56 protein-coding genes (1 of these 56 cut by a window edge) are annotated in these 56,632 nt (G+C 56.3%); 32 read left to right on the forward strand and 24 right to left on the reverse strand.

Going from position 1 to position 56,632, the window contains the following annotated elements:
• Window positions 1–185: 185 nt before the first annotated feature.
• Window positions 186–3,278 (reverse strand): ribonuclease E, encoded by a 3,093-nt coding sequence (gene rne / locus AB5Y83_RS12470; RefSeq protein WP_368175263.1) that lies wholly within the window; start codon window positions 3,276–3,278, stop codon window positions 186–188.
• Between the two features lie 413 nt (window positions 3,279–3,691).
• Between rne and rluC the strand changes: the two genes are divergently transcribed.
• Complete coding sequence (gene rluC, locus AB5Y83_RS12475) at window positions 3,692–4,636, forward strand: 23S rRNA pseudouridine(955/2504/2580) synthase RluC (protein ID WP_005351815.1); 945 nt, start codon at window positions 3,692–3,694, stop codon at window positions 4,634–4,636.
• On the forward strand, window positions 4,636–5,298 hold the full coding sequence (locus AB5Y83_RS12480) for an HAD-IA family hydrolase (protein ID WP_279487703.1): 663 nt from the start codon (window positions 4,636–4,638) through the stop codon (window positions 5,296–5,298). Before rluC ends, AB5Y83_RS12480 begins: the two co-directional genes overlap by 1 nt.
• Window positions 5,299–5,399: 101 nt before the next feature.
• Here the strand turns inward: AB5Y83_RS12480 and AB5Y83_RS12485 are convergent, their stop codons facing one another.
• The gene (locus AB5Y83_RS12485; protein ID WP_279487702.1) at window positions 5,400–5,981 is read right to left on the reverse strand and encodes a Maf family protein; all 582 of its coding nucleotides are present in this window, start codon (window positions 5,979–5,981) and stop codon (window positions 5,400–5,402) included.
• A 118-nt stretch (window positions 5,982–6,099) separates the two neighbouring features.
• Here AB5Y83_RS12485 and yceD point away from each other — a divergent pair, with 118 nt between their 5' ends.
• The 15 genes from yceD to AB5Y83_RS12560 all read left to right on the forward strand — a co-directional run bounded on the left by yceD (window position 6,100) and on the right by AB5Y83_RS12560 (window position 18,284).
• Window positions 6,100–6,621 (forward strand): 23S rRNA accumulation protein YceD, encoded by a 522-nt coding sequence (yceD, locus tag AB5Y83_RS12490; protein ID WP_013723766.1) that lies wholly within the window; start codon window positions 6,100–6,102, stop codon window positions 6,619–6,621.
• A gap of 19 nt (window positions 6,622–6,640) precedes the next feature.
• Window positions 6,641–6,808, forward strand: a complete 168-nt coding sequence (gene rpmF, locus AB5Y83_RS12495; protein ID WP_005300935.1) for a 50S ribosomal protein L32 — start codon at window positions 6,641–6,643, stop codon at window positions 6,806–6,808.
• A gap of 9 nt (window positions 6,809–6,817) precedes the next feature.
• Window positions 6,818–7,837, forward strand: coding sequence for a phosphate acyltransferase PlsX (gene plsX / locus AB5Y83_RS12500; RefSeq protein ID WP_368175264.1), 1,020 nt, complete (start codon window positions 6,818–6,820; stop codon window positions 7,835–7,837).
• A 7-nt stretch (window positions 7,838–7,844) separates the two neighbouring features.
• The gene (locus AB5Y83_RS12505) at window positions 7,845–8,804 is read left to right on the forward strand and encodes a beta-ketoacyl-ACP synthase III (RefSeq protein WP_040065495.1); all 960 of its coding nucleotides are present in this window, start codon (window positions 7,845–7,847) and stop codon (window positions 8,802–8,804) included.
• A 71-nt stretch (window positions 8,805–8,875) separates the two neighbouring features.
• A complete protein-coding gene (fabD, locus tag AB5Y83_RS12510; protein ID WP_005333161.1) occupies window positions 8,876–9,811 on the forward strand; it encodes an ACP S-malonyltransferase in 936 nt (311 codons plus the stop codon).
• Between the two features lie 13 nt (window positions 9,812–9,824).
• Complete coding sequence (gene fabG / locus AB5Y83_RS12515; RefSeq protein ID WP_005333159.1) at window positions 9,825–10,559, forward strand: 3-oxoacyl-ACP reductase FabG; 735 nt, start codon at window positions 9,825–9,827, stop codon at window positions 10,557–10,559.
• Window positions 10,560–10,717: 158 nt separating this feature from the next.
• Window positions 10,718–10,954 (forward strand): acyl carrier protein, encoded by a 237-nt coding sequence (acpP, locus tag AB5Y83_RS12520; protein ID WP_005300909.1) that lies wholly within the window; start codon window positions 10,718–10,720, stop codon window positions 10,952–10,954.
• Between the two features lie 82 nt (window positions 10,955–11,036).
• Window positions 11,037–12,278 carry a beta-ketoacyl-ACP synthase II gene (gene fabF, locus AB5Y83_RS12525; protein WP_005360452.1) on the forward strand — a complete coding sequence of 414 codons (1,242 nt, stop codon included), beginning with the start codon at window positions 11,037–11,039 and terminating at the stop codon, window positions 12,276–12,278.
• Window positions 12,279–12,346: 68 nt separating this feature from the next.
• Entirely contained in the window at window positions 12,347–13,153 is an 807-nt protein-coding gene (gene pabC, locus AB5Y83_RS12530) for an aminodeoxychorismate lyase (protein ID WP_279487698.1), read from the forward strand.
• A complete protein-coding gene (gene mltG / locus AB5Y83_RS12535) occupies window positions 13,143–14,144 on the forward strand; it encodes an endolytic transglycosylase MltG (RefSeq protein WP_279487697.1) in 1,002 nt (333 codons plus the stop codon). The genes pabC and mltG overlap by 11 nt, the downstream gene beginning before the upstream one ends.
• A complete protein-coding gene (gene tmk, locus AB5Y83_RS12540; protein ID WP_107682947.1) occupies window positions 14,144–14,785 on the forward strand; it encodes a dTMP kinase in 642 nt (213 codons plus the stop codon). The genes mltG and tmk overlap by 1 nt, the downstream gene beginning before the upstream one ends.
• Window positions 14,770–15,717, forward strand: coding sequence for a DNA polymerase III subunit delta' (gene holB / locus AB5Y83_RS12545; RefSeq protein ID WP_279487696.1), 948 nt, complete (start codon window positions 14,770–14,772; stop codon window positions 15,715–15,717). The genes tmk and holB overlap by 16 nt, the downstream gene beginning before the upstream one ends.
• 25 nt (window positions 15,718–15,742) lie before the next feature.
• On the forward strand, window positions 15,743–16,522 hold the full coding sequence (locus AB5Y83_RS12550) for a TatD family hydrolase (protein WP_252412058.1): 780 nt from the start codon (window positions 15,743–15,745) through the stop codon (window positions 16,520–16,522).
• A 287-nt stretch (window positions 16,523–16,809) separates the two neighbouring features.
• The gene (locus AB5Y83_RS12555; protein ID WP_100653772.1) at window positions 16,810–17,838 is read left to right on the forward strand and encodes a site-specific integrase; all 1,029 of its coding nucleotides are present in this window, start codon (window positions 16,810–16,812) and stop codon (window positions 17,836–17,838) included.
• Between the two features lie 161 nt (window positions 17,839–17,999).
• Complete coding sequence (locus AB5Y83_RS12560) at window positions 18,000–18,284, forward strand: RepB family protein (RefSeq protein WP_100653771.1); 285 nt, start codon at window positions 18,000–18,002, stop codon at window positions 18,282–18,284.
• Between the two features lie 226 nt (window positions 18,285–18,510).
• Here AB5Y83_RS12560 and rsmF read toward each other — a convergent pair whose 3' ends face one another.
• From rsmF to AB5Y83_RS12580, 4 genes are all read right to left on the reverse strand, one after another.
• Window positions 18,511–19,941 carry a 16S rRNA (cytosine(1407)-C(5))-methyltransferase RsmF gene (gene rsmF, locus AB5Y83_RS12565; RefSeq protein ID WP_111901111.1) on the reverse strand — a complete coding sequence of 477 codons (1,431 nt, stop codon included), beginning with the start codon at window positions 19,939–19,941 and terminating at the stop codon, window positions 18,511–18,513.
• Between the two features lie 144 nt (window positions 19,942–20,085).
• The gene (locus AB5Y83_RS12570; RefSeq protein ID WP_368175265.1) at window positions 20,086–22,638 is read right to left on the reverse strand and encodes an MlaD family protein; all 2,553 of its coding nucleotides are present in this window, start codon (window positions 22,636–22,638) and stop codon (window positions 20,086–20,088) included.
• A 55-nt stretch (window positions 22,639–22,693) separates the two neighbouring features.
• Window positions 22,694–23,296: a paraquat-inducible protein A gene (locus AB5Y83_RS12575; RefSeq protein ID WP_005333132.1), complete on the reverse strand. Its 603-nt coding sequence runs from the start codon at window positions 23,294–23,296 to the stop codon at window positions 22,694–22,696.
• Entirely contained in the window at window positions 23,280–23,906 is a 627-nt protein-coding gene (locus AB5Y83_RS12580; protein ID WP_005345516.1) for a paraquat-inducible protein A, read from the reverse strand. The genes AB5Y83_RS12575 and AB5Y83_RS12580 overlap by 17 nt, the downstream gene beginning before the upstream one ends.
• Window positions 23,907–24,053: 147 nt before the next feature.
• On the opposite strand from AB5Y83_RS12580, the gene prpB reads away from it, so the two are divergent.
• The 3 genes from prpB to AB5Y83_RS12595 are packed head-to-tail and all read left to right on the forward strand — an operon-like array spanning window position 24,054 to window position 27,535.
• Window positions 24,054–24,941, forward strand: coding sequence for a methylisocitrate lyase (prpB, locus tag AB5Y83_RS12585; RefSeq protein ID WP_042055048.1), 888 nt, complete (start codon window positions 24,054–24,056; stop codon window positions 24,939–24,941).
• Window positions 24,942–24,951: 10 nt separating this feature from the next.
• On the forward strand, window positions 24,952–26,079 hold the full coding sequence (gene prpC, locus AB5Y83_RS12590) for a 2-methylcitrate synthase (RefSeq protein ID WP_042055047.1): 1,128 nt from the start codon (window positions 24,952–24,954) through the stop codon (window positions 26,077–26,079).
• Window positions 26,080–26,089: 10 nt separating this feature from the next.
• Window positions 26,090–27,535 carry a bifunctional 2-methylcitrate dehydratase/aconitate hydratase gene (locus AB5Y83_RS12595; protein WP_368175266.1) on the forward strand — a complete coding sequence of 482 codons (1,446 nt, stop codon included), beginning with the start codon at window positions 26,090–26,092 and terminating at the stop codon, window positions 27,533–27,535.
• A gap of 86 nt (window positions 27,536–27,621) precedes the next feature.
• Here the strand turns inward: AB5Y83_RS12595 and AB5Y83_RS12600 are convergent, their stop codons facing one another.
• Complete coding sequence (locus AB5Y83_RS12600; protein WP_236400003.1) at window positions 27,622–28,350, reverse strand: hypothetical protein; 729 nt, start codon at window positions 28,348–28,350, stop codon at window positions 27,622–27,624.
• A gap of 259 nt (window positions 28,351–28,609) precedes the next feature.
• Here AB5Y83_RS12600 and AB5Y83_RS12605 point away from each other — a divergent pair, with 259 nt between their 5' ends.
• Complete coding sequence (locus AB5Y83_RS12605) at window positions 28,610–28,942, forward strand: polyhydroxyalkanoic acid system family protein (RefSeq protein WP_368175267.1); 333 nt, start codon at window positions 28,610–28,612, stop codon at window positions 28,940–28,942.
• A 255-nt stretch (window positions 28,943–29,197) separates the two neighbouring features.
• Window positions 29,198–30,628, forward strand: a complete 1,431-nt coding sequence (locus AB5Y83_RS12610) for a wax ester/triacylglycerol synthase family O-acyltransferase (RefSeq protein WP_368175268.1) — start codon at window positions 29,198–29,200, stop codon at window positions 30,626–30,628.
• Window positions 30,629–30,743: 115 nt separating this feature from the next.
• Here the strand turns inward: AB5Y83_RS12610 and AB5Y83_RS12615 are convergent, their stop codons facing one another.
• From AB5Y83_RS12615 to AB5Y83_RS12630, 4 genes are all read right to left on the reverse strand, one after another.
• Window positions 30,744–31,532, reverse strand: a complete 789-nt coding sequence (locus AB5Y83_RS12615) for a hypothetical protein (protein ID WP_323889209.1) — start codon at window positions 31,530–31,532, stop codon at window positions 30,744–30,746.
• A 25-nt stretch (window positions 31,533–31,557) separates the two neighbouring features.
• Window positions 31,558–32,199 (reverse strand): TetR/AcrR family transcriptional regulator, encoded by a 642-nt coding sequence (locus AB5Y83_RS12620; RefSeq protein ID WP_279487690.1) that lies wholly within the window; start codon window positions 32,197–32,199, stop codon window positions 31,558–31,560.
• Window position 32,200: 1 nt separating this feature from the next.
• Window positions 32,201–33,388 carry a patatin-like phospholipase family protein gene (locus AB5Y83_RS12625; protein WP_075114813.1) on the reverse strand — a complete coding sequence of 396 codons (1,188 nt, stop codon included), beginning with the start codon at window positions 33,386–33,388 and terminating at the stop codon, window positions 32,201–32,203.
• Between the two features lie 94 nt (window positions 33,389–33,482).
• A complete protein-coding gene (locus tag AB5Y83_RS12630) occupies window positions 33,483–34,055 on the reverse strand; it encodes a phasin family protein (protein ID WP_005333118.1) in 573 nt (190 codons plus the stop codon).
• Between the two features lie 248 nt (window positions 34,056–34,303).
• Between AB5Y83_RS12630 and AB5Y83_RS12635 the strand changes: the two genes are divergently transcribed.
• Window positions 34,304–36,277: an SDR family oxidoreductase gene (locus tag AB5Y83_RS12635; RefSeq protein ID WP_368175269.1), complete on the forward strand. Its 1,974-nt coding sequence runs from the start codon at window positions 34,304–34,306 to the stop codon at window positions 36,275–36,277.
• An 89-nt stretch (window positions 36,278–36,366) separates the two neighbouring features.
• Here AB5Y83_RS12635 and AB5Y83_RS12640 read toward each other — a convergent pair whose 3' ends face one another.
• Window positions 36,367–37,242 carry a triacylglycerol lipase gene (locus AB5Y83_RS12640; RefSeq protein WP_064336075.1) on the reverse strand — a complete coding sequence of 292 codons (876 nt, stop codon included), beginning with the start codon at window positions 37,240–37,242 and terminating at the stop codon, window positions 36,367–36,369.
• A gap of 170 nt (window positions 37,243–37,412) precedes the next feature.
• Between AB5Y83_RS12640 and AB5Y83_RS12645 the strand changes: the two genes are divergently transcribed.
• From AB5Y83_RS12645 to AB5Y83_RS12660, 4 genes are all read left to right on the forward strand, one after another.
• Window positions 37,413–37,715 (forward strand): YebG family protein, encoded by a 303-nt coding sequence (locus AB5Y83_RS12645; RefSeq protein WP_005360490.1) that lies wholly within the window; start codon window positions 37,413–37,415, stop codon window positions 37,713–37,715.
• A 380-nt stretch (window positions 37,716–38,095) separates the two neighbouring features.
• Window positions 38,096–39,373 carry a tyrosine-type recombinase/integrase gene (locus AB5Y83_RS12650; protein ID WP_257725097.1) on the forward strand — a complete coding sequence of 426 codons (1,278 nt, stop codon included), beginning with the start codon at window positions 38,096–38,098 and terminating at the stop codon, window positions 39,371–39,373.
• Window positions 39,374–39,745: 372 nt separating this feature from the next.
• The gene (locus AB5Y83_RS12655; protein ID WP_139429151.1) at window positions 39,746–40,084 is read left to right on the forward strand and encodes a hypothetical protein; all 339 of its coding nucleotides are present in this window, start codon (window positions 39,746–39,748) and stop codon (window positions 40,082–40,084) included.
• A gap of 612 nt (window positions 40,085–40,696) precedes the next feature.
• Window positions 40,697–41,056 (forward strand): hypothetical protein, encoded by a 360-nt coding sequence (locus AB5Y83_RS12660; protein ID WP_368175270.1) that lies wholly within the window; start codon window positions 40,697–40,699, stop codon window positions 41,054–41,056.
• A gap of 19 nt (window positions 41,057–41,075) precedes the next feature.
• Here the strand turns inward: AB5Y83_RS12660 and AB5Y83_RS12665 are convergent, their stop codons facing one another.
• Window positions 41,076–41,342: a hypothetical protein gene (locus tag AB5Y83_RS12665; protein ID WP_368175271.1), complete on the reverse strand. Its 267-nt coding sequence runs from the start codon at window positions 41,340–41,342 to the stop codon at window positions 41,076–41,078.
• 115 nt (window positions 41,343–41,457) lie between these two features.
• Here AB5Y83_RS12665 and AB5Y83_RS12670 point away from each other — a divergent pair, with 115 nt between their 5' ends.
• Together AB5Y83_RS12670 and AB5Y83_RS12675 are read left to right on the forward strand one after the other, a co-directional pair.
• Window positions 41,458–41,808 carry a DUF3653 domain-containing protein gene (locus AB5Y83_RS12670; RefSeq protein WP_069526819.1) on the forward strand — a complete coding sequence of 117 codons (351 nt, stop codon included), beginning with the start codon at window positions 41,458–41,460 and terminating at the stop codon, window positions 41,806–41,808.
• Window positions 41,809–41,967: 159 nt separating this feature from the next.
• The gene (locus AB5Y83_RS12675) at window positions 41,968–42,999 is read left to right on the forward strand and encodes a DUF2971 domain-containing protein (protein ID WP_368175272.1); all 1,032 of its coding nucleotides are present in this window, start codon (window positions 41,968–41,970) and stop codon (window positions 42,997–42,999) included.
• A 312-nt stretch (window positions 43,000–43,311) separates the two neighbouring features.
• Here the strand turns inward: AB5Y83_RS12675 and AB5Y83_RS12680 are convergent, their stop codons facing one another.
• The 7 genes from AB5Y83_RS12680 to AB5Y83_RS12710 all read right to left on the reverse strand — a co-directional run bounded on the left by AB5Y83_RS12680 (window position 43,312) and on the right by AB5Y83_RS12710 (window position 49,011).
• Complete coding sequence (locus AB5Y83_RS12680) at window positions 43,312–44,514, reverse strand: zonular occludens toxin family protein (protein WP_216977678.1); 1,203 nt, start codon at window positions 44,512–44,514, stop codon at window positions 43,312–43,314.
• Window positions 44,515–44,829: a DUF2523 family protein gene (locus AB5Y83_RS12685; RefSeq protein WP_019446390.1), complete on the reverse strand. Its 315-nt coding sequence runs from the start codon at window positions 44,827–44,829 to the stop codon at window positions 44,515–44,517. It lies immediately after the preceding gene.
• A gap of 6 nt (window positions 44,830–44,835) precedes the next feature.
• A complete protein-coding gene (locus tag AB5Y83_RS12690) occupies window positions 44,836–46,254 on the reverse strand; it encodes a hypothetical protein (RefSeq protein WP_368175273.1) in 1,419 nt (472 codons plus the stop codon).
• 111 nt (window positions 46,255–46,365) lie between these two features.
• Entirely contained in the window at window positions 46,366–46,587 is a 222-nt protein-coding gene (locus AB5Y83_RS12695) for a Flexible pilin (protein ID WP_069526816.1), read from the reverse strand.
• Window positions 46,588–46,885: 298 nt separating this feature from the next.
• Entirely contained in the window at window positions 46,886–47,206 is a 321-nt protein-coding gene (locus AB5Y83_RS12700) for a hypothetical protein (protein WP_023583768.1), read from the reverse strand.
• 34 nt (window positions 47,207–47,240) lie between these two features.
• Window positions 47,241–48,773 carry a replication initiation factor domain-containing protein gene (locus tag AB5Y83_RS12705; protein WP_368175274.1) on the reverse strand — a complete coding sequence of 511 codons (1,533 nt, stop codon included), beginning with the start codon at window positions 48,771–48,773 and terminating at the stop codon, window positions 47,241–47,243.
• Window positions 48,760–49,011 (reverse strand): hypothetical protein, encoded by a 252-nt coding sequence (locus AB5Y83_RS12710; RefSeq protein WP_069526815.1) that lies wholly within the window; start codon window positions 49,009–49,011, stop codon window positions 48,760–48,762. The genes AB5Y83_RS12705 and AB5Y83_RS12710 overlap by 14 nt, the downstream gene beginning before the upstream one ends.
• A 124-nt stretch (window positions 49,012–49,135) precedes the next feature.
• Between AB5Y83_RS12710 and AB5Y83_RS12715 the strand changes: the two genes are divergently transcribed.
• From AB5Y83_RS12715 to fabA, 3 genes are all read left to right on the forward strand, one after another.
• Complete coding sequence (locus tag AB5Y83_RS12715) at window positions 49,136–49,528, forward strand: helix-turn-helix domain-containing protein (protein WP_167569712.1); 393 nt, start codon at window positions 49,136–49,138, stop codon at window positions 49,526–49,528.
• Window positions 49,529–49,577: 49 nt separating this feature from the next.
• On the forward strand, window positions 49,578–51,554 hold the full coding sequence (locus tag AB5Y83_RS12720) for a Lon protease family protein (protein ID WP_005336580.1): 1,977 nt from the start codon (window positions 49,578–49,580) through the stop codon (window positions 51,552–51,554).
• 98 nt (window positions 51,555–51,652) lie between these two features.
• Window positions 51,653–52,192: a 3-hydroxyacyl-[acyl-carrier-protein] dehydratase FabA gene (gene fabA / locus AB5Y83_RS12725; RefSeq protein WP_196783564.1), complete on the forward strand. Its 540-nt coding sequence runs from the start codon at window positions 51,653–51,655 to the stop codon at window positions 52,190–52,192.
• Between the two features lie 84 nt (window positions 52,193–52,276).
• On the opposite strand, the gene rmf is transcribed toward fabA, so the two are convergent.
• From rmf to rlmKL, 4 genes are all read right to left on the reverse strand, one after another.
• The gene (gene rmf, locus AB5Y83_RS12730) at window positions 52,277–52,453 is read right to left on the reverse strand and encodes a ribosome modulation factor (protein ID WP_010674759.1); all 177 of its coding nucleotides are present in this window, start codon (window positions 52,451–52,453) and stop codon (window positions 52,277–52,279) included.
• 161 nt (window positions 52,454–52,614) lie between these two features.
• Complete coding sequence (locus AB5Y83_RS12735; RefSeq protein ID WP_019446383.1) at window positions 52,615–54,528, reverse strand: ABC transporter ATP-binding protein; 1,914 nt, start codon at window positions 54,526–54,528, stop codon at window positions 52,615–52,617.
• 73 nt (window positions 54,529–54,601) lie between these two features.
• The gene (locus AB5Y83_RS12740) at window positions 54,602–54,832 is read right to left on the reverse strand and encodes a glutaredoxin family protein (protein WP_005336588.1); all 231 of its coding nucleotides are present in this window, start codon (window positions 54,830–54,832) and stop codon (window positions 54,602–54,604) included.
• Window positions 54,832–56,632 carry the 3' portion of a bifunctional 23S rRNA (guanine(2069)-N(7))-methyltransferase RlmK/23S rRNA (guanine(2445)-N(2))-methyltransferase RlmL gene (rlmKL, locus tag AB5Y83_RS12745; RefSeq protein ID WP_368175275.1) on the reverse strand. The gene runs 395 nt beyond the window's last position, so only the last 1,801 of its 2,196 coding nucleotides appear in the window; its start codon lies off the right edge, out of view; it ends in the stop codon at window positions 54,832–54,834. The genes AB5Y83_RS12740 and rlmKL overlap by 1 nt, the downstream gene beginning before the upstream one ends.

Below are 56,632 nucleotides of genomic sequence, written 5' to 3' on the forward strand. Positions count from 1 at the left end.
ATAACACGGTAGGGGTACCGTTTTGTTATCCGGTTTGAAGCCGTATGACCACTCCCTTTTGTGGGCAACTGTCAGGTGAATACCATCTCCATACATAATGTGTCTGTGAGTGCACAGGGGAAAAGAGAAATAAAAAAGCCACACCTGTTGGTGTGGCTTTTGTTTAGGGGGTAAACCCGGGTTGCTTAGGGGCGACCGGCCGGGCAGGTGGCCACGTTGACGGCGGCTGTGCTGCCACCATGACGACCTGATGTGCTCACTTCGTTGCGTACCAGCGGCGGGTAGTTAACCGGCTCACGGGCAGGCAGGGCAGGGGCTTCGGCAGGGGTTGCCATCGGGGCGGATGCTTTGCGGGCACGAGCCAGCAGGCCAGCACCGTGAGCTACCTGTTTGGTCACGACCGAAGTCTCTTCCACCGCAACGGCAGCGACAGGTGCCGGGGCTTCGATAACCGCAACTGGCATTTCGACTGCAGCCGGTACAGCTTCCACAACAGGAGTGTTGAGAGCAGGGGCTTCTTCAACCACCGGAGCAGTTTCAACGACTTCAGTGGCAGCCATGTCGACAGCCGGAGCGGCGACAACGGTAACTTCCGGCTCTACTGCAAGCACAACGTCTGCGACAGCTGCAACAACCGGGCTGGCAGCCACATCAGCTTGAGGTGCTTCAACCTGGGCAGCAGCCTGCTCGGCTGCTTCTTCAGCAACGGCTTCGACAACCACATGCTCGGTCAGTGCCGCAGAGGCTTGCAGGGCAGCAGCGACGGCTTCAGCGCTCGGGATGGTAACAACAGGCACTACCGGCTCTTCAACCTGCGCTTTGGCAATATCTGCCTGGGCTGCGGTGGTCAGAGTGGTGGTCTCTTGCTGTTCTTCATCACGTTGGCTGCGGGCATCTTCGTTGATGCGCTTGCGGCGCTGACCTTCGATACGCTGGCTGCGCGGAGTGCGGCGTGAGCGGCGCTGGCCTTCACTCTGCTCTTCCTGCTCGTTACCCACGGTAGCATCGATCACTTCAGTTTGCGCTGGTACTTCGTCGACCGGCAGGGCAGGGGTGTCAGCAGCGGCGACATCGACACGGATCTGCTTGCGCAGTTGACGACGTTCGCGGCGCTCGGCCACTTTCTGCTCTTTCTCCTGACGTGGCTGGACGGCAGCTGCATCAACGCCGTCGACCGCTTCAACAACGACTTCGGCACGCGGCTCACGGGGAGCACGAGGTTCACGGGCTGGACGTGGCGCACGTTCCTGGCGCGGCTCGCGAGGTTCGCGCTCCTGACGGGGTTCACGTTCCATGCGCTGTTCGCTACGCACCTCACCACGGGCTTCACGCTCCTGACGAGGCTCGCGTTCTTTGCGGGGACGGCGATTGCGGTTTTCACCGGCTTCGCGGTTGCCACCTTCACGCTTCTCGCCAGCTTCCGCATTGTTGCGGTTGCCACGATTGTCGTCTCGACGAGGACGCTGCCCACGGCCACGACCTTCTTCGCGCTGGTGACGTTGACCTTCATCCTTGCGTGCTTCACGAGCTGCAGGTTTCTCGGCGGGCGCTTTCACGTCGGCAGGGGCTGCATCGCTGCTGAACAGGCCGGTAATGCCTTTGATCAGCTTGCTGAAGAAGCCGACTTCGGCAGGGGCCGCAGCAACGGGAGCCGCCGGCTGTTGCGGTGCAACAGGGGCCGGTTGTGCCGGTTGGGCAAAGCCTTGTAGCAGCGGTTGCTCACGCTCGATCACCTGAGCTTGCTTCGGTTGGTAGACCGGCTTGGCAATCTCGGTTTTCAGCTCGTAGCTGGCCGCTTCCGGGATCTCGTTCTGACGAATGCGGGTCACTTCGTAGTGCGGAGTTTCCAGATGCTGGTTCGGAATGATGTAAACACGCACATCATTGCGCTGTTCCAGACTGGCGATGGCAGCACGCTTCTCGTTAAGCAGATAGGCAGCAACATCCACCGGCACTTGGCCGTGAACCTGCTCGGTGTTGTCCTTCATGGCCTCTTCTTCGATGAGACGCAGGATGGACAGGGCAAGAGATTCGTTGTCACGGATCACGCCTTGACCCTGGCAACGGGGGCAGATATGGCTGCTGGATTCGTTGAGGGAGGGGCGCAGACGCTGGCGAGACATCTCCAGCAGACCGAAACGGGAGATCCGACCCAGCTGGATGCGGGCACGATCCTGATGAACCGCTTCACGCAGACGGTTTTCCACTTCGCGCTGATGGCGAACCGGCGTCATGTCGATGAAGTCGATTACGATCAGTCCCCCTAAGTCGCGCAGACGCAATTGACGGGCAATTTCGTCGGCGGCTTCCAGGTTGGTTTGCAGCGCAGTCTCTTCGATATCGCCGCCCTTGGTGGCGCGGGAGGAGTTGATATCGATGGAGGTCAGTGCTTCGGTCGGATCGATAACGATGCTGCCGCCGGAGGGGAGGCGCACTTCACGCTGGAAGGCTGATTCGATCTGGCTCTCAATCTGGAAGTGGTTGAACAGGGCAACTTCACCCTTGTACAGCTTCACGCGGTTGAGGAAATCGGGACGTACCAGCTCGATATGGGCCTTGGCGCGTTCGAAAATCACCGGATTGTCGATCAAAATCTCGCCCACATCGCGACGCAGATAGTCACGGATGGCACGCACGATGACGTTGCTTTCCTGGTGGATCAGCACCGGCGCAACGCGCTCCTGAGAGGCTTTGTGGATGGAGTCCCAGTGGTTGAGCAGAACGTTCAGATCCCATTCCAGCTCTTCTGGCGACTTGCCCACACCGGCGGTACGTACGATCAGGCCCATGCCTTCCGGCACGGTCAATCCGCTCAGGGCTTCTTTCAGTTCAGTCCGCTCATCACCCTCGATGCGGCGGGAGATACCACCGGCACGGGGGTTGTTGGGCATCAGTACCAGGTAGCTACCTGCCAGGCTGATAAAGGTGGTGAGGGCTGCACCCTTGGTGCCACGCTCTTCCTTGTCGATCTGGACAATAACTTCCTGACCTTCGCGGACCACTTCTTTGATGTTGGGACGACCCTGATAGGAGTAACCGGAGGGGAAGTAATTGCGGGCGATCTCCTTCAACGGCAGGAAACCGTGGCGCTCGGCGCCGTAATCAACAAAAGCAGCTTCAAGGCTGGGTTCTACGCGGGTGATCTTACCCTTGTAAATGTTCGCTTTCTTCTGCTCGTGTCCCGGACTTTCAATATCCAAATCGTAGAGCTGTTGTCCGTCAACCAGCGCTACGCGCAACTCCTCTTCTTGAGTTGCGTTGATAAGCATTCTTTTCATTGAGTTCTCATTATTGTGTCATTTTGATTTCCTCCATCTGGGTCCTGCCAGCGCCGGCCTCGGGTCTTCAGCATACTGGGGCAACCTCCCGGCTGGGGTATGCATGAGGCGCAAACTAAGGGCGTTCTGGTCATCACTTCTCGAGAAGGAATGAATAAGGATGCCGAAATGGAGACAAATAAACGGTGATGTTTGTGTTCTCCATGCGTTGTACCTCGCACCCGGGAACCGTCATGTTCTTGTATACACGGTGTTTCGGGATTGGGTGGCATACTTTTTGGCCACTTAGTACAAGGCTTGAACACAATGACAAAACCTTGTTTATTATCCCATTTAAACCTCTTTTATAGCAAGGCGCCATTTTTCAACAAACCATGCAGCCAAGGGGCGCTGGCAGTGTTAAAATCCGCGCCATGACACAGATACAACAACAAGTGCAGCTGCTCACCATCGAAGCTGAGCATGACGGGCAGCGCATCGACAATTTTCTCAAGACTCAGCTAAAGGGCGTCCCCAAGAGCCTGATCTATCGCATCCTTCGTAAAGGCGAAGTGCGAGTAAACAAAAAGCGCATCAAACCGGAGTACAAACTCTGCGCAGGTGATGAGGTACGGGTGCCCCCCGTGCGCGTTGCCGAGAAGAATGAGCTGCCTTCGGCAAACCTCGGGGTTATCCAGCGTCTGGAGAGCCAGATCCTGTTCGAAGACGATGCCATGATCGTGCTGAACAAGCCCTCCGGCATGGCAGTACACGGTGGCAGCGGCCTGAGTTTTGGCGTTATCGAGGGGTTGCGCGCCCTGCGTCCAGAAGCCCGTTTCCTCGAATTGGTTCATCGACTGGATCGCGACACCTCAGGTGTATTGCTGGTTGCCAAAAAACGCAGCGCCCTGCGCAGCTTGCATGAGCAGTTACGCGTCAAGACCATGCGCAAGCAGTATCTGGCGCTGGTGCGTGGCAAGTGGCAGGCTCACGTCAAGGTGGTCAATGCGCCGCTACGCAAGAACGATCTGCAATCCGGTGAACGGGTTGTGCGGGTCAGCGCCGATGGCAAGCCCTCCGAAACCCGGTTCCGCATCGTGCGTCAATTTGCCGAAGCGACCCTGGTCGAGTGCAGCCCCATCACCGGTCGTACCCACCAGATCCGGGTGCACACCCTGCATGCCGGTCACCCGATCGCCTGTGACGATAAGTACGGTGAAGCGGCGTTTGACGAGAAAATGCGCAGCCAAGGGCTGAAACGGCTCTTTTTGCATGCCTGGAAGCTCAGCTTCACCCATCCGGCCGATGGTCGCGAGATGCAGGTAGAAGCGCCGCTGGCACCTGAACTCGACAACTTCCTCAACGGCTTGCCACGCTGATGCAGGATATCCGGCTCGCCATTTTCGATTGGGACGGTACCCTGATGGATTCGGTGGGCCGGATTGTGACCTGTGTACAAGGTGCCGCCAGAGATTGTGAGCTGGCGGTTCCTGCTCCAGCCCAGATCCGGCAGATCATCGGATTGAGCCTCGATGTCGCCATGTCCCGCTTGTTCCCCTTATGCAGTGGCAGTGGCGCCACCAGCGGTGAGCGCCAGATTACCGCACTCATCGATCGCTATCGTCATCACTATCTGCACGACGCGACCCCCAGCCCGCTGTTTGCCGGGGCTGGGGAGTTGCTGCATGACTGGCAGTCACGAGGGCTGCAACTGGCCGTCGCTACCGGCAAATCACGCCGCGGGCTGGATCGGGTATTGGATGAAACCGGGCTACGCCCGTTGTTTGTGACCAGCCGAGGGGCCGATGAGGCCCGCTCCAAGCCTGATCCGCTGATGCTTGAGCAGATCCTGGACGAGTTGGAGCTGTCACCCCGTCAGGCCGTAATGATCGGCGACTCTGTTCACGATATGGCGATGGCCGAGGCAATTGCCATGCCGCGCATTGGCGTTACTTGGGGTGTAGATAGCCGCGATGCCCTCAGTCGCCACGGACCTTTAGCTGTGGTGGACTCCATGACGGCTCTTCACGCGCTGTTGTAGACGCCTTTCTTTTAAGAGACATCAATCTGATTGATAACAGAAGCCCGGTGTATTGACCGGGCTTTTTATATGCTCGATCTAGCTTATCTATTCGTCCGCGATCAGGGCAGGGCAATACCGTGGCGCTCCAGCAGCTCGATCAGGCCGATCAGCGGCAGACCGATCAAGGTGTTAGGATCGCGCCCTTCCAGCCCCTTGAACAGCACGATCCCCATCCCTTCGCATTTGAAACTGCCCGCACAATCGAGGGGCAGTTCAGCCTCTACATAGCGGCGAATGGCGGATTCGTCGAGATCGCGAAAGTGGACCGTAAATGGTTCAATCAATTGATGAATCTCATTGGTTGCAGCGTTAAGTACGCACAGCCCGGTGTAAAAGGTGACGCTGCGACCTTGAGCCGCCATCAGCTGGGCGATGGCATTGTCGATGGTGCCCGGTTTGCCGAGGGTGTGATTATCGCAGACACACACCTGATCAGATCCGATGATCAAGCCGTGATCACGTTGCCCGGCGATGGCATCAGCCTTGGCACGAGCCAGTCTGGCCACCAGCGCCTCGGCGGATTCGCCAGCCAGTGGTCGCTCATCCACATCGGGGGCGGCACATTCAAAGGGGAGACCGAGCTTCTCCAGCAGGGCTTTGCGATAGCGAGAAGTTGAGGCGAGGATCAGATTCTGTGGCATAATCAGGTACCGATGAAAGCAAGTACCAGCATTCTAGGGACTTGTGACGTTAAAATCATCGGCGGTAAGGACTTTTTCCTTTGACTATCAGTTGTTGGACCTATATTATTCGCGCCCTATGCAAAAGGTGAAGTTGCCCGTTAAGGTTGATCCAGTCCGTAGTGCCTTGAAGCTGCTCGATTACATCGGGATAGTGGAAAAGTCGCAGATGCCCAGGCTGGAGGAATCAACCGCTGGCTTGCAGAGTGATATCGATGTATCACTGCACTTTGGCAAAGATGTCCAGAAGTTGACCGTTATGAAAGGCACTGCCCATGCCAAGGTTGACCTGGTTTGCCAACGTTGCGGAGAGACATTCGAACACCTCTGTGAAGCTGAATTTATCTACACTCCGCTGTTCGAAAGAACAAACGAGGAAGAACTGCCGGAAGCTTATGAGCCCATTGAGTTGGACGAAAACGGCGAGATAGATCTTCATCAAATCCTGGAGGATGAACTCATCCTCTCGTTGCCTCAAGTCGCAATGCATTCTCTGGATGCATGCCCGAGAGGAAACATGGAGATGACCTGGGGTGAAATCGAACCTGCTGATGAGCGGCCGAATCCCTTTGCAGTTCTTGAAGAGCTTAAACGTAAGTGAATTTAGGAGTTAGCCTACAATGGCCGTACAACAGAACCGTAAAACCCGTGCCAAGCGTGGCATGCGTCGTTCCCACGATGCGCTGACCACCGCTGCCCTGACTGTTGATCAGACCAGTGGCGAAATTCATCGTCGTCACCACGTGACTGCCGATGGTTTCTACCGCGGTAAAAAGGTAATCGCTTAAGGATTGCCTTTGTCTACGCAAACTGTCGCGCTAGACATCATGGGGGGAGATATTGGCCCCTCGGAAACAGTGCCTGCCGCCGTGCAGGCACTGTCTCTTTTACCCCAGCTAAAACTGATCCTGGTCGGCGACCAGCACCAGACCTCTTCTTTGCTGCAGCAACATGGCTTGCTGAATCATCCCCGCGTTCGTTTCGTGCATGCATCCCAGGTGGTTGGCATGGGCGATAAACCGATCGTGGCGTTGCGAACTCTGAAAGACTCCTCCATGCGGGTGGTACTCAATCTGGTGAAAGCCGGTGAGGCCGAGGCCTGCGTCAGTGCCGGCAACACAGGTGCGCTGATGGCGATGGCCAAGTGCGTGCTCAAATCCCTGCCAGGGGTAGACAGACCTGCCCTTATCAAGGCGCTGCCGACATTGAGCGGCAAACGTACCGTGATGCTGGATCTAGGCGCCAACGTCAGTTGCGATGCGGATACCTTGCTGCAGTTTGCGGTGATGGGCTCCGTCGTGGCCGAAAAGGTAGAAGGCATTGCATCCCCCCGTGTTGCCTTGCTCAACATCGGTGAGGAGGAGATCAAGGGCAATGATCTGGTGCGCCACAGCGCCGAATTGTTGCGTCAGTGCCACGCGCTCAATTATGTCGGGTTCGTCGAAGGGGATCGCATCTTCAGCGGCGACTGCGATGTGATCGTCTGCGACGGTTTTGTCGGCAATGTCGCCCTCAAGACGGCCGAGGGGGTGGTGCGGATGATGGCCCAGCTGGCCGGATATCCCCGCAAGAAACGCACTCTTCTTGGCCGGATCGCCGGATTTATGTTCAAACGGCGTTTTTCTTACCTGAACCCCGACCAGTATAACGGGGCAAGTCTGTTAGGATTGCGCGGCATTGTGGTAAAAAGTCATGGGCGGGCCGAAAGGCGCGCTCTGTGTAATGCGATCCTGCTGGCCGCACAAGAGGCCAAACATCAACTTCCACTGCAAATAGCAGATCGCCTTGAAGCTGTCTTCTCTGACAGGGATCTATAAGAACTCTATGCATAGCAAAATTCTGGGTACTGGCAGCTACCTGCCGAGTTCAGTGCGTACCAACGCCGATCTCGAGCAGATGGTTGAGACCAGTGATGAGTGGATCGTGGAACGCACCGGTATCCGTGAGCGCCGTATTGCCGGTGCTGACGAGACCGTTGCCACCCTCTCTTACCAGGCCGCCCTGCGTGCCCTGGATGCAGCAGGTCTGACCGCTGCCGATCTCGATATGATAGTGCTGGCGACCACCAGTGCTGAAAATGCCTTCCCGGCTGCTGCCTGCGAGCTGCAGGGGCTGCTCGGCGTACCGGGCATTCCTGCCTTTGACGTGGCTGCAGCCTGCGCAGGTTTCACTTATGCGCTCTCCATTGCCGATCAGTTCGTCAAATCCGGCGCCGCCCGCCATGTGCTGGTTGTCGGGGCCGATGTGCTCTCCCGCATGTGCGATCCGCAAGATCGCGGCACCATCATCCTGTTTGGTGACGGGGCAGGGGCCGTGATTGTCGGTGCCAGCGAGACCCCGGGCATCCTCTCTACTCATCTTCATGCCGATGGCCGTTATGGCGAGCTGCTCAAGCTGCCTCATCCCCGTCGCGGCATGCCGGGTGCCGAGCTCGAAGCCTACATGTATATGAAGGGCAACGATGTCTTCAAGGTCGCGGTCACCCGTTTGAGCGAGATCGTCACCGAGACGTTGGCCGCTGCTGGCATCGAACCGAGCGAGTTGGACTGGCTGGTGCCGCATCAGGCCAACTTCCGCATCATCAGTGCCACCGCCAAGAAGCTGGGTATGAGCCTCGATAAAGTGGTGCTGACCCTCGACAAGCACGGCAATACCTCTGCCGCTTCTGTTCCGGTCGCCTTCGACGAAGGGGTGCGGGATGGCCGGATCAAACCGGGTCAGCTGGTACTGCTGGAAGCCTTTGGCGGCGGTTTTGCCTGGGGCTCGGCGCTGGTTCGACTCTGATCTTCGGCGGGATGGTGTCTCCATCATCCCGTCACCGATTTCATTTTTGTCTTATCTAAAAGGAATCAATGATGACCCAATTTGCCATTGCCTTCCCGGGACAAGGTTCCCAGTCCGTTGGCATGCTGGCCGAGCTGGCCGAACAACATGCCGTGATCAAGGAGACCTTCGCCGAGGCGAGTCAGGTGCTGGGTTATGACCTGTTTGCCCTGGTGATGGATGGTCCGGTTGAAGATCTGAACAAAACCTGGCGCACCCAGCCTGCGCTGCTGACAGCCTCTGTCGCCCTGTGGCGCCTGTGGCAACAGCAGGGTGGGGCAACGCCTGCTATGATGGCGGGTCACAGCCTGGGTGAGTACTCCGCGCTGGTTTGCAGCGGCGCACTCGATTTTGCCGATGCGGTCAAACTGGTCGAGCTGCGTGGTCTTGCCATGCAGGAAGCGGTACCGGAAGGCACCGGCGCCATGGCTGCTATCATCGGTCTGGATAACGAATCCATCGCAGCCAACTGCGAAAAAGCGGCACAAGGGCAGGTCGTCTCTCCGGTCAACTTCAACTCCCCGGGCCAGGTGGTTATCGCCGGTCACAAAGAGGCCGTTGAGCGCGCCAACGTGCTGATGAAAGAGTCGGGCGCCAAGCGTGCGCTGCCGCTGCCGGTCTCCGTGCCGTCTCACTGCGCACTGATGAAACCTGCCGCAGAAAAACTGGCAGCTGCGCTGGACGGGATCGAGATCAAGGTTCCAACCATAGCGGTCATCAATAATGTCGACGTATCCTGTGAACAGGATCCGGCCGCCATCAAGCAAGCGCTGGTACGTCAGCTGTTCAGCCCGGTTCGTTGGACCGAGACTGTCGAGCGGATGGCCAATGAGGGCGTTACCCTCGAGATCGAGATGGGACCGGGCAAAGTGTTGACCGGGCTCGCCAAGCGCATCGACAAGCGCGTGGAAGGTATTCACGCCAACGATGCCGCCTCTTTTGAGCAGGCGCTGGCCCAGATCAAGTAAACAGGAGCAAGTGATGAGCTTTACCGATAAGGTTGTGTTGGTGACTGGTGCCAGTCGTGGCATCGGCCGTGCGATTGCCGAAACATTCGTGGCCCGTGGTGCGAAAGTGGTCGGTACGGCGACCAGCGAGAGCGGTGCCGAGGCGATCAGCGCCTATCTGGGCGAGAATGGTTGCGGCATGGCACTGAACGTGACCAGCCAGGAATCCATCGAAGCCGTCTTCGCCGCCATCAAGGCGCGCTTTGGCGACATCGACATCCTGATCAACAACGCGGGTATCACCCGTGACAACCTGTTGATGCGGATGAAAGATGACGAGTGGAACGAGATCATCGATACGAATCTGACCTCGCTTTACCGTCTGAGCAAACCGGTGTTGCGTGCCATGATGAAGAAACGTCATGGTCGCATCATCAGCATTGGCTCCGTGGTGGGAACCATGGGCAATGCCGGTCAGGTCAACTATGCTGCCGCCAAGGCCGGTCTGGTTGGTTTTACCAAATCGTTGGCGCGGGAAGTGGCATCCCGTGGTATCACAGTGAACGCGGTTGCTCCTGGTTTCATCGAAACCGACATGACCCGTGCCCTGAATGACGATCAACGTGCCGGCATCATGAGTCAGGTGCCTGCCGCCCGTTTGGGTGACCCAAAAGAAATTGCCGCAGCTGTGGTATTCTTGGCTTCTGATGAAGCAGCCTATATCACTGGCGAAACCCTGCATGTTAATGGCGGGATGTACATGGTGTAATCAATTTGTCGTAAGATCTGTTCAAATTTGCGATAGTACGCCGAAGTTTGGCACATTTCGTGGTTTGACCAGCGGCAAGCTACTTGCAAACTCACGTCAATTGAATAAACTACCCCAACCAGACGCAAATAGCGTATTTTTAAAGGAAAATTCAGGTCATGAGCAACATCGAAGAACGCGTAAAGAAAATCATCATCGAACAACTGGGTGTTAAAGAGGAAGACGTTAAGAACGCTGCCTCCTTCGTCGACGACCTGGGCGCTGACTCTTTGGATACCGTTGAACTGGTAATGGCGCTGGAAGAAGAATTCGATACCGAAATTCCTGATGAAGAAGCCGAGAAGATCACCACTGTTCAAGCGGCTATCGACTACATCACCGCTAATCAGGAATAAGTTCCTGTTCTGAAAGAAGCGGCCCAAGGGCCGCTTCTTTTGTATTTGTTCCCTTTCAAAACACCTCTCGGAGACTACCTCAGTGTCAAAACGCAGAGTCGTGGTGACCGGCTTGGGGATGCTTTCCCCGGTGGGTAACACTGCCGAATCCAGCTGGCAAGCACTGCTCAACGGGCAGAGCGGCATTTCCCTTATCGAACACTTTGATGCCAGCGAGTTTGCAACCCGCTTCGCAGGTCTGGTCAAGGATTTCGATCCAGAGCAGTACGGTATCAACCGTAAAGACGCTCGCAAGATGGATCTCTTCATTCAATACGGCATCGCGGCCGGTATGCAGGCGCTGGATGATTCCGGCCTGACCATCAATGAAGAGAATGCCGAACGTGTCGGCGTGGCGATTGGCTCCGGTATCGGCGGTCTGGGTCTGATTGAACAGAACCACGAAAGCTTGGTCAATGGTGGCCCGCGCAAGATCAGTCCCTTCTTCGTTCCGTCCACCATCATCAATATGGTGTCCGGTCATCTCTCCATCATGAAAGGTCTGCAAGGGCCGAACATCGCCGTGACGACCGCCTGTACCACTGGTACCCATGCCATCGGCATGGCTGGCCGGATGATCGCTTACGGTGATGCCGACGTGATGGTCGCCGGCGGTGCCGAGAAAGCTTCCACCGCGATGGGGATGGGTGGTTTTGCTGCCGCCAAGGCACTCTCCAACCGCAACGACGAGCCGCAAAAAGCGAGCCGTCCGTGGGATAAGGATCGCGACGGTTTTGTGCTGGGTGACGGTGCCGGTGTCCTGGTACTGGAAGAGTACGAACACGCCAAGGCCCGTGGCGCCAAGATCTACGCCGAGCTGGTCGGTTTTGGCATGAGCGGTGACGCGTACCACATGACTGCGCCTCCCGCAGATGGCAACGGTGGCGCTCGTGCCATGAAAAATGCTATCAAGGATGCCGGCATTGCCCCCGAGCAGATTGGTTACATCAACGCGCACGGTACCTCCACCCCGCTGGGTGATGTGGCCGAGCTGCGTGGCATGAAGTCGGTGTTTGGTGAGCACGCTAAATCCCTGATGGTCAGCTCCACCAAGTCCATGACCGGTCACCTGTTGGGCGCCGCCGGTGCCATCGAGGCGATCATCACTGTGTTGGCCCTGCGTGATCAGGTGGCTCCGCCCACCATCAACCTGGACAACCCGGATGATGAGTGCGATCTGGATCTGGTACCCCATGTGGCCAAGCCAGGCAGCTTCGAGTACGCCCTTTCCAACTCGTTTGGTTTTGGCGGCACCAATGGCTCACTGATCTTCAAACGCGTATAATTTGCCGCAGGGCAAAGACACAGGCCCGATACTGCCGGTATCGGGCCTTTTTTATCGGAGGGATCCCTTTGCTTATCAATGGAATGAAGCTTGATACCATCTCGGCCCATGATCGGGGGCTGGCCTATGGTGACGGTCATTTCACCACCATGGCGGTCAGGGAGGGTCGCGTGTTGCAGTGGCCTGCGCATCTGGCACGGTTGCAGCTGGCCAACAACCGGCTGGGATTGGTTGAACCGGACTGGGATCTCTTGACCCGGGAGGTTGAAGAGATGGTGGCCGACCAGCCACAATGCGTGGCCAAGGTGATCCTGACCCGCGGCGAGGGGGGGCGGGGCTATGACGGCAGCGGATGTCAGCACACAACCCGGATTGTCACTCTGGCGCCATTTCCCACTCACTATGGCCAGTGGCAACAGGAGGGGATCGAGATGGTGGTGTGCCGCCAGCGGATCGGCGATGCCCCCATGCTGGCCGGGCTAAAAACCTTGAATCGTCTGGAGCAGGTATTGCTGAAAAGCGAACTTGTCAGCCGAAATGCAGTCGAAGGGATAGTGCTTAACAGTCGTGGTTTTCTGATTGAAGGGGTCAGTGCCAATCTGTTTTGGCGTCGGGGCAAGACGGTGTTTACGCCCGATCTCGCCTGCGGTGGTGTCGATGGTATCATGCGCCGCCAGGTGATGGCGATGTTGAAACAGATGAGTATTGAGTTGCGTGTGGTAGAGGCTCCGCTGGAGTCACTATGGCAGGCTGAAGAGGTGTGGCTCACCAATACCCTGATGGGGGTCGTGCCTGTCAATGGCATCGAGGATATTCACTATCCCCCAGCGGTATTGAGTCGCCGTTTACAGGAGCGTTTGGTCATTGAAGTTTAATCGGCTTTACACCCTGCTCGCGGGGGCGGCACTGACGGTAGCCGCTGCCGGGGGCTATGTACATTACAAATGGCAACAGGTAGAGACGCTCACCAACAAGGGGCCGACCCGGCTCTTTACGGTGGAGAAGGGCGCCCATGCGGCGCGCCTCATCGCCGAACTGGGGGAGGGGGAAACCAGCCCCTGGGCGGTGCGGCTCTGGCTGCGTGGCCATCCCGAACTGGTAGCGATCAAGTCGGGCACCTACGAAATCAAAGAAGGGGCTCCCCTCAAGGAGACCCTCTCTCTGTTCGCATCGGGCAAGGAGTTTCATTTCAGCCTCACCTTCGTCGAAGGTTCCCGCTTCGAGGATTGGCAGAAGCAGCTCTCCAGCGCCCCATATCTTGAGCGGTTGACCGTCGAGCAATCCGAAGCCGACCTGGCGCAGGAACTCGGCATCGAGAATGGTAAGCTGGAGGGGTGGTTTCTGCCGGAAACCTACGCCTATACCACCCATGCCAGCGATCTCTCGATCTTGCGTCGTGCCCATCAGGATATGGAGACTTTCCTGCAGCAGAGCTGGGAGAAACGTCAGGCCAACCTGCCGTACAAAACGCCCTATGAGGCGCTGATCATGGCCTCCATCATCGAGAAAGAGACCGGCCAGCCGGACGAGCGGGCGCAGATCGCCTCGGTGTTTGTCAATCGTCTGCGTCTGGGCATGAAGTTGCAAACCGATCCCACCGTCATTTACGGGGTGAAAGATCGCTATGATGGCAACATTCGCCGCAGCGATCTGACCGACAAGAACCCCTACAACACCTATGTGATCGATGGTCTGCCGCCCACGCCTATTGCCATGCCGGGCAAGGCCTCCATCGAAGCTGCGCTTAACCCCAAATCGACCGACTATCTCTATTTTGTCGCCAAGGGGGGCGGTGCCCACTATTTCTCCAAGACCCTCGACGAACACAATCGGGCGGTTCGCGAATACATATTGAAGAAACCTTAATGTCTAAATTTATTGTGATCGAAGGATTGGAAGGGGCAGGGAAGAGCTCGGCCGTGCGTTATGTGACCGACTATCTGCAGCGCCACGGCATCAACCGGATCGAGTGCACCCGCGAGCCGGGTGGTACACCGCTGGCCGAGCGGATGCGGGCCATCGTCAAAGAGGTGCACGACGAGCGACTCACCATCGAGGCGGAACTGCTGCTGATGTACGCCTCCCGGGTACAACTGGTGGAGACCCGCATCAAGCCGGCACTGGCCAACGGTGTCTGGGTGGTGGGAGATCGCCACGATCTCTCCTCCCAGGCCTATCAGGGTGGCGGCCGTGGTATCGATGCCCAGCTTATCGGAGCCATCAAGCAGGCGGTGCTCGGCAACTTCAAGCCGGATCTCACCCTCTATCTCGATATCGATCCCGCCCTTGGCTTGCAGCGCGCCCGCCATCGTGGCGAGCTGGATCGCATCGAACTGGAGCAACTGAGCTTCTTCGAGCGTACCCGAACTCGTTATCTCGAACTGGCCGCCAAGGATGATTCCATTGTGGTGATCGATGCGGCGCAAACGCCGGAACAGGTCAAAGCTGCCATCGAGCGTGCATTGGATCACTATCTGTCGAACGAGCCGCTATGTATCCCTGGCTGATCCCCGACTGGCATGCCCTGAGCCAGACGGCCCAGTCCGGTCGTCTAGGCCACGCTTGGTTGTTGCTCGGCGATCCCGGGCTTGGCAAGGAGCAGCTGGCCGAGCGGCTGGCGCGTTTACACCTTTGCCAGCAACCGGATCGCGGAGAGCCGTGCGGCCACTGCCACTCTTGCCAGCTGTTTGACAAGGGCAACCACCCGGATCTCGGCACCATAACGCGCGACAGCAAGACCATCGGGGTGGAGGCCATTCGCGAGATCTGCACCCGGCTGCAGGGCTCTGCCCAGCTCGGCCGTGGCAAGGTGGTGATCATTCCAGATGCGGAGCGGATGACCGAATCGGCGGCCAATGCCCTGCTGAAAACCCTGGAAGAGCCGGCCGGCGACAGCCTGCTGATCCTCATCGCCTCCCAGGTTTCCCGGTTGCTTCCCACCATTCTCAGTCGCTGTCACAAACATGTCTGCCAGTTGCCAGCAGAAGGTGAGACGGTGCGCTGGTTGGCCGAGCAGGGTCATCAGGCCACTCTGGCTCAGGTGCGGATCTGTCAGGGGGCTCCGCTGCGGGTACTCGACTATATCGAGCAGCAACAGGACGGTACTCGTCGCGAACTGCTGGAACAGTTTGTCGCCCTGAGTCAAAGTCCGGTCAAGGCGACGGCTTTGTGCAGCCAGCTTGGTCAGGAGACGCAGGTCAGGTTGCACTGGTTGCAGCTCTTCTTGTGCGATGCCCTGAAAACCCAGGCCGGATGTGGTCACCATCAGTTGGCAATGCCGGATCTGGCAATCTTGAGTCAGCGGTTGGCGGAGCAGCACTCCAGCGAAAAATTGCTGGAAGCAGAACAAGGTCTGGTTGCCCTCAAGGCCGCTTGCCAGCCGGGGCAGCTCTCCAATCCCACCATCCATTTGATGAACTGGCTCAGTCGCTGGTTATAAGTACCGACAAGCAGAAAGGTTGTATATGTTACTCGTTGATTCCCACTGTCATCTCGATCGCCTCAGCTATGGCAGCAAGCAGACCAGCATGGCCGATGTACTTGCCAAGGCCGCGAAACTGGACGTGGGATATTTTCTCTGTGTCAGTGTGACTCAGGCACAGTTCCCGACCATGCTCGAGGCGATCGCTCCCTATCCCCAGGTATTTGCCTCTTGCGGGGTACATCCGCTCAATCAGGAACCCGGTGTCGATGCCGAGTTGCTGCTCAAGCAAGCTGCCGATCCACGTGTGGTGGCCATCGGTGAGACCGGTCTCGATTACTTTTACTCCCCCGAGAACAAGGAAGTGCAGCAAGCCTCTTTCCGTGAACATATCCGGGTTGCCCGCGCGCTGAACAAGCCGCTGATCATCCATACCCGCGATGCCCAACAGGATACCTTGCAGATCATGCGTGAAGAGGGAGCAGATCAGGTCGGCGGTGTGCTGCACTGCTTCACCGAGTCTCTCGAGATGGCGCAAGCGGCGATGGCAATGGGGTTCTATATCTCCATCTCCGGGATCGCCACCTTCAAAAATGCGTCTGCACTGCAAGAGGTGGTCAAGGCACTTCCCCTCGACAGATTGCTGGTCGAAACCGACTCGCCCTATCTTGCCCCCGTGCCGCATCGGGGGAGGGAGAACGAACCCGCCTTTGTGCGAGACGTTGCGCAGTTTATTGCCGATCTGCGTCAGATTCCGCTTAATGAATTGGCAGAAGCCACCAGCCAGAATTTCTTTGCACTATTCAAACTGGCGAAAAAATAATCCCAAAGCCCCGTTGCTCGGGGCTTTTATATTTTTCAAATACCAAGCTGATTACCCACCTGAATATAAACACCGAGCTGCGTTATCTCTCACGTTTTCCTACCAATTTTACTTTTTCGTTTCTGCTAAACCTGGTTGAATGATATTCCGATGTTTCTTTTGTTCAGCGTGGTCAAAGGGTATTGAAATAAGATGTCCTAAGTATCGATAATATTCATTATCGATACTTGATGTGTGTGGAAGATCCTGTAAGATCCTCTCAAACTTCATATGAATCATAGAGTTCTGTGACATACCCAACCTTGTCCAATCCGGCTCATCAGTCACTGCAGACTGTTTTCGATGCGCAGCTAAATAGTCGGGCACGCCGCTTTTTGCGCAGTGCAAAAGCGGATTCCACCCTCAATGCCTATCAGGCGGATACCCGTATTTTTGTCTTCTGGTGCCAATTGCACGGGCTGGATCCACTGCAAACCACCCATCACGACATCATGAATTTTCTCGCAGATCAGGCTGACGGCGTATTGGCCGACTGGGTATGGCTGGATAAAGAGGAGGGAAAAGGGGAGCTGCGCAACGGTGAACCTCGTAAACCGGCAACCCTGGTGAGACGGCTTGCCGGGATCCGTTATGCCTTCAAGCAGAAAGGAATTCACCCCTTGCCCACCGAACATCCCGAAATCAAGGAGATGATGCGCGGTATTGTCAGGTTGGGTGATAACCGCAAGCGCAAAACCGGTGCCCTGACGCTGCAGCCTTTGACCCAGGTGCTGGATGGCATCGACACCAGTGACCTCGCGGGTTTGCGTGATCACACCCTGCTACTGCTGATGTTCAGTGGCGCCTTGCGTCGTTCGGAAGCGGCCCGAATTGAGGTGAGCGATCTCGATTTTGTGGGGCAGGGGATCCGCCTTCGCCTCAAACCGAGCAAACATCAGCTGCATGAAACCGAGATCGCCCTGATCCCGGGCAAACACTATTGCCCCGTGTCGGCACTGCAAAAATGGCTACACAAAAGCCGGATCAGCGAGGGGCCGCTGTTTCGACGCATGAATCGTTGGGGGCAACTGATGGCCGAACCGCTCGGCCCTCAGGGCATCAATTTGATGATCAAGCGGCGAACCGGTCAAACCATTGACGATCTCTACGTCAGTGGCCATAGCCTGCGCCGTGGATTTATCACCTCGGCGGTGACTGCCGGCAAGCCGATGAACAAGATCATCGAGGTGACGCGCCACAAGGATATGCGAACCCTGCAGGAGTACTTCGATGACGCCCATAAATTTTCCGATCATGCCCTTGATGGCTTGCTTTGACACAACTGCGTCACTTCATTTTTTATGTTAAATGATATCTTGTTGATCTGATGATATATTTGCCGTGCAGCCAGTAGCCCAAAGGGGAAGGGCCATCTTCCTATGGATAATGGCATGTGATGAGAGATAACAAATCCGGAAATGGAACATCGCAAGGACATATGAGCCAAGAAATGACAGTGCGTGAAGAGCAAGAGGCGGTGCCCCAAAACAATGCCGAGCGGCAGCGCCAACATGTAAAACGCAAGCAGGAGACCCATACCCGGCTGCAATGCTGGATCAGCAATCGCCACGCCGAACGATTGGCTGCTCTGGGTCTTCATCTCGAAGACAGTCAGGCATCACTCATCGAGCAGGCGATCGATCTGCTCTACCAACATGAGCTGGGTAGAGAACCTCCGTTTGAAAACAGAGTCGCCACACAGGTCGAAGAGACAGTTGAATAGACACAAGAGTGAAGAAACGGCGATACATGAAGAGATAAAAAAAGCCAGGTACGAATTCCTTGTACCTGGCATAGGGGAATTGGCTCCTTGCAGAGCCGTGCGCTAACTGGTGTTCGGATTGCCTTAAGCTTAGACAAGGCTCAAGGCTTTTCAAGATCCGAAGAAAAGTTCAACCAGAGTGTGGGTATTTCAGACTCGTTCAAGTGCTTATGCACCGAACGGCCCACTACGCATTGAACAGATTGTTGTCACGCACCAGCTCGCGGGGGAGGGCATTCTTGACCCGACTACCCACCCATTTCCCCATCCCCAGGGTATGTCCCTGATAGCGGACGATCACCTCGCCAGTGCCCGCATCCTGTTCTGGCCAGACGTCCCGCCCCATCATGAATTCCCGCGCATTGGCGCTATCAAGCTCAACCACGCCCTTGCTCGCTTTATCGCCATAGGCCAGTGCCCACTCATGAGTTAGGCGATAACCTTTCTTGAAGGTCTCGGCCAACTTGATGCCGATGCGATCGAAGCGCAGCTTGCCCTGCACCTGATCAAACAGCTGGGGGAAGAGCCAGATCTCGTCATTGCGGCCAAACAGTTGACCCTGCGGTGCCACCCCGAAGTTGGCTTCGATCTCGCGCAACATGGGTTCCGCCTCTTTGGCAGGAAGCGGCGCAAAAGGGAATTTACCCAGCTTGCCAGGCTTGAACATGGTGTTGGGCACCGAGTGATGCTTGCGCAATCTGGCGACGAAAAAGCCTTCACTATCGAAGATCTGGGGCCAAACGTGCAGGTATCCTTCGTATGTACAGGCCTGCTCTGCATGGGGGAACAGGTCTGCCAGCGAGTCAAAACTCAAGGCATCGCCAAACTTGTCCAGCAGGGATTGGCAGACCGCCTGATTCTCCTGTTCACTCAAGGTACAGGTGGAGTAGACCAGTACGCCACCCGGTTTCAAGGCATGGAAGGCACTCTCCAGCAGCCCCTGCTGCACCGCCGCGATCTCGTCGATGCTCTCGATACTCCAGTTGCGCAGTGCATCTTCATCCTTGCGCACCGTACCTTCACCGGAGCAGGGGGCATCGAGCAGGATGGCGTCGAAGGTCTCCGGCAACCACTGGCCAAATACCTTGGCATCAAAATGGGTCATCCCCACATTGGTCACGCCGCAGCGCTGGATATTGGCGCTAAGCACTTTCAACCGGCTGCTGGAAAACTCGTTGGCAACCAGCATTCCCTGATTGTTCATCAGAGCCGCGATCTGGGTGGTCTTGGAGCCGGGGGCCGCCGCCGCATCCAGCAACATGCCATCCGCTTTGATCTTGTCGCTGGCAAAGAGTGCCGTCACCGGCAGCATGGAGCTCGCTTCCTGAATGTAGAAGAGCCCGCTCAAGTGCTCGGCGGTGTTGCCAAGGGGGACAGTTTCATCGCTGCGGGTCAGCCAGAAGCCGGTATCACACCAGGGCACAGGGTCGAGCTGCCAACCCAGTGGCTCCATCAGGGCGACGAAATCCGAGACGGCTATCTTCAAGGTGTTGACCCGAATGCTGCGGCGCAGCGGACGTCGACAACTGGCCACAAAGTCTTCCATCGAGAGATGGGCCGGCATGATGGCCGCAATGTGGCGTAAAAAGTAATCGGGAAGGAAGGTGTTGTCGTGCACTGTGCCGTCTCGTTGACCGAAAAAGAGGGGCGATATCCTACCACAAGGCTAAGAATATTCTGAATCTGAACCCTATCAACAAGCACCGGAATATAAAAAAGCCCGGCACAGTGCCGGGCTTTGATGAGATACAAAGGGAAGAGATCAGGGTTGGATACGCGGACTCCACTCCAGCCACTCTTTCTCGGCCTTGCCGTAGAGCGGATAGCTGTGTCCTGCCTTGACGGTTGGACCCATTTCTCTCTCCGGCGTATTGAAAGCAATGCCGCCAGCCAGCAGGCTCTGCACCGTCTCCACTTCGATGGTGCCGCCGGTCAGCCCGATATCCGCCTTGACCCCGGAGACATTCCAGAAACGGGAGTTGGCCCGCACCAAATGGGCATACTCCTGATCCACGTTAACGTCGATCAGCACCTCGCTACCATCCCGAGCCAGCGCCACCTTGGTGACACTGCCCACAACCATCTTGCGAAACAGCAGCGGGCTGCCGACGCTAAGGCCATTGACGGAGGGGCTCTTGAGGGTCAGGGCCAGACCCACCGGGCCGACCTGACTCAAGGGGAAGCGATTTTTGCCAGCGCCTTTACCGGGTTGTGCCTCTACAAACGCCCCCTTGATCAGGGTGTCGAGGTGAGCGACACCGCCCAGCCCCAGCTTGGCCTGCACCAGAGTAAAGCGGGCACCGGACTGCAGGAAACGCTCGGCATAGTGGCCATCTAGTTCGGCCTTAAAGATCACCTGACCCAGAGACGGCTCCAGCTCGATCTCTTCAATTTTGCCGATATCGACCCCACGATAGCGGATCGGGCTGCCAATCCCGAGCCCCGGATTGCTCTCTGCCACCAGTGACAGCTGGCGCACCTTGGCCTTGGCTTGCTCCCTGGAATCGAACAGTTGATGGCTGCTGCGGCCATTGGCCAACCGATCGAACTCGATGGCGCCGCGCAGCAGGGTACCGAGGTTGCCCACCTTGACCTGCACCCCATCGACCCGCACCTTGGTGTCGATGGCCGGTTTTTTCCAGAATTGGGGTTGCTGGGCGAGGAGGGGAGCATAGACTCCATCAATCTCGAGTTCGATCTCGACCCCCTCTTTGGCGGCGCGCAGCTGTTTGACCTTGCCCGCTTCCAGCCCCAGATAAAGCACTGGCGAGCCAATGCCAATGCCATCGGCCTGATCTGCTTTGAGCAACCAGCGCTGCGGCTTGGCATCACGGGTGCCGAGCAGTGCCAGCTCCTGACTCGGGTAGAGACGATTAATCCGCTCGCCACTGCTGGCTTGCACCAGCTTGATCCCGCCCCCCAGCCAGGCACTGGCCGGACTGGTTTCTACTTTGATGCCACTCAGATCGGCATCAATCTGCAACGGGGCGGCGCGATAGAAGCGAGCACGATTGAGCAGATGGCCATAATTTGGCGCCATCACCAGCTCGATGCTGGCATTGCCACGCGTATCCAGGATGAGCTGGCTGATGCGGCCTACCTGCAATCCCTTGTACCAGATAGGTGCATCCTGATTGAGCCCCGCCAGATCGTCGGCCTGCAGCGTCACTTTGGTGCCGCTCTGGGGGGCGCGATCGGTCAGGGTCATCTTCTGTGCCGGTTTGCCCACCACATAGTCGAGACGAATGGCAGGGCCTGAGAGCAGGCGATCTGCATGCTGCACGCCGGTCGCGGAGAGGGAGACGCTCTCCCACACCAGTTGACTCTTGTCGGTAATGCGATAAGCCTGCTCCGGGTTGATCAGCGCTGTGACCATCCGGCCTTTATCGGTAAGCCGAATGGGGTCGATACGACCGATCTCGATCCCCTCATAGAGGATGGGCATCCCCTCCTTGACCGGAAGATCGCCAGCCGCAATGTCGATACGCTCGCCGCGCGCCGCTTCCGCCAGCCCTTTATAAAGGACGAAAGTCTGTCCCTTCTCAGGTTCCGGTGAATCTTTGGGCGAGTCAAAGGCAATGCCGCCACTCAGGATGGAGGTGAGGCTGCCAGCCTCCACGCTCACCCCGGCCAGACTGAAGGAGCCCTTGATGCCGCTGATATTCCAGAAGCGGGTATCGGCTTTGACCAGATGTTCGAAACGTGGCTCGATCACCAGATCCAGAATGACGTTCTGGTTGTCCTGACCCAGACGGGTATTGATGACGCTGCCCACCTCGATACCGCGGAAATAGAGCTTGGCGCCAATCCCAACCGAACCCAGCGAATCGGCGGTCAGGTGCAGCATGCGCCCCTGAGCCTGATAGCCGGGAGGAGGGCCCTCCAGTGCATCGAAGGTCTCCTCCAGCGGATTGCTTTCACGCCCCGGTTGCAGGTTGATGTAGTTGCCGGAGACCAGGGTATCGAGGCCGGAGATCTCGGTGAGCGACGCCTTGGGGCTCACCAGCCAGAAGTCGGATCCCTTGCGGATAAGCGGTCTGGCACGGCTGTCAATCTTGGCCATCACCGCAATCTTGCGGCCATCTTCAGCCAGCTCCAGCTCTTGCACCACGCCGATGGCCACCCCCTGATAACGAACCTGGGTTTTACCCGGCAAGATGCCGTTGCCCTGGGCAAAGTTGATCTGGATAAGCTGGCCACGGCTCAATACCTGCTGATAGAGAAAGCCACCCGCCAGCAGCAGGGCTATCAGGGGTAACAGCCAGACCGGCGATAACCAGCGACGCTTTTCGATGACGGGTTCAGCCCCGATCATAGTGACTCCTTATTGGCTGGATTAAACAGCACATCAGACTAAAACAGAGAAATCATCAACGGGCCGCCTTGTCCCACAGTAAACGGGTATCGAGCATGCGGGCCGACATCATGGTCAGCACCACCACACCGGCAAAGGCGGTGGCTCCGGGGCCTGCGCGGACACTCAGCAGCACACCCCGATCGACCAGCGCCACCATTAGCGAAATCACGAACAGGTCCAGCATCGACCAGCGACCGATAAAATCGATCACCCGATACATCACCAGCTGGCGCTTGCGCCGCACCGGTTTGGCCCGCTGCAACTGCCAGCAGATCCAGCCCAGCCCCAATATTTTGCCCACTGGCACCAGTATGCTGGCGGTGAGGACTATGGTGGCAATCCCGCTCATTTTGCTGCGATAGAGCATCATGATACCGCTGAAGATGGTATCTGACTGTAGCAACCCCTTGTTGTAGAAGTGGGTGATGGGCAGCAGATTGGCTGGCAGCAACATGAAGGTGGCAAGCGCCAGCAAGCCCCACGACCAGGCAAGGGAGCGGGGGATGCGCACCTGCAGCTTGCTGCTGCAACGGGGGCAGACAGCCCCGGCTTGATAGCGCACCAGCAGACCGCAGGTATGGCAGCGGCAGAGCCCCATCTCACGGGCGCTGGTCATGTTCCGGCTCCTTTAACGGGATCCGCGCCCAGTAGGGGGCGGGGTCAAACAGGATCAGCAGGGTCATGTTGAGCAGCATCAAAATACCGAGGCTGAGCAACCCGCCACCGAGGCGCACATCGGCGATGTCGATCAGTTTGAACAGGGCAACCAGCAGGCTGACGATATAGACCTCCAGCATGGCCCAGTGGCGAAACACCTCGACCAGCTTCAAAGTGACGGGAAGAATGTGCCAACGTTTGGCCAGACCCGAAGCCAGCACAAAGATCCCCGCCAATAATCCCACTGGCGCCAACACGGCGCACCAGAGCACCAGGCTGGCCACCCACCATTCGCCCTCGCCAAACAGCACCAGAATACCGCGCAGCAGGTCGGCGTCGGTATTGACCCCAGCCAGGCGCAGATAGATCAGCGGTTCAAAAAAGGCGGAGGGCAGCAGCAGAAATCCGGTGATGGTCAGGGCCATCAACTGGGAGGGACGAAAGGCATAACGGCCATAGAGATGTTGGTGACAACGCGGGCAGTGGGCATGGCGACGCAGCGGCAGTGCTTTGCGCTGGATCAGCAAGTCGCACGCCGGACAGACAATCACGGAACCGGGCTCCATCATACAATTCAACCTGTTGAAGGAATTGGTGAAATTTACCCTAAAACCGGTTTCCTGTCTTGCCTGCGGCCAGAATGTTACGAAAGTATAATTGACGTTAACGTAAACGTGATATTAGATAGCCAGACTAGACAGGTGAAAGGAGTCATGATGTCCAGTTTGTCCCCCTCGGCAGGCCTGCGCTTTCGCACCGCCCTTGCCAATGAACATCCCCTGCAGATCGTCGGCACCATCAATGCCTATATGGCGCTGATGGCCGAGCGCAGCGGTTTTCAAGCTATTTATCTTTCAGGTGCCGGAGTGGCCAATGCCTCCTACGGCTTGCCGGATCTCGGTATGACCTCCCTCAACGACGTGCTGATCGATGCCGAACGGATAACTGCTGCGACCCGTGTGCCGCTGTTGGTCGATATCGATACCGGCTGGGGCGGGGCATTCAATATCGCCCGCACCATTCGCGCGTTCGAGCGAGCCGGGGTTGCCGCCGTCCATATGGAAGATCAGGTGGCCCAAAAGCGCTGCGGCCACCGTCCCAACAAGGCGGTGGTCACGCTGGAGGAGATGTGCGATCGCATCAAGGCAGCAGTGGATGCCCGCGAGAATAGCGAGTTCGTCATTATGGCCCGCACCGATGCACTGGCGGTGGAGGGGATGGAGTCTGCTCTTGAACGCACCGCTGCCTATGTGGCCGCCGGTGCCGACATGATCTTCGCCGAAGCGGTGACCGAGCTTGCCCAGTACGACCAGTTCAAGCTGGCGGCCAAAGTGCCGATCCTCGCCAACATGACCGAGTTCGGCAAAACCGAGCTGTTTGACAAAGAGCAACTGGCCGCCTACGGGGTCGACATGGTGCTCTACCCCTTAAGTGCCAACCGAGCAGCCAATCAGGCCGCCCTCAACGTCTATCACCATATTCGCCAGGATGGCCATCAACGGGCCGTCGTGGAGACCATGCAGACCCGGGAGTCGCTCTACGACTTCCTCGGATATCACCACTACGAGCAGACACTGGATCGTCTGTTTACAGCCAAGGAATAGGAGGCAGCTTATGGGACAGCAAAAACCGTTGGGCGGGGCCGGTCTGCGCGGTCAAAGCGCAGGGGAGACCAGTATCTGCACCGTGGGCAAGAGCGGCACTGGTCTTACCTATCGCGGCTATGACATCAAGGAGCTGGCCGACAGCGCTCAGTTCGAGGAGGTCGCCTATCTGCTGCTCAAGGGGGAATTGCCCGGTGAGCAGCAGCTTGACGCCTACAAGCGCGAACTGCGTCGCCTGCGCACCTTGCCCCTGCCGCTGCTGGAGGTACTGGAGCGCATTCCCGCCGATGCCCATCCCATGGATGTGCTGCGCACTGGCTGCTCCATGCTCGGCGATCTGGAGCCGGAAGATGGCTTCGAGCATGAGCATGAAGTGGCGGATCGGCTGCTGGCCGCCTTTCCGGGCATTCTGATCTACTGGTACAAGTTCAGTCACGAGGGCGTTCGCATCGCCCTAGATACCGATGAAGAGTGTATCGGTGGCCATTTCCTCGCGCTGCTGCACCAGAAAGCGCCGAGCGAGCTGGAGCGTCGGGTGATGCATGTCTCCCTCATCCTCTACGCCGAGCATGAGTTCAACGCCTCCACCTTTGCGGCGCGGGTTTGCGCCTCGACGCTCTCTGACATGTTCTCCTGTATCACCGCCGCCATCGGCACCTTGCGTGGCCCACTCCACGGCGGTGCCAACGAGGCGGCCATGGCGATGATTGAAGATTGGCAAGACGAGGCGCAGGCAAGGCGCGAACTGCTGGCCAAGCTGGCGGCCAAGGAGAAGATCATGGGCTTTGGCCACGCCATCTACCGCACTTCTGATCCGCGCAACGTCATCATCAAGGAGTGGTCGGCCAAGCTTGCCGAGGCGGTGGGTGATGATCGCCTCTATCGCGTCTCCTGCGAGGCGGAGAAGGTGATGTGGGAAGAAAAAGAGCTCTTTCCCAACGCCGACTTCTTCCATGCCAGCGCTTATCACTACATGGGGATCCCGACCAAGCTGTTCACGCCTATCTTCGTCTGCTCGCGGGTCACCGGCTGGTGCGCCCACGTGATGGAGCAACGCGAACACAACCGGATCATCCGCCCGAGCGCCGATTATGTCGGCCCGGCCCCCCGTCACTTTGTCTCCCTACAACAACGATAAGGAAATCACGATGTCCGCCAACGTCGACGTCAACCACAGACCCGAACCCGATCAGGTGCTGGTCGATATTGCAGAATACGTCTGCAACCACCCCATGACCAGCGAGGCGGCCTTCGACACCGCCCGCTACTGCCTGATGGACACCCTTGGCTGTGGCCTGCTGGCCCTGCGCTTTCCGGAGTGTACCAAACACCTTGGCCCCATCGTCCCCGGTACACTGGTACCCCACGGCGCCCGGGTGCCCGGTACCCAGCTCTGCCTCGATCCGGTCAAGGCGGCCTGGGATATCGGCGCCATCATCCGCTGGCTCGATTACAACGACACTTGGCTAGCCGCCGAGTGGGGTCACCCATCCGACAATCTGGGCGGCATTCTCGCCACTGCCGATTGGCTCTCCCGTACTCGCGTGGCAGAGGGCAAGGCACCGCTCACCATGGCTGATGTGCTGGTGGCCATGGTCAAAGCCCACGAAATTCAGGGGGTGCTGGCGCTGGAGAACTCCTTCAATCGGGTCGGTCTCGATCACGTGGTACTGGTCAAGGTCGCCAGTACCGCCGTGGTGACTCATATGCTTGGCGGCACCCGCGATCAGGTAATCGATGCGGTATCCCAGGCCTGGGTCGATGGCCAGAGCCTGCGTACCTACCGCCATGCCCCCAATGCGGGGTCGCGCAAAAGCTGGGCGGCGGGGGATGCCACCTCTCGCGCGGTGCGCCTCGCCCTTATCACCATGAGCGGCGAGATGGGCTATCCAGGCGTACTGAGCGCGCCCAAGTGGGGTTTCTACGACGTGCTGTTCAAGGGCAATCAGTTCGCCCTGCATCAAGGGTACGGCAGCTATGTGATGGAAAACGTGCTGTTCAAGATCTCCTATCCCGCCGAGTTCCATGCCCAGACCGCGGTAGAGTGCGCCATGAAGCTGCACGGTCAGGTGAAGGGGCGGCTCGACGAGATAGACCGTATCGAGCTCACCACCCATGAGTCGGCCATTCGCATCATCAGCAAGGTCGGCGCCCTCAACAACCCGGCCGATCGGGATCACTGCCTGCAGTACATGGTGGCGGTGCCGCTCATCTTCGGTCGCCTGATCGCCGAGGATTACGAGGACGATGTTGCCGCCGATCCCCGCATCGACGCGCTACGCGGCAAGATGGTGGTACAGGAGGACAAGCGTTACAGCCGCGAATATCTGGAGGCGGACAAGCGCTCCATTGCCAACGCCATCCAGATCTTCTTCAAGGACGGCACTCACACCGCCAAAGTGGAGGTGGAGTACCCGGTCGGCCATCGTCGCCGTCGGGAGGAGGGGATCCCGCTGCTGGTGGAGAAATTCCAGCACAATCTGGCCACCCGCTTCCCGGCCAAACGGGTCAACGACATTCTGGCCCTTTGTCAGGATGGGTCACGGCTTGCCGCCACCCCGGTACACGCCTTTATGGATCTGCTGGTGATCTGACCGATATCTACCGGCAAACAGTGATAAACGAAAAGCGGGCTCATCGGCCCGCTTTGTTATTCCGGCGGCTGCTCCCTCGATAAGCCTTACTCAAGCGCACTGCTGTCGCCGTTAAAGAGCGCCGTCATGATCGCCGTCTCACGACTGGCGATGGTCTCGAGGAACTCGTTGGCACGCCCCATCTGATGACACACCTGATAGCCGCGCTCGACAAAGGAGAAGAGCTCGCCCAGCCCCGCCAGATGGGCGGGCCCTGACACCAGCTTGAGGGTTGCCCCCACCAGCGGCTTTCTCGCCAGTCTGTCCAGCGTCATGCCAAGCTCGCTCACCAACGCAATCTGATGTTCCCGGCGCGCCTGTTCACCCACGGCACGATAGGCGATGGTGTAGTGGTCCGGCGTGATGGGATCAATGCCATCAATGCGCCGCAGCGCCACCACCATCAGGTAATCCAGCTCTTCGGAGAGGGCATCAAGCTCGATCGCCTGCGCCAGCACCTTGAGGCCGGACTCCGGCAACAGTCGCTCGGCGGTCGGTATCACCCGCATCACGTCCGCATCGCGGCGGGCGCAATCCCCGGGGCCATAGAGATCGGTCAGGAAAAACTCGGCGGCAGGGCCATAGCGGTCACTCTCCAGCAGATCACGATGGGTTCGCCCCAACCGGTCGGCCTGCCACTGGCGTAGCCGATCCCGATCCTGCTGATCTTCCGGGTGGGCACGCATCTGCTCGCGCAAGGCTGCAACCCGCTTGAGCTGGCGGTATAGCCGACCCAGGGTGCTATCGTCGTCGTGGGCATGTTCTTGATGCGTCATCTACAGCTCTCTGGCCTTGGGCCCATTGATGGGGATTCGGTGATACGAAGATACAAGTGAATGAAAAACAAGCAGCTTTTGCTGACCGTTCCGTGACAAGTGTAGCGCGCACGGGGGAGGGAATAAATGCCATGTCCCGCTGATGGCCTGCATCCCTCTCGACTCTGTTAAGTGAGTCCCATTTATGTGAACCATCCTTTCATTTGTTGTGAACATGTGTTTAATATCAATAACTAACTTATGACCCAGAGTAACGACCATGTTCTTCAACTCGCTCGCTGGCAGCAGCGCACTCTCTATCATTCAGATCAGCCGTCAGCATCCGCTGGGACTGGCCGCCGCCCGGATCGCGGCCGAAGCCATCGCTGCGGACATGAGCGAGAGCTATCAACTCGATTGCGAATGGGCAGATGAAGAGGAGACCGAACTACACTTTCGCGGCTCAGGGGTACATGGCACTCTCACCCTGGACGAAGATACCCTGGAACTGGAAGTGCATCTTGGTTTGATACTGTTGCCAGTACGCAGCGTACTGGAGCAAGAGATCCTCGATTATGTCGACAATCGCTTACCTTGCCCCAAACGTGTTTGAATCTCTTCGTTGCACTGGTTTTAAATAAACCAGCTGTAAACGATGGCTGTTTAAAATAAGTTGGCAAGCCATATGGTTTGTCAGATTTATTATTCGGCAAGGTCTCGATTCTATTTTGTAAGTAATCTTTCATCTTTATTTCATATTTCGAGTCGGCACTCATTAAAGTCATTCTGATTGCATCAAGCCTTCATCCGGATATGAGGGCAGAAGCAATTTGCCGCCTCGGTAAATTCATTTTGTAGGGAAACAACCATGCCACTGAGTGAATTTATCTCCTGCGTCGATACCGCCTGGTTACGCATGGACAGACCCAACAACCTGATGCAGATCATCGGTGTCCTGATGTTTGAAGGAGAGCTTGATGAAACGCGTCTGCGGGCCGGATTATACCACACCATTTCGGTGCAACCCCGCTTCCATCAGCGGGCCGTGCTGGAGGGGGGCTCCTACTACTGGCGTCATGATCCCGATTTCGATCTCGATCAGCACCTCAAGCGAGTGATCCTGCCGGGTGAAGCAGGCAAGCTGGAGCTGGAGAAGCTGGTGGCCGATCTCGCCTCGACGCCGCTCAACCACCAGCGCCCCCTGTGGGATATGCACCTGACCGACACGTCGCTGGGTGGGCAAGCGCTGGTGGTGCGCATTCACCACGCCATGGGCGACGGCTTCTCGCTGGTTCGGGCCATGCTGACCATGATGGATAACACACCGGAAGGGGCGCCGCGACCACCGTCACCGGAACCACTGGATGACAGCGATGACGAGGATGAGGAGGATTGCCACCAGGGCAGCCGTCTGGTGCGGGCCGGTCTCAAGCTGACCGGTAGCCTCTGGTCCAAATATGTCGAAGTGGTCACCCATCCCACCAAGGCGGTGGATTACCTCAAGACCGGGCGGGATGTGGCGAGCGAGCTGTGCAATATCGCCACCCTCGGTGATGATTCACCCTGCCGCCTGCGTGGCAAGACTACCAGCACCAAGCGGGTGGCCTGGTCGGAGCAAATTGATCTGCCGGATATCAAGGCAGTGGGCAAGGTTCTGGGCTGCTCGGTCAACGATCTGCTGATCGCCGCCACCGCAGGGGCGTTTCGCCACTACCTGCAGGAGAAAGGGGATGATGCCAATAAGGTCAAGATCCGCGCCCTGGTGCCAGTCAATATGCGTGCGCCGGATGATGAGGGGGCACTTGGCAACCGCTTCGGGCTGGTGGCCCTGGACTTGCCACTGGATGTTGAACACCCGTTGCAGCGGCTCTATACCGTACGTGACCGGATGCAGGCGCTGCGCACCTCGCTGCAACCCGTGGTGGTGCTCAACCTGTTACATGCCCTTGGCATGGCCCCCAATGCGGTGCAGCAGCAGGCCGTCGAGCTGCTCACGGCCAAGGCCAGCGCGGTGATAACTAACGTGCCTGGCCCGCAGCAGACCCTCTATCTGGCCGGTGCAAGACTGCGTCAGCCGCTGTTCTGGGTGCCACAATCGGGGGATATCGGCGTCGGCGTCTCCATCCTCTCTTACGATCACAAGGTGCAGCTGGGCCTTATCACCGACAAGAAGCTGGTACCGGATCCGGATCGGGTGGTCGAGCGGTTTGCAGTGGAGTTCGAGCAACTGCTGTTGCTGGTGCTGATGGAACCGGAGCTGCTGTTTGACCCCAACGGGCTGGATGCGCTGCTCGGTTGAGCGAGCATTTGAGCGACCAGTGACAGCGTAGCCAACCGGACTGCACCCATCATAAAAGAGGCCAACCCGCGGGTTGGCCTTTTGTTTTACTACCTCTTAGTGGCAGGAGTGGCGGTTAATCCTCCAACTCTTCCCGCGCTGCCTCCACATCGAGGCGCTCCATGGCATCCATGGGTTCGCACTCGGCCGCTTCGGCATAGAGGGCTTCGGCGGCTTTCAGGCGGCTCTTGCCGTGCAGCATCACCTGTGCGTTGGCGTACTCCATGCGGGCGATAGCCGAGTCGGGGATCAGCGCCAGCGCCTCCTTGAAGTGACGCTCGGACTCCTCCTTCTTGGCGCCATAGGTGAGGCCGCCGATCATGGCCCCCAGCTTGTCGACGATCTCCGCGTGCCAGGCGCCAAAGGCGATATGAGCCTCGGCGTGATCTGGCGCCAGCTCCAGCGCCTTCTCAAGGCTTACCTTGATCTTGTCGCCAATTCCTTGCGAGAGGGCCTTGGAGATGGAAATCACCTGACTGTAGCGACCAAGGGCCAGCGCGTGGAAATACCAGGCGTTGGCGTTCCTGGGCTGACGTTTTTGCAGCTTCTCGGCATGGCTGGCCGCCCGCTCGAAGGCGGCGCGCTTGGCATACTTGTCTTCCAGCAGATAGCTGGCATGGATCACCAGCGCTTTGTTCGCCACATTGAGGCCCGCCTCACCGGCCGCTTCGCCAAGGGCGACGGCCCGGGCAAAATCCCCGGCATGATAGGCCCGCCAGGCATCCTGCACCTGTTCATCCTCGGGCCAGGGTTCGGCATCCCCCTGATGGAGACGATCCCAGTTGTCCGCCAGCTTCTGGCCGGCATAGTCATAGGCCGCATCCGCGTAGGGGAAGGGGACAAATTCGAGTTGTGAAGTGGTCATGCTTGTTCTCCCTGTAGCATGTGAATCAAACCTTGTCGGTGTAGTGGTGGGCGAGGGCGCCCAGATGAGCGCGGGCATCGGCCCGCAAATAGGGTGCGACCAGCTGCATCACCTGAAAGACGCCGAGGGCGATATCGGCGTCCGCCTTGGGGTGCAGTGCCCGCTGGTAAGAGATCCAGAATGTGCCCACCAGCGCCACATTGGCTGCCAGCGTGCGCATTTGTTGCGCCGTGCCCTCCATCAGCCCAGCCGTTTGCAGATGGTTGCAAATGGCGATGGCGGTCTGCTCCTTGCGGCGCAGCAGGGCGGAAAAGCGCTGTTCCACCTGATGATAACCACTCATCAGGGTCGCGATATCGTAGTAGAGGAAACGGTACTGCCAGATGGCTTCAAACATCAGGTGGAGAAAGAGCCAGATATCTTCTGGCTCATCGGACGGGGTGCTGACCGCCTCCAGCAGGCGATCCATCTGCTGTTCAAATTCGCAGAACAGGGCGTTGACGATCTCCTCCTTGTTGTGGAAGTGGTAGTAGAGATTGCCCTGGCTGATCTCCATCTCGGCCGCAATGGCCGAGGTGGTGACGCAGGGTTCCCCTTGTCGATTGAAGCAGGCGAGGGCAGTGGTCAGGATCCGCTCCCGGGTACGGCGTTTGGGTTTGCGATCCATGCTACTCCTTTGGTGATGAACGGCGCACGCCGTGGCGATAGCGTTTGGCAAGCCAGTGCTGCAACTGCTCCAGCGACTTGTCGAGGGCGGCGACTGAGCCAATGCCGGGGGCCAGCAGGGTGCGATCTTCATCGGCCAGCGCAGCCAGATTGAGCTCGAGGCCATGCTTGGCCAGCACCGGCGCCAGCTCGTCACGGCGCTGCCAGAGATCGCGGCGGGTATGCTGGTAAGCGTGCTCGCAGAGGCGGCGGCGATCCCGATAACTGAACACATTGGTGAAGAACATCTCGCCATCGGCAGAAGAGGGTTCAAACAGCAAGGCGTCGGCGTCGGGATATTGGTGGCGATAGCGATCCATCCCCACATGCATGCGGGAGTGGATGATGGCGCGAAAGGTCTGGGCCAGCACCACCGGCAGACCGCTGTCCACCAGATTGGTGGGCGCGCCGGCGGCCATGTCCGCATCATAGGGCACCAGCGGATTGATGCAGAACACCAGATCCGCCCCCTCTTCCAGCGCTACTGAAGCGTGCAGAGTCTTGATCAGCGCCCCGTCCACATAGTAACGCCCGTTAATCAATGAAGGGGGAAAGAGGCCGGGCAGGGCGGCCGACGCCTGTACCGCCGCCGAGATGGGCACGTCATCGAGCCCCGGGCTGCCGAAGGCGACCGGATGGCCGGTATCGAGCTCGGTAGCGACCACAAACAGTCGGCTGCGCAGCTGGCGAAAATCATTGCTACGGCCGGGGCGAGAAAAAAACTGTGTCAGGGTGCGATCTACCCCGCGGTTGTCGAACAGCCCGGTCGGAATGGCCTTGGAGAGTCCCTGCAACGACTCAAACAGGCTGCGCTTCCAGGGGGCCGCCAGATAGTAGGTCAGACTCTGCCACGCCAGTGGCGGGATCGAGGTCAGGCGGTCGGCATATTCACGAAAGGCGGGGCGCAGCAAGGTGGCCGGGTCAAACATCTCCCCCGAATCATCGCTGAGCAGGATCCGCACCAGCTTAGCCGGCGAGATACCGTTGGCCAGCGCCGATGCCACCACGGCCCCCGAACTGACGCCAACATAGATGTCGGCATGGTCAAGGCGCAGGCCGTTGATGCTGTCAGAGAGGGCTGCGCAGGCACCGATCTCGTAGATGCCGCCCAGCGGCCCGCCGCCAGCAAGGGCAATTGCGATGGTACTCATAGCGTTGCCTCCCCATCCATGACATTCACCATGACAAGACCGGCCCAGCGCAGGGCATGGGCCGGTATCAATCACCTTCCGTCACCGCGAGGGATCAGGGCAGGACGCTCTCTGCTTTGGCCTTCACCTCTTTCACCGCATCTTCCGCTGCGGAGAGGAGATCGGCAGCCTGCTCAACCACGGCCTCTTTAGCCTTGGCTACCGGTGCCTTCTTTACCGGAGGCTTGCGGGCCGCGGGCTTTTTGGCGGCAGCCGGTTTGGCTTCTGCGGCCGGGGCTTCCTCTTCCTGTGCATCCAGCAGTTGCTGGACCACGTCGGTCAGCTCGGCCATGCGCTTGGAGAGCTTGTCGATATCCTTGCGGGTCGGGATGCCGAGGCTGGCCACAGCGCGGGCCACGCGATCTTCAAACACCTGCTCCAGACGGCCCCAGGTATTGGCGGTCTTGTCGGTCACAGCGGCAATCTTCTCATCTGCGCTCTGACGGGTTTTGGCCTGCAATGCTTCCCCTTCCTGCACCAGCGCTTCAAAGATCTTGCCACCCTCTTCCTGCGCCTTGGCATAGGCACCCAGACCCGCCAACCAGATCTGCTGGGTGGACTCCTTGATGGTGGAGGTGAGTTGGTTGTCGGTCACTGACCCTGCCAGCGCTTTCAATTTCTTAGCCATGATCTTCTCCTTGAATAACGACAGTTAAATGTAATGGCGACAACGAAACTGCAATCGGGTTGTGGCATTACTGATTTTTCAACTTCAGTCTAGGGAGAAAAAATAGAGGGTTCTACCTAATAACGGAACAGGCACACCACCGAAATTAGGGTTTGCTCACGAACCGACAATCAAATTGCGGATTCCCATATGAATCGTGATATATCTAACAACCTAGTAACACCCTAATCAGTAGCAGGATTCTCTTTATGAACTATTTCATTACTGGCGGTAGTGGTTTTATCGGGCGTCGATTGATCAAAAAGTTATTCCAACAGCATCCCGACTGTATCGTCTATTTTCTGATGCGCGCCTCTCATCAGGATAAATTGCCGGAGTTATTTGCATTCTGGAATGTGGATGAATCGCGTGCAGTCCCGGTTTTTGGCGACATGACGCAACCGCTGCTGGGGGTATCGGTCGAGATGCAGGAGCAGTTGATCGGCAAGATAGACCACTTCTTCCATCTGGCTGCCATCTATGATCTGAACGCCAAGGCTGGGATCCAGCAGCAGGTCAACACCGAAGGGACCCGTCAGGCTGTTCAACTTGCCGAGCGGCTGGGGGCTGGACAGTTCCACCACTGCAGCTCCATCGCTGCAGCGGGTCTGTTCGACGGTCTGTTTCGCGAGGACATGTTCGATGAGGCAGAGCACCTCGACATGCCTTACTTCCAGACCAAGCACGAAGCGGAAGGGATTGTGCGCAATGAGTGCACAGTTCCGTGGCGAGTCTATCGACCGGGGATCGTTGTCGGTGACTCCAACACCGGCGAGATGGACAAGATCGACGGCCCTTACTACTTCTTCAAGACCATCCAGAAGCTGCGCCGTCTGCTGCCGCCCTGGATGCCGGCCATCGGGGTTGAGGGCGGGCGCATCAATATCGTGCCGGTCAACTTTGTGGTCGATGCCATGGTGCATATCGCCCATCAAGAGGGCGAGGAGAACAAGACCTTCCACCTGACCGACCCCAACCCGATGCGGGTTGGCGACATGCTGAGCACCTTCTCCCGCGCCGCCCATGCACCAGAGCCTGCGATCCGCATCAACGCTTCTCTCTTTAATTTCATTCCCCGCCACCTGACCGCCATGCTGATGACCATGGCGCCGGTGCGCCGTATCCGCGATGCCGCCATCGCCGATCTGGGTCTGCCCAAGGATGTGTTCCGCCTTATCAGCTATCCCACCCGTTTCGACAGTCGCGAAACCCAGCGGGTACTGAAAGGGACCGGTATCGAAGTGCCGCCGCTGCACAGCTACGCCTGGCGTCTGTGGGATTACTGGGAGCGCCACCTCGACCCGGAGCTCTTCATCGATCGCTCCCTGCGTGGTCGGGTCGAGGGCAAGGTGGTGCTGGTGACCGGGGCCACCTCCGGTATCGGCCGTGCAACCGCGCGCAAGCTGGCGGGGGCGGGGGCCAACGTCGTTACCATCGCCCGCGACGAGCAGAAGATTGCCGAGACTAAAGCGGAGTTTGCCGAGCTGGGGCTGACCATCGAGATCTATCAGGGGGATCTCTCCAATCTGGCGCAGGCCGAGGAGATCACCGCTCGCATCGTGGCCGAGCACGGTGGCGTCGATATTCTGGTCAACAATGCCGGCCGCTCCATCCGTCGCTCCATCGAGGACTCCTTCGATCGCTTCCACGATCTGGAGCGCACCATGCAGCTCAACTACTTTGGCGCGCTCAAGGTGATCATGGGGGTGCTACCCACCATGATCGAGAAGAAAAAAGGGCACATCATCAACATCTCCTCCATCGGGGTGTTGACCAATGCGCCGCGCTTCTCCGCCTATGTTGCCTCCAAGTCGGCCCTCGATGCCTGGGTGCGTACCGCCGCCTCCGAGTTTGCCGACAAGGGGGTCAGCTTCTCCATCATCAATATGCCGCTGGTGAAAACGCCGATGGTCGCACCGACCAAGGTCTATGAGCAGGTGCCGATGATGACGCCGGAAGAGGCGGCCGATCTGGTGTGCGATACCATCATCAACAAGCACGTTCGTCTGGCCACTCGCCTCGGGGTGTTTGGTCAGGTGGTGCATGCTCTGGCACCTCGCGTTGCGCAGGTGATCATGAATACCAGCTTCCGCACCTTTGCCGATCCCAAGGATGGCGACAAATCCAAGGCGACCGCCGATCAGGTTGCCGTCTCGACCCTGATCAAGGGGATACACTTCTAACCGGGTGATGCAATAAAGAGATCAACAGGGGCCTGAGCAATCAGGCTCCTGTTTTATTTGGAACAACAGTGAAGGACGAATAAGGAGGGTCAGACTCGGGACAACAGATCAAGCAGCAGATCTGTCGTGCGGCGGGAGTAGAGCAGAGAGAGATGGCCAATGGCAGGTAACTCGATATCTTCCATTCCCGCCAATCGTTGCCGCTCCTGCGGCATCACCACATTGTCGTGACTGGTGCGCACCGAGATGCCGGGTACGCAAAGCGGCACCGAAGCGAAACGCTGCAACCAGCCGGAACCGGGCTCCATCTCGCGGGCATTGGCCCCAAGCCCAAGGGCGGCAAGCTGACTGCCCTGATGGGGGGTGGCCAGGGTGATCAGGCGATCTACCTTGTCACCGCCATGGATAGCCAGATAGTCGCGGCAGACCAGCCCCCCCATGCTGTGACCGACCAGCACCAGCTTGTCAGCCCCGGTCTGCGCCAGCACATCGTCAATCCGGGTGGCCAGCAGTGGCACCATCTCATCAATATGACCAAATGGTGGCATCAGGGTAATGGTAGCAACCACATGGCCTGCAGCCTCCAGTCGGGCGCGCTGGGTGCGCCAGATCCCGCGACTGCAACCGTAACCATGCACCAGCAATACGGGGCGCTGGCACGGACGCAGCCGATCGGGTGCCATCAGCAAAGGCTCGAACGGTAACAACAAGGTGAAGGTGTAGAGGTAGGCCAACATCTCCTGCGCCATCATCTTCACCCTGCGCCAGGGGCCGATAGCCGGGGAGGGGTAGAAGCGGGTAAAGAGCCAGCTGCCGAGCACCACCAGACAACGCAACCCAAACAGGGCAAACACCACAAACAGCAGGGTCAGCAGCCAGGGGAGTCCCACGACCAAGTGGGCGATACTCCCGAGGAGCAGCACCTCTACCATCAGCAGGATAAACAGGTGTCGTACGATCGTCATAAGGCCATGATCCGACCAGTCAGGCGTGGAAGTCAAATGGCACTTTGAGACAGCTTGATCCAGCACGGCTTTTGTCGCTAAACCCCGGCGAACTCTTTTCCGGTGAGGTTACTTGCAATACTGTATATCCATACATATACTCTATCCATCATCACCAAGAGGAGGCCATCATGGCTGTCGAGATCAAATATGTGGTTGTTCGTGGGGGAGTGGAAAAAATGACCTTTGCCAGCAAAAAAGAGGCCGATGCCTATGACAAGCTGCTGGATACGGCCGACGAGTTGATGACCCTGTTGGCTGGCGCCCCGCTCGAGCTGGCCCCAGAGCAGCAAGAGAGTCTGGCATTCTACCTGGCAGAACAACGCGATGTGCTGCAAACCCTGCTGCGCGGCGGCAAGGTTCAAGCAGGCACGAAAGAGGAAGAGGCCCCAGCAGCCAAGCGCAAGGAGAAGCCACTAAAGCAGGTGGCCTGATTGCACAGACCTGCTATTTCTCGGGATAAACAGCTCGCCTCATTCACTTTGTTTGCATTTAAAACCATTTTTACGGCTATTTACCCCGAGAATTTTCTAACAACGGTGCATATCCAATGCATAACTGAATAGCGTGCACCACTGCGCGACATCAGTCAGATCTATGAGGAAATAATGAGCAAACAGTGGAGAGAACGTTATCCAGATCGCTCCTGGTGACCTTAATCAGCAACAACAAGAGGTAGTACCAATCCCAATAGAAGCCGCATTCATCTATCACGAGCCCTTTTCTAGCAACTCGGCTCACAGGCTCATATCGATTCATCTCAGCATCAACAAGCAACACCATGACTCAACAACCATTATCCTTGCCGCCAGCCATGCCGCTGTTTGACAGCCTTATCTATCTGGAAGCCGGTAACCCACAGGTCAATCAGCACCTTGCCAACCTCAGCCTCAACGATGTACCCGATGCCGGTCTGGTTTACGAACTGGCGGTCGATTGGCTGCTGGAGCAGCGCAACAGCGAAAACAACTACAAAACCTATCGCAGCGAACTGACCACTTTTTTGCACTGGTGCTTTCGCGAGGCGGCCATCAGCCCGAAAGATCTCACTCGCCGCATCATGATCCGCTATCTCGACTACTGTCAGTCCCCCCCTGAAGAGTTGATCGCCTATCGCAACGTGGCACAATTTGTCCTCGACAAGGAGTGGGGGGAGCGGTTGCCCAACCCGCAATGGCGTCCGTTTTTGGGCAAACGGGAGCTGGGCCGCACCTTGCCCTATCGCCTGAGCGAGCAGGCGATGAAGACCAAACTCGCCATCTTGTCGGCCTTCTTCCAGTTTCTGATCCAGGAGGAGTACATGGACAGGAATCCCGCTCTGCTGCTGCAGCGGGTCAAACGGCCGCAACAGCTGGAAGCCGATGATCAGGTGCAGGCCTTCAGCGAGTTGCAGTGGTCATACGTGATGCAGGCCGCCGACACCCTTGCCAACGACCATCCGGAGCAACACGAGCGCAGCCGTTTTCTCACCATTCTGATGTACGCCTGCTATCTGCGGATCTCTGAGGTTGCTGCCCGACCGGGCTTTACCCCTGTGATGGGGCAGTTCAGGCGGGATCGCAAAACCGGCGTCTGGGGCTACTTTATTCCGCAAAGCAAAGGGGGCAAACGGCGTACCGTAGCGGTATCCCAAGCGCTGCTGGCGGCACTCGAACGCTACCGCCGCTTCCTCGGTCTCTCTCCCTTGCCGACACCGGATGAACAGACACCACTGTTCGTTCGCCATAAAGCGGCAGCACATGGTCGCGATCAGGGGGAACTCAACGCCAACCTTGGAATTCGCCAGCTACGGGATTTGATCATGGTGATCATCGGTAAAGGCGCAGAATTGGCAGAGCAGGATGGATTTGTCCAGGATGCGGCCGAAATGCGGCAACTCTCTCCCCATGCGATCCGCCACACCGGGATCACCCATGACATCAACCTGCATGGTCGACCGCTTTCCCACGTACAAGCCGATGCAGGACATGACAGCATCGACACCACTTCGAAATACCTGCACACCAGCAACAGTGAACGACATGAGAGCGCCCAGCAAAAGCCGCTGGACCGATTGAACCAACATGTGAGAGATAACACTCACAATGACTAACGAACAACGTGACATGATTCCTGATTTTTATTGACTGCTCTTAGAACACAGATTGGCTTGTTTGGGATGTCATAGAAGTTGGTGCGGCGATGTTGTACTTCTCTGGATGGCAATCGGTTCAGGGAATATTTTTGGCTCACATGATGATTCAGAACAGGCTCCTTGCCATCTGCGGCATACATATTTATCGCGTAACAGAGAAGCAAAAAACGGAATTGCTTGCTGAAACACCGAGAACACCCGATGCCGAAAGCTAAGTAACATGCCGGAAGCAATCATATTCGGTTGAACAGCTCCTTGTTATCACACTTGCATATCCAGTCATCATTGGTGATATTGATATCAATATTAACGATCTACCAAGGAGCGGGTATGCAAGTGGCAGTGGTGGAAAAGACCTTCAGGATCGTTGGCAAAGGGTCGCTCATGGCCCAGTTCACCTTTATCTCTTCAGGCACACTGCATATCTGGTTTCCGGATGTGGGCCTGCAGATGGAGGCCCACTGCAAAGAGTTGCGTATCGAAGATTGCACCATTATCTATACCAATGGCCTCCATCACGGCCAGCCCAGAGCGCTCTGGTCCTTAACCCTCCATCCCGATGATATGAACGAGCTCAAACGTATATTGCAGCAGTTCAACAGCAACCTCTACTTGACCTGCCAGCCACCCACATTGGCCATCGCCAAACGTGTCTTGAATATGAATTGACCCGACTTCCAAAAAAGTCGCAATCATGCTGGCCACAACAATAAGCCATGAGGATTAAGGGGAGGGGAATCTATCGCAATAGTTGGCATTTTAATAGCTTGTATTACAAGAGGGAGTATCAATATTTCCAGAGAGAGACCTCTCAAGTAGGGGACAGATATTTCTAAGAATATTCACGGTAATGACGATAGTTATAACGGTGAAAATCAAACATAACGCTCAATAAGTGAGGGGGATTCCGCACAACGTATTGATTTAATAGTGAACTCTTGTCTCAAAATGGGACATTTCGGTGATGTGGGGCAGGGCGGTTGACTGTGTTATTCTGTTGTCGCTGCAAGAGCATCTGCAGGAGGAATCAACCAGATATTGTCCTTCTGCTTGGGCAGTCAGATTGCTGGAGGTCTGTGTGTAGCCTCGATCCTGATCGATTTCCGAACCTTTAAGCTAAGGAAAAGCTGCGGGCTACTGCTTTCAACAAGCCTTGTTATCTCTCACAATGATGCCGATAAATGGGGTTATCGGCATTAGCCTCCTTTGCTACTGATTATGCACACAGTATGATGGCTTTTGTAATTCAACAGCCATCAAATCAACCCTTAGGAGACAAGCATGTCCGATTATGAATTCACCCTTAATAACCAGAAAGTAGATCTTTCTCAAGCTAAAAGCATTCGTGTTGAGAATGAATCTGGTGCAGTGATGACTCGCGATGAAAATGGAGAGATGAAAGTGTCTTTACCTGTCATCAAGAAGGTTGGTGTAACTAACGTTGCTCATCTGAAAAGCTTTGAACGTACAGTCATCGATGGTGTGACCACGATAAAAGGCGTTTTTTTAGATGATGGCCATTTCACTTTTTCCTATGACCAGAATGGCAAGCTCCATTTCTTTAACTCTCATCATGTGAACATCGGTTTGCCAGCTGAAGAAGGAACTGTGAACTTCGGGATGTATGGCACTGACGAGTAAAGCATTAAGGGGCCTGTAGTTAAAATCTCTCTTGCCCATTATCTTGGCCCCAATCCATTTCACCTGGTGACGCGGCATTGGGGTCACACTGAGCCAGCAGTTCTTCCAGTGTGTAGCGCGGCTGGCCGCGCAGTTTGGCGCGAGCACGCTCCACATCATCAAACGCCGCTGTCAGCAGCACCGGATCACCATCTTCAAGGGCTGCCTGCAGATACGCAACCATGTCGGCCTCAGTGGCCAAGCCGTCAACCGCATCAAAACGGCTCCATTGCTCAGGTTTCTTCATTCTATCCTCCTGTATCCGATATTGCGCATAATGCGACGTTTTGTTAAATGCCCATCCGAAACCCGCCGATAAGCCACTCCACGCAATTTTGCTGGTTTATCAGGTATTTACTTGGATGGAACGAGAGTTGACCAAAAACTTCATTTTTCGTTGGTTTGAGTGCGGTTTATCAATTGAAGAGACGGCCAATCTTTGTTTTGTTTCTGTGAGGCAGGTCACATATTGGGATAAGGGCAAAGAGATCCCACCTGCCTATAAACGGCTTATGCGTATGGCTTCGGGTAGGGAGTTGCCCACTATCTGGAAGGAATGGGAAGGCTGGCGTATGAAGAATGATTGCCTTGTCTCCCCGACAGGAGTCACTTACGACAGGCGAAGGCTGGAGGCCATAGCCATCATCCAAGCGGAGAGATCCGAACGGCAGATGGAAGCCTTCTACTGGAGGAAAAAGCTGGGCGTGATGTGATGTTTGGGGGCTGCGGCCCCCATTTTGTTGGGTTGATAGAAAAGACATATGTCGGCGCGTAGCGCCGCAAAAGCTGGAGGCTGCGCCCCCCGCGCTTTAGTAAGAGCGCCCCTGCTCTAAACACTCGCCCGAGTGGGCCTGAGCCGAGAGGTTGCCCGTATGGCCCCACCATCGAGGCTGGGAGGGTTCCGAGAGGGTAGGGGATGGGGTAGAATTCCCCCCGTATTACTACACGGGGGAAACATGGATACCTACTACAAATACTCCAGCCTAATGAGCGTTGATTTTTTTGAAAATCCAACCATCAAGATCTCTACACCAGCTCATCTAAACGATCCTTATGAATGCCAACCAAGCTCAAATATAAAACAGGCTATGGAGGTTATTTTAAATAAACCATGCCCTGAACATTATATTGAAGCAATTTCACATATGATTCAAAGTAATGGGATTGTATCTCTTTCTGAAACACAAAGAAATTCTCTTATGTGGGCACACTACGGAGACCACCATAAGGGAATGTGTATTGGATTCAAACCTGACTTTATAAAGAAAACAGATGTTCAACTTGCAGATGATGAATCACTTTTTTCTGATTATTGCATGTCAATTTTAACTCCAAGAAAAGTTAACTACGATAACTATAGGTTTGATATTAACAGGAAATTAAGTTCCGATGACATCATACCAGATGCATTTTTACGCCACTTCCTAACAAAGAGTGATGAGTGGATATATGAAAAAGAACACAGGTGCATTTTGTCATATCTACATGCGACCCATATTTTAGCCAAAGATCTTAACGAAAAAATAATAGTTAAAAGTTTAGGCAAGCATATTTTGATACATGCGAAAAAAGCCATATCCTCATTGTTAGAGAAAAAGGCGATTACAAAGACCAAAAAGCCAAATTTGTACAAAATAAATGGCAACACAGTCTCACTTGTTATGCTTTCTACTCTGGCTGAGTTTCCAAGCATATCATTTTTACAAGAAATAGATCCTAACTCCATAACGGAAATTTATTTCGGATGTAGAGCGCCAAAAGAAAAGGTTAAGGCCATATACACATCAATTAAAAATGACAGGCATCCACTGAAACATGTGGACCTGCATTATTTTTCAATTGGAAAAGAACGATTTGAACTCACAGCAAAAACATTAAATGATGATTATTTTAATATAGATTGATTTAAAATTCAGTTACGCGCTGTAGCGTTTATCTTTCTCTGAGCCGGAAAGCCTTAAAAGCCAGTTTTGCAGGGAAGGGGGTGATCCAGTCTCTGGGGCAGATGGGCATGTTCCGCCGCGAGGCTTTTGGAGGTCAAATGGACAACAGAGGGCGGCTTGTAGGGGCTACCGCCCCTGTTCTTTGTGGCATAAACAGCCATATTTAACATAAATATCCGCGTTGCGCAGTTAGCATAAAACTGCCGCGCTATCGCTTGCCCGCCAGCTCGTTCAGTACAGCGAAAAGATGCCGTACTTCAGAGCCGGCTCTAATTATGTCCGGTCATCACTTGGTTTGTTTTTGGTATCACCGCCAGCAAAGAGGGCCGCATTGTATTTACGGCGCAGGGCGTCACCTTCTGGATCACAATAAACGTCAACAGGCTTGCCCTGATACTTCACCACAGCATGGCAGGCGCTCATAGCGTCCACACTGGCCAGTTGATCCGGCCAGTCGTCACTGTAAACGGGTTGCACATCGTCCCCCTTGCGCAGGGCAAAGCAATACTCGACCCGATATGATCCCCGTTCATCCTTTACCAACACATGGCAACTGATGATCAGCTTGTGTCCCGCGAACGGGCCTACAGAAAGAACCCCGCTATCAGACGCAACAGGAGCGCCGCTAGGACGTACCCCAGCAGTGGGCGAAGTACCCACCGCCCCAGAAGTCGCAGCAGCGGCAGGAGAGGGCGCAGGGGCCTTACTAGGCTTATCAATAAATTCCGGCTTAATGAGGCCAAAATAGAGACAGAATCCAATAACACCCAGAAAAAACAGAATTTTAGGATCTCGCAGAATCGAGCTACCCGCGATTGTATCCGTGACTTGGCCTGTTGTAGTTGAGTCGTAGAGCTTGAAAACATAGTTTGGCACCTTGTTGAATGGCTTGGCCTGCAGAACATCGGACATGGATGCACCGCTGTTGTCTGCCAGATGCAAGACCGTTTTATAGCGCTTCCCAAAGCCCAATATCTTCATGTTGGTGTGTCTGATCGCCGTCTCTGACGCGGCCCTGATCACGGCGTGAACCTTTTTGATGTTCGGGGTAGTAAAGACGAAATCCCAGTTGTGGTGACGGTGCATATCAAAGGCAACGTCTATGGTTTCCGGTCGCCCGTCAGCCTTGGCGACTTCCGGCCCACCGGGATAATCGAGTCGGTCTAGGTCGCTCTGACGCCATGCAGGCGGAAAGATCCGCTGCACTTCATCGACCAGAAAGAACACCCCCTTCGGTGCCCAGTGGTAGAAGCGGGCCAAGTGGTCGCGGCCCTCTTGGGCTTCGGTGTCGATGTAAGTCACCTTGAACTCATCGGGCACAGCCTTACCCAGTACCTCTTTGCAGCGTTCGGCGGTGAACCCGCGAACGTTGGTGATGATGTGGCGGCCTGCCTTGATGGCGGGGATCACATCGGTGTGGATGGCCCCTGATGATTTGTAAGAGCCTGGCGCCCCGTGGTGGATCTTGATGGACATTTACCACCCCATGATGTTCAGCAGGAAGCGGGTAACGAAGGCTTGCGTCAGGATGGCGAGCCCCTTATCCAGATGGATAAAGAGCAGCATCGAGCGAAAGTCGGCGGGGAGGGCATTAAAGGATTGGGAGATCATTTCACTAAAGTGAACGTTCACCAAAATTTGCTTGGCAACGTCCCATGTGAAGGTGAGCATAAACAATTTAAACTCTACCCATTGCACCGCCATTCTGATTGCCAGCCATGCACCGAACTGCACAGCCAGTTGATATATATCGTTGAAGAACGAATTAAAGAACTCACCAAGCCATTCCATGACGTGTTACCTCTTAAATACAATTGCGAACGCAATGAAGTAGAAAATAAACATCATCAGTGCAGCGATGATGTTCCAATATTCTTTTGCAGGTGGACAAACCCGATAGTCTTTTCCGCCATAAGTGAAGAAGTCGAAGCACTCGATAACCCCAGCAGAGCCGGAAAGCTGAAAATCAAAAATATCCCTGACTTCATCGCCAATATCTTTGTATTTGTCAGAGATAGCCTTGTTTGCTTCATCCAGTTTCTTTTGAATGGCTGCCACATCAAAGAAACAGTCATTACCAGAACATGCAGAGGAATACTTACCCTCTTTAACAGAGAGCGGGTTACCACCTGATCCGGGCATCTTGGAATAGTCTACACCTGAGCCGTCACCAGAACCGTTGCCGTCACCGTTACCACCGTTGCCAGCCTTCTCGGCCATAATCTCAAGAGCAGTGCGCATATCTTGCAAAACATACGTCTGTTGCTCAGATTGGTTTGCAGTAGTTCCGGCACTCTCAACAAGTGAAGCAATGTCAGAAGAAGTCCAAGCAGATGAACCACCATCAGAACCAGAACCACCACCACCCAAAGAACGCTCAATATTTTTCAGAGAGTCTTTCATATCCTTGGCAAAGTAAGAGGTTGCCTTAGTATTTCCAGAAATGTCGTCAAGCTTATTATTGAGACCATTTGTGTTGCCCTGAATACTGGACATCATATTTAAAGAGGCACCCATCATTGAGGAAATACCAGCAACGTCAGACGCAACAGAAGAAGGAACGCCACCAGAAGAACCAGAGCCAAGATTACTCAACTTAACATCTATAGATTGCAAATAATCCCTTGTGGTACTAAGAGCCGCAGCCACACCACCAAGATTGCCATTAACTTGAGACAATTGACTAGATGATTGCTTTATATGATAAAGCGCATCTTTCATATCCCGAGAAAAAGACTCGGCACTATGAGCAATAGAATTAATATTATTTGAATCTCGCTTGGTACTGTCTACCACCTGACGCAGAGCAACACCAAGGTTTTTATTCAGCTTGGCAACAGCACCCGAAACAGATGTTCCGGTGGCATCACCAATCACAGGTTGAAAGTCAAGCCAACCATCAATAGGTTTAGTTCCGGTAGAGCCTTCATTTGGCGTATTACCACTGCCATCTGAATCGCCGTTGCCACTACCATTCTCGGTAATATTGCAAGCCGTTCCGGTAGTTTCCACTGGCCCCTTGGTATTTGCCAGCGGCAACTCTACACACACACCATTACAAGCAACCAAACAGCCACCAAGCTGAGAGCCTTCAAATTTAAGACAAACAGGTAATGGAGTTGCCATAGTGACGTTACCCAATTGCACACCGACAGGACAGCCCGCAATAGCAAATGCCGCCGATGGAAATAACAGTAAAAGCCAACCTAAACGCACACAGCCCCCAATATAAAAAAGGCGACCGGAGCCGCCTTAAATAGAGAAGGATGTTCGCCATCCCTCGACAAAGAACAAAAACCAGAGCGTCCCGATAAGCAGGGACATGGTTTAGGCTTTACGGATCAGGGAAATCACGATACCTGTAGCGGTCACCAGTGCGACAACCAGCAACACCTTCGGAGAGGTGGCGGTTACGTCAGCCTGTGCTGCTTCCATCGCTTTACCTGCTGCATCAGCAAGTCCGGTTCCTTCGGCCATTGCCGCATTGGCAGACAGACCACACACAGCCGCAATGCAAGCATTACGGAACAAGCCTGATACTTTTTTCATTATTTTATCCTCGTTTTGCACCAACAATTACACGGGCAATTGCGCCCAATTTTACGCCCAAGACCCAGACAGCAAGGCCAGAGCCAAAGGCAATCCCCACAGTGGATATATCGAACTGGAACCAGTTTGATATATCCGTGAGTCTGGAATGCTCCTGCACAGTCAGGAGCACATATTTACAAGCATCCCCCTCGGATAATCGAGCATATCCCTCGGAGGTAATATCTAGACAAAGCATTATCGCGCCCTCGTCGTCGCTCGCTGCGCGCTCTCGCTCCTCCTCCTCGGTGCGCGGCGGTTATACCGGCTTTTTGTTAGGCTGGAAGCCAACAACCACATTTCGGGTCGGATTCTGGGGATCTGCTTCAAGCACAAGATCAATGGCAACCAGCTTGGGGCAGTCGGCCATTTCTTTGATAGTCGCCGCATCATTACGAAGGGCCAGTTGGCGAACTTCATAACCCCATGAGTGGATATTGCACTCGGGTTTGTTGACATTATTTGCCGGAGCCAGATATTCCACTTGTGCGAAGTCATAAGGGACAGGAGCGCCAGATTTACGGGACACACCATAACCATGAGTAACACGAGTTACCAAAACACCAGTGAGCAGGGACATAATATTTACCTCGTTGAAGAACCTGATTTATAGGTCAAACTAAACAATGTTCACCCGATATAAACTCGGGTGGTAGCGGCATTCTTAACCGCGCTGGAATATCATCTTCTTTAAGATGCGCTGTTAATTGGTGAACAATCGTTTCAGGGGCGAGCCCCTCAACACTTGCTAACCAATTAACAAGGCGGCCCGCCATCCGAGACATATGAAAAACTGCATTGTCCCGACTGGTCTTGAACTTGTTTTTAAACGTGGTCACACGTACCGGAACAGATTCCGACTGCTTAATAGCATCAAGCCATTTGGCAAATTGCGGATACATCCCAGCAAAATAAGGGTCGGGATTAATCAATACATCGAGCGGTATTATCCGGTCTTTATTGTGTAACTCGCCTTCGGCGCGTACCCAATTTGGGTTCTCTGCCGATTGCATTTGTTTACCCTTTTCGTATACCCGAGCACATTTACCGTTGATCCGGCTGCCCACATAAAAAGAGCAACCCTTGGTCGGTGCCATGCCAAACCGCTTTACGATGCCCTTGGCAATCTCGGATATGACGAACTCGCCGGATTCGATTTTCATCCACGCCGGAGCACGGCCCCGCTCTGGATGAAACTCGCCAGCCTGAGCGCCATCAATGGCCCCCTGATAACTGATCACCTCACCGCTGTAGTCATCGAGCGCCAAATCTACCCGAGTGATGCGAACCGATGGGATGTGAGAGATAACGGAGTGCAAAGCCTGCATATCGAGGGCGGCACAACCCACGCCGGAAAAACTCACCATGCAACCGTGGTTGGCAGCACCCCAACCAATCAGGCCACAGGGGAGGCCATCACACAGCAGGTCGGCCGAGTTGGCGTAACCATGCAGACCGGAGCGGCGAGGGCGCATAGTGAAACGAGGCTCGGGGATAGGCACCCCGATCTTGGTGTTCAGTTCTTCCAGCCACAGCTCGATCTCGGAACAGCACAGGGCATCGAGAAATTGCACCCCGTAGCAGTCGATCAAATCGTTGTAGGCTTCCCAATACTTGGCACCCTCGACCACCTCGAACTGGGAGAACTTGAGCAGGGATGCGCAGACAGCTTTAAGCTCTTTGCGCATGTCGGCCCGAGATCGGTAGTTAGAGTGCAAGGCCCGCTCCATCATTTCGGTCATGGAAGGGGTAAAGACGGGGGCAGGGGACTTGACCACACCCTTGAGGCTCAACCGCTCGGTGGCCTTGTCGTAGACACGCGCCGCAGTAGGGGCAGGGGTTGCGCCCAACCGCTGCGCCTTATCACAGAGCCGCTCTGACACCTTGTCAAAGTGGGTGAGGGGAGCGAAACCGACCGGACGCTTCCACAGGTAACGCAGACCCTCGACAGCAGGCTCAGAGAACGTCGCTTGCAGGGCTTTTACCTTGGTGTCAAAGCGCGGGATAGCCTTCAAGAGCGCACCTTGCTTGGCAAGCTCGGTCATCTGGCGCAACTCGGTCGGCGCCCAGGTGAAGGACAGATAATCGATCAGGGTTTTGGTGCCGATAACGCTATTTATCGGCATCACGGAGTTATGACCAGTCATCGAAAAAGACTCCCTGATCATAGAAACCTTGCCATGTGTCCTCGGTCACTTCGACCAGCTCGAACACGGTATCGGGGTACGTCATGGACAGATAGACCCGCAGCTCATGCAGATCCCGAAACATCTCGACCTGACCCGCGATGCAGGCGGAGAGATCGCCAGTCGGTTCAGCCTGCCAATAAACCTTTCGCTCAATGAGAGCAGGCAGATCAAGGTTTTGTGGGCTAAAGTGGGTCATGGTTCATGCATTCAAATGATTTGTTGAATGGATTCAATCATACGAATTGTTGAATGGGAACAAGCCGTTTTTTGCCAAAATCGGTATGATGGGCCGATTGTCTAACCACTCAGGAGACAAAAAGATGGACTCGAATACGCTGATTCAAGCCTACATGAGGGCCAAAAAGTACAGCCAGTTGCAGGAAGTCGCCGCAGACTTGGGATTTACCACTTCCTATATCTCTGCGGTGAACAAAGGAAAGTCGCAACTCACTGATGCAACAGCAAAAAAGATTGCCGAGGAGATCGGCTTGGACGTGCAAGAAGTACTGCTAAATCTGGCCGCAGTCAGGGAAACCAATCCCGAGCTAAAACGCGCTTGGTATGACATTTTAGCGAAGTACACAAAAGGTACAGGCACAGCTGTAGCCCTTGCGGTAGCTATGTTCCTGACCCCCAGCCACGGGCCAGACAACACTGCGCATAATGTATATTATGTTAAATCGAGTATCTTGTTCCCTGTCACCACTTATTGAACTGTGTATAATGGCAACAATTGATCCTATCTTCGACCGGATGTCTTAAGTGGCTGAATTAACATCAGAACAATTAAAACCCGCTTTTGCGATTGAACAGTTCCCCAAGCTCAGCGAGCTTGAACCTATCCCCTTTGCTGCGCTGCAACCCAGAGCCATTTCCGGCATCAAACGTCTTGCCAGTTTTGATGGTGACTGTCCGGTCATGCTGCTCAACGGGTTTCCCGGCGCAGATTACGAAGGCGTTTGCCAGACGCTGATTGCCGACTCCAATGGCAAGGATGGTGACCTGTTTGATCTCTGCTACACCGAGAATCTGAACAACCCCTACAAGCCTATCTGGCTGCGCCTGCAACCGGGCACCGGCGTCGAGTTTTGCGAAATGGTTGGCGAGCTGCTCAAGCTGTTGAGCCACCATCTCGATGCCGAACGCATCGTGACCCGCATCATGCGCAAGCAGAACAATGATCCGAAAATCGATGATTTCCTCTCCGATCTGGCGGCTCACGTGGCATTGGGTCTGGAGTTCCAGCACCCCATTCTGATCAACCTGCTGATCCACCACGAAGCGCAGGAAGCGCCGGTAATTTATGGCCGTGACCTCAACTGGGATACCCTGTTTGGCTCCATCAACTACCAGACCGAGCAAGGCTCTGTCTATGCCAACCAGCACCTGTTGGAGCCTGGCTTGCTGCGCGAAGCCAACGGCGGTTACCTCATTTTGCAACTGGATGAGCTGCTGGATCAGCCACACCTCTGGTTCAAACTGAAAAATGCCATGCAAAAAGGCGAGCTGGACTGGAACGCCTATCAGGAAGGGAAAACTCTGACCCCCTTCTTCGCGCCTGAAGCAACCCCTATCAAGCTCAAGCTGATCCTGGTCGGTGACCGACTGGACGTGGCCGAGTTCCAGATGCTGGATCGGGATATGTCCGAACGTATCTTCCTGCGCGCAGACCTGGTTTCCGAGGTCAATATTGAAGAGGATCTGCAGGAATTTCTGCAGTACCTGGCTTGGCTGCGCCAGCGCTGGAGCCTGCTGGACTTCACGCCAGCCGCCCTCGCCGCGCTATGCCGGCACGCCAGCCGTCTGTGCGATCATCAAGAGTGGCTCTCCCTCTCCGAGGTACAGCTCTCCGCCATCATGCGGATGGCTGACAGTCTGGCCCGGGAGCTGGAATCTGATGTGGTCACCGACGAACATATTCGCGGCGCACTGGAAGAGCAGGATTACCGCCTCAACTATCTGGTTGAGCAGTCCGATCAGGGGGTTATCGACGGCCAGATCCTGCTGCAAACCGATGGCGAAGAGATTGGCCAGATCAACGGCCTGTCTGTCATTCAGGTCTCCGGTCACCCTTATGACTTCGGCGAGCCGGTGCGCCTCACCGCGACCGTACACCTTGGTGATGGCGATGTGGCGGATATCGAGCGCAAAGCGGAGCTGGCCGGTCATATCCACGCCAAGGCGATGATGATCATCCACGGCTATCTGTCCAACAAATTTGGCGCAGAGAACCCCTCCCCCCTGTCGGCCAATCTGGTGTTCGAGCAGTCTTACCACGAAATTGATGGCGACAGCGCATCCCTGACCGGCTTGTGTGCTCTGCTCTCTGCCCTCGCCCGCCAGCCTATCTATCAGCACTTCGCCGTGACCGGTGCGGTCGATCAGTTTGGCAATGTGCAGGCCGTTGGTGGCGTGAACGAGAAGATTGAAGGCTTCTTCCGGGTGTGCAAAATCCACGGCATCACCGGCAAGCAAGGTATCATTTTGCCGGGCACCAACATCCAGCAGCTGAACCTCTCTGACGAGGTGATTGCAGCGGTTGAAGCGGGCCAGTTCCACATCCACCCGGTGGATCATGTGGAAGAGGCCATCGAGTTGCTGACTGGCTGTGTCGCCGGTGAGCCTGATATGCCCGATACCCTGTTTGGCCGTATTCAGGAGCGGTTGGACGAGTTGAACGGCTCTACTGCCAAAGTCGGACTGCTGCAATCCCTGCTGGGGCGCCTGTTTGGCCGCTGATGAAGTGATCGGAGTTGTTTAGCGAACAACTGTAAGCTAAATTGACCCGGCTTTGACCCATTTGAAGGAAATACCGCGTGACCGTAGACAATACCACCATGGAAGCCCGCCTTTCCCTGTGCGAACAGGGCAAGAACTCTTTTACCCGTGAAGAGCTGCTGGCTTGCAGCCGTGGCGAACTGTTTGGTGAGGGTAACAGTCAGCTACCTGCCCCCAACATGTTGATGATGGACCGCATCGTCAAGATCAATGACAACGGCGGCGAACACGGCAAGGGCGAGATCCTGGCTGAGCTCGACATTACTCCGGATCTCTGGTTCTTCGATTGCCACTTCCCGGGTGATCCCGTGATGCCGGGCTGTCTCGGTCTGGATGCCATGTGGCAGCTGGTTGGCTTCTTCCTTGGCTGGAAAGGTGGCCCCGGCAAGGGTCGTGCTCTGGGCGTAGGTGAAGTGAAATTCACCGGCCAGATCCTGCCGACTGCCAAGAAAGTGACCTACAAGATCACCTTCAAGCGCGTCATCAACCGCAAGCTGGTGATGGGGATTGCTGATGGTGTGGTCGAAGTCGACGGCCGTCCGATCTACAGCGCCACCGACCTGAAAGTGGGCCTGTTCAAAGATACCACCGCATTCTGATCTCTCTGATTGGTGGTAAAACAGCATTAACGCAAAGGGGCCACAACGGCCCCTTTCCTTTTGTAATGAGTGATGAAGTACCTGCTACTTCATGAAGAGGCCTGAGCCCCGCCCTTCCATGGCGTCACGCCAACCACCAAGCCAATGCCCTCGGGCATCCAGGCATTGATACGGACACGCTTCTTTCTGTTTGCCGACCACGCCAGCCTGATAACCACGAGCACGAGCTCTTTCCAGACGGTCCCGCTTCTGTCTCTTCATCATCTACGACCCTCTTCGTGGAACAAAAAAAGCGACCAATTCTGCATCGGTCGCTTTCATCTTTACTCCTGCGAGCGCACTCGGTCAAACAAAAACTTCCACCCTAACCGGGCTATGTGACACAAGGCACTGAACTGGATTAAGTTTTAATTACAGGGAACTTACTCCTGATTTTTGAGTCCTTCCAGCTCTTCCCAGCGAGCAAATGCCTGCTCCAGCGCGGCTTCAGCGGCATTGAGGGCATCGAGTTTCGGCTGGGTTTTATCTGCCGGCAGCGAGAAGAACCCGGGCTGGTTGATCTCGCTTTGCAGCGCATCCAGCTCGGCTTCCAGCTGCTCAAGACGAGCAGGCAACCCTTCCAGTTCAAGCTGCAGCTTGTAGGAGAGCTTCTTGCTTTTCTTCGGCGCTTCTGGCGCGGCGGCAACGACCGGCTCGGGCGCCTTGACCGGTGCACTCCTGGCCTGTTGCTGGGCATTCTGCTGTTCACGGGTCGCCATCATATCGGCGTAACCGCCCACGTAATCGCTGATGCGGCCATCCCCTTCAAACAGCCAGCAGCCGGTCACTGTGTTGTCGATGAAGCGACGATCGTGACTGACCAGCAGCAGGGTACCGGGGTAGTCGGAAAGCAGCTCTTCCAGCAGCTCCAGCGTTTCCACATCCAGATCATTGGTCGGTTCATCGAGGATCAGCAGGTTGCTGGGCTTGAGGAACAGCTTGGCCAGCAGCAGCCGGTTCTTCTCGCCACCGGAGAGCGCCTTGACCGGCGTACGGGCCCGCTTGGGCTCGAACAGAAAGTCCTGCAGGTAACCAAGAATGTGACGGGAGCGGCCACGCACCATCACCTCCTGCTTGCCCTCACCCACGTTGTCCACCACTGTCTGCTCGGGATCGAGCTGCTCGCGGTACTGATCGAAGTAGGCCACCTCCAGATTGGTGCCCCCCTTGACGGTGCCACGGGTTGGCTCAAGCTGACCCAGCAACAGCTTGATCAGGGTCGATTTGCCGCAGCCATTGGGGCCGACCAGCGCAATCTTGTCGCCGCGCAGTACCTGCAGATCGAGCCCCTTGAACAGGGTGCGATCGCCAAAATCCAGCCCCAGCCCTTCGGTCTCGAACACCAGCTTGCCGGAGCGATTGACCTCGTCCAGTTGCAGCTTGGCCTTGCCCTGCAGCTCGCGGCGCTGGCTGCGCTCCATCCGCATCGCCTCAAGGGCGCGCACCCGACCTTCGTTACGGGTACGGCGAGCCTTGATACCCTGACGCACCCACACCTCTTCCTGGGCCAGTTTGCGGTCGAACTCGGCATTTTTCAGCTCTTCGACCCTCAGCCACTCCTCTTTCCCCTGCAGATACTCGTCGTAGTTGCCCGGCCAGGAGGTGATGGCGCCGCGATCGAGATCGATGATCCGGGTCGCCAGCTTGTGGATGAACTCCCGATCGTGAGAGATAAAGACGATGGCGCCGCGAAAATCCTTGAGGAAATCTTCCAGCCAGTTGATGGCTTCGATATCCAGGTGGTTGGTCGGCTCATCGAGCAGCAACAAGTCGGGATCGCAAGCCAGCGCACGGGCCAGCGCCACTTTGCGCAGCCAGCCGCCGGAGAGGCTGTCGAGGGTCACGTCAGGATCCAGCCCCAGCAGGGTCAACACCTGACTGATACGGGTCTCGAATTGCCAGCCGTTCTGATAATCGAGCTGCTCTTGCAACTCGCTCATCTTGCGAATGTTGGCATCTGACGGATCATGCGCCAGCTCCATGGAGATGTGGTGGTACTGCTTGAGCAGTTCCCCCACCCCCGCCAGCCCTTCAGCGGCATAGTCAAACACCGTCAGCTCGCTGGAAGCAGGCGGATCCTGCTCAAGGCGGGTCACTTTCAAATCTTGTTGCAGCACCAGACGCCCGTCGTCCAGCGGCAATTCGCTAGCAATGACCTTCATCAGGGTGGACTTGCCCGCCCCGTTGCGGCCAACCAGGCAGAGGCGCTCGCCCCGCTCGATGGTCAATTCGGCATTGTCGAGCAGCGGGAAATCACTGAACGACAGACATGCGCCGTGCAATGTTAAAAGAGCCATGTGTGTTCCTTATTTCATATGAAAAAAACGGGCAGCAGACTGGGTCTGCCCCCGTTTTATCGTCAAATCACTCTCACCCCTGACGGGCGGCCCAGCCCTTGAGCTCCACCAGCGTGAAAGGCCAGCCGAGCTCGCGGCCAGCCTCGTCACGCAGCACCGGAATGCGCACACGATAGGCGGCAAGCCACTGCTCATCATCCATGATGTCACATTGGCGGGTAGCGGTGGCAAGACCAGCCTCCTCCACCAGCGCCCAGGCCTGCTCGCACAGGTGGCAACCGTCGGTATGAAACAGGGTCAGCATCACGCCTCACCTTGCTCCGGCGCATGGGTGATGATCCAGCAGTTGTGGATGTGCTGGTTACGTTCGAAATCCTTCGGCCGCGTCTTCTGGGTGATGTTCTGGGCCTTGAGACCAGTGGCCTCGAGACCGGCCAGATCCATCTTGAAGTGACGCTTGTTGTTGGAGAAGACCAGAGTGCCGTCCGCCGCCAGCAGGCGCTTCAGGTGCTGCATCAGCAGCAGGTGATCGCGCTGTACGTCGAAGCTCTCGTCCATCCGCTTGGAGTTGGAGAAGGTGGGCGGATCGATGAAGATGAGGTCGTACTGCTCATCGGCTTCAGACAACCACTTCAGGCAATCGGCCTGGACAAACTTGTGCTGACGGCCCACCAGCGAGTTGAGACGCATGTTGTCCTGCGCCCAGTTCAGGTAGGTGTGGGACATGTCGACTGTGGTGGTCTCGCTGGCACCGCCAAGACCTGCATGCACGGTGGCACTGCCGGTATAGGCAAACAGGTTCAGGAAGCGCTTGCCCTTGGCCATCTGACCCAGCATGCGGCGAGTCTGACGATGGTCGAGGAACAGGCCGGTATCCAGATAGTCGTAGAGGTTGACCCACAGCCTGGCACCGTACTCCTGCACTTCCATCCGGTGCTGCTCTTCGGAGAGCTTCTGATACTGCTGTTTGCCTTCCTGACGCTCGCGCACCTTCAGGATCACTTTCTCGCCATCCATCCCGGTCACCTTGATGGCGGCCTGAACCATGTCGAGCAGACGTTGACGGGTTTTCTGGGCGGGGATGTCCTTGGGCGCGGCATACTCCTGCACCACCAGATAGTCCTGATAGCGGTCGATGGCAGCGTTGTATTCCGGCAAGTCGGCATCGTAGATGCGATAGCAATCGATGCCCTCTTTGTTGGCCCATTTCTCGAGGGTTTTCAGATTCTTGCGCAGACGGTTGGCAAAGTCCTGCGCCACCTCTTTCTGGGAAGCCACGGAGTCCAGTGCGATTTGATAATTGCGCAGCTGACACTCGAGGGCGCCATTGAACAGGCGATATTGCTTGTCGGCGCGCAGGCGCAGACAGCTGAGCAGCTCGGGCGATGCGGAAAGAATGGAGACTTTCCAACCCTGGAAGCTGCGACGCAGAGCATCGCCAAGGGCCTGATGCACTTCCAGCAGGGCCGGGAACTCGCCGAGACGCTCGCCGTAAGGCGGGTTGGAGATAAGCATGCCGACCTGGCGGGCCTCCCCTTGACCTTCTTCCCCTTCAACAGGGGCAGGCATCGGCAGCGGGTTTTCCAGCTTGGTGACGTCGGCCTGCTTGAAGGTGATGAGGTGGGCCACACCGGCCGCTTTGGCGTTATCACGGGCTTTGAGCAGCACGCGCTGGTCGGCATCACAACCAAACAGTTTTACTTCGCAACGCTGCATGCCACGTTTGGCACGTACTTGCGCTTCCATCATCAGGCTCTGCCACAGCTCGCTATCATGCTGCAGCCAGCGATCGAAACCGAAGCGCTCGCGGCGCAGCGCCGGCGCCATGTCGGCGGCGATAAAGGCCGCTTCAATCAGCAAGGTACCGGAACCGCACATGGGGTCCATCATGGGCTCACCGGCCCAGCCGCTACGGGCAATCATGGCGCAGGCCAGGTTCTCTTTGAGGGGTGCTTCACCTGTGCCCTGACGATAGAAACGCTGGTGCAGCGCCGGGCCTGACAAGTCCAGCGTGATATTGGCCTTGCCCTTGCCCAGGTGCGCCATGATGCGAATATCCGGCGACTTCTTGTCCACGTCAGGACGTACGTGACCGCGCTTGGTG

This window comes from Aeromonas sp. R5-4 (assembly GCF_040908215.1).
GTDB classification, from domain to species: domain Bacteria; phylum Pseudomonadota; class Gammaproteobacteria; order Enterobacterales; family Aeromonadaceae; genus Aeromonas; species Aeromonas veronii.

Excerpts from the sequence above, each read along its gene's own strand:
- rne (WP_368175263.1), bottom strand. The coding sequence starts at position 3,278 with ATGAAAAGAATGCTTATCAACGCAACTCAAGAAGAGGAGTTGCGCGTA.
- rluC (WP_005351815.1), top strand. The coding sequence starts at position 3,692 with ATGACACAGATACAACAACAAGTGCAGCTGCTCACCATCGAAGCTGAG.
- AB5Y83_RS12480 (WP_279487703.1), top strand. The coding sequence starts at position 4,636 with ATGCAGGATATCCGGCTCGCCATTTTCGATTGGGACGGTACCCTGATG.
- AB5Y83_RS12485 (WP_279487702.1), bottom strand. The coding sequence starts at position 5,981 with ATGCCACAGAATCTGATCCTCGCCTCAACTTCTCGCTATCGCAAAGCC.
- yceD (WP_013723766.1), top strand. The coding sequence starts at position 6,100 with ATGCAAAAGGTGAAGTTGCCCGTTAAGGTTGATCCAGTCCGTAGTGCC.
- rpmF (WP_005300935.1), top strand. The coding sequence starts at position 6,641 with ATGGCCGTACAACAGAACCGTAAAACCCGTGCCAAGCGTGGCATGCGT.
- AB5Y83_RS12505 (WP_040065495.1), top strand. The coding sequence starts at position 7,845 with ATGCATAGCAAAATTCTGGGTACTGGCAGCTACCTGCCGAGTTCAGTG.
- fabD (WP_005333161.1), top strand. The coding sequence starts at position 8,876 with ATGACCCAATTTGCCATTGCCTTCCCGGGACAAGGTTCCCAGTCCGTT.
- fabG (WP_005333159.1), top strand. The coding sequence starts at position 9,825 with ATGAGCTTTACCGATAAGGTTGTGTTGGTGACTGGTGCCAGTCGTGGC.
- acpP (WP_005300909.1), top strand. The coding sequence starts at position 10,718 with ATGAGCAACATCGAAGAACGCGTAAAGAAAATCATCATCGAACAACTG.
- tmk (WP_107682947.1), top strand. The coding sequence starts at position 14,144 with ATGTCTAAATTTATTGTGATCGAAGGATTGGAAGGGGCAGGGAAGAGC.
- holB (WP_279487696.1), top strand. The coding sequence starts at position 14,770 with ATGTATCCCTGGCTGATCCCCGACTGGCATGCCCTGAGCCAGACGGCC.
- AB5Y83_RS12550 (WP_252412058.1), top strand. The coding sequence starts at position 15,743 with ATGTTACTCGTTGATTCCCACTGTCATCTCGATCGCCTCAGCTATGGC.
- AB5Y83_RS12560 (WP_100653771.1), top strand. The coding sequence starts at position 18,000 with ATGAGCCAAGAAATGACAGTGCGTGAAGAGCAAGAGGCGGTGCCCCAA.
- AB5Y83_RS12570 (WP_368175265.1), bottom strand. The coding sequence starts at position 22,638 with ATGATCGGGGCTGAACCCGTCATCGAAAAGCGTCGCTGGTTATCGCCG.
- AB5Y83_RS12575 (WP_005333132.1), bottom strand. The coding sequence starts at position 23,296 with ATGACCAGCGCCCGTGAGATGGGGCTCTGCCGCTGCCATACCTGCGGT.
- AB5Y83_RS12580 (WP_005345516.1), bottom strand. The coding sequence starts at position 23,906 with ATGATGGAGCCCGGTTCCGTGATTGTCTGTCCGGCGTGCGACTTGCTG.
- prpB (WP_042055048.1), top strand. The coding sequence starts at position 24,054 with ATGTCCAGTTTGTCCCCCTCGGCAGGCCTGCGCTTTCGCACCGCCCTT.
- prpC (WP_042055047.1), top strand. The coding sequence starts at position 24,952 with ATGGGACAGCAAAAACCGTTGGGCGGGGCCGGTCTGCGCGGTCAAAGC.
- AB5Y83_RS12595 (WP_368175266.1), top strand. The coding sequence starts at position 26,090 with ATGTCCGCCAACGTCGACGTCAACCACAGACCCGAACCCGATCAGGTG.
- AB5Y83_RS12600 (WP_236400003.1), bottom strand. The coding sequence starts at position 28,350 with ATGACGCATCAAGAACATGCCCACGACGACGATAGCACCCTGGGTCGG.
- AB5Y83_RS12605 (WP_368175267.1), top strand. The coding sequence starts at position 28,610 with ATGTTCTTCAACTCGCTCGCTGGCAGCAGCGCACTCTCTATCATTCAG.
- AB5Y83_RS12610 (WP_368175268.1), top strand. The coding sequence starts at position 29,198 with ATGCCACTGAGTGAATTTATCTCCTGCGTCGATACCGCCTGGTTACGC.
- AB5Y83_RS12615 (WP_323889209.1), bottom strand. The coding sequence starts at position 31,532 with ATGACCACTTCACAACTCGAATTTGTCCCCTTCCCCTACGCGGATGCG.
- AB5Y83_RS12620 (WP_279487690.1), bottom strand. The coding sequence starts at position 32,199 with ATGGATCGCAAACCCAAACGCCGTACCCGGGAGCGGATCCTGACCACT.
- AB5Y83_RS12625 (WP_075114813.1), bottom strand. The coding sequence starts at position 33,388 with ATGAGTACCATCGCAATTGCCCTTGCTGGCGGCGGGCCGCTGGGCGGC.
- AB5Y83_RS12630 (WP_005333118.1), bottom strand. The coding sequence starts at position 34,055 with ATGGCTAAGAAATTGAAAGCGCTGGCAGGGTCAGTGACCGACAACCAA.
- AB5Y83_RS12635 (WP_368175269.1), top strand. The coding sequence starts at position 34,304 with ATGAACTATTTCATTACTGGCGGTAGTGGTTTTATCGGGCGTCGATTG.
- AB5Y83_RS12640 (WP_064336075.1), bottom strand. The coding sequence starts at position 37,242 with ATGACGATCGTACGACACCTGTTTATCCTGCTGATGGTAGAGGTGCTG.
- AB5Y83_RS12645 (WP_005360490.1), top strand. The coding sequence starts at position 37,413 with ATGGCTGTCGAGATCAAATATGTGGTTGTTCGTGGGGGAGTGGAAAAA.
- AB5Y83_RS12650 (WP_257725097.1), top strand. The coding sequence starts at position 38,096 with ATGCCGCTGTTTGACAGCCTTATCTATCTGGAAGCCGGTAACCCACAG.
- AB5Y83_RS12655 (WP_139429151.1), top strand. The coding sequence starts at position 39,746 with ATGCAAGTGGCAGTGGTGGAAAAGACCTTCAGGATCGTTGGCAAAGGG.
- AB5Y83_RS12660 (WP_368175270.1), top strand. The coding sequence starts at position 40,697 with ATGTCCGATTATGAATTCACCCTTAATAACCAGAAAGTAGATCTTTCT.
- AB5Y83_RS12665 (WP_368175271.1), bottom strand. The coding sequence starts at position 41,342 with ATGAAGAAACCTGAGCAATGGAGCCGTTTTGATGCGGTTGACGGCTTG.
- AB5Y83_RS12670 (WP_069526819.1), top strand. The coding sequence starts at position 41,458 with ATGGAACGAGAGTTGACCAAAAACTTCATTTTTCGTTGGTTTGAGTGC.
- AB5Y83_RS12675 (WP_368175272.1), top strand. The coding sequence starts at position 41,968 with ATGGCCCCACCATCGAGGCTGGGAGGGTTCCGAGAGGGTAGGGGATGG.
- AB5Y83_RS12680 (WP_216977678.1), bottom strand. The coding sequence starts at position 44,514 with ATGTCCATCAAGATCCACCACGGGGCGCCAGGCTCTTACAAATCATCA.
- AB5Y83_RS12685 (WP_019446390.1), bottom strand. The coding sequence starts at position 44,829 with ATGGAATGGCTTGGTGAGTTCTTTAATTCGTTCTTCAACGATATATAT.
- AB5Y83_RS12695 (WP_069526816.1), bottom strand. The coding sequence starts at position 46,587 with ATGAAAAAAGTATCAGGCTTGTTCCGTAATGCTTGCATTGCGGCTGTG.
- AB5Y83_RS12700 (WP_023583768.1), bottom strand. The coding sequence starts at position 47,206 with ATGTCCCTGCTCACTGGTGTTTTGGTAACTCGTGTTACTCATGGTTAT.
- AB5Y83_RS12705 (WP_368175274.1), bottom strand. The coding sequence starts at position 48,773 with ATGACTGGTCATAACTCCGTGATGCCGATAAATAGCGTTATCGGCACC.
- AB5Y83_RS12710 (WP_069526815.1), bottom strand. The coding sequence starts at position 49,011 with ATGACCCACTTTAGCCCACAAAACCTTGATCTGCCTGCTCTCATTGAG.
- AB5Y83_RS12715 (WP_167569712.1), top strand. The coding sequence starts at position 49,136 with ATGGACTCGAATACGCTGATTCAAGCCTACATGAGGGCCAAAAAGTAC.
- fabA (WP_196783564.1), top strand. The coding sequence starts at position 51,653 with ATGGAAGCCCGCCTTTCCCTGTGCGAACAGGGCAAGAACTCTTTTACC.
- rmf (WP_010674759.1), bottom strand. The coding sequence starts at position 52,453 with ATGAAGAGACAGAAGCGGGACCGTCTGGAAAGAGCTCGTGCTCGTGGT.
- AB5Y83_RS12735 (WP_019446383.1), bottom strand. The coding sequence starts at position 54,528 with ATGGCTCTTTTAACATTGCACGGCGCATGTCTGTCGTTCAGTGATTTC.
- AB5Y83_RS12740 (WP_005336588.1), bottom strand. The coding sequence starts at position 54,832 with ATGCTGACCCTGTTTCATACCGACGGTTGCCACCTGTGCGAGCAGGCC.